Source organism: Flavobacteriales bacterium, from assembly GCA_016712535.1.
Taxonomy (GTDB): Bacteria; Bacteroidota; Bacteroidia; order Flavobacteriales_F; family PHOS-HE28; genus PHOS-HE28.
This window is the reverse complement of record JADJQW010000004.1, coordinates 288,358-346,028: the sequence shown is the minus strand read 5'-3', so window position 1 is coordinate 346,028 and position 57,671 is coordinate 288,358. Positions and strand designations below refer to the sequence as shown.

53 protein-coding genes (2 of these 53 only partly in view) are annotated in these 57,671 nt (G+C 62.0%); 42 read left to right on the top strand and 11 right to left on the bottom strand.

Features of this window, described 5'->3' with window-relative positions:
- Positions 1-479 carry the 3' portion of a deoxyribose-phosphate aldolase gene (gene deoC, locus IPK70_15925; protein MBK8228650.1) on the top strand. Its footprint begins 445 nt before the window's first position, so 479 of the gene's 924 nt are visible here — the last part of the coding sequence; its start codon lies off the left edge, out of view; the stop codon is at positions 477-479.
- A 105-nt stretch (positions 480-584) separates the two neighbouring features.
- On the opposite strand, the gene IPK70_15920 is transcribed toward deoC, so the two are convergent.
- Entirely contained in the window at positions 585-3,077 is a 2,493-nt protein-coding gene (locus IPK70_15920) for a hypothetical protein (GenBank protein ID MBK8228649.1), read from the bottom strand.
- Between the two features lie 26 nt (positions 3,078-3,103).
- Between IPK70_15920 and IPK70_15915 the strand changes: the two genes are divergently transcribed.
- Both IPK70_15915 and IPK70_15910 read left to right on the top strand, forming a co-directional pair.
- Positions 3,104-3,694, top strand: a complete 591-nt coding sequence (locus IPK70_15915; GenBank protein MBK8228648.1) for a hypothetical protein — start codon at positions 3,104-3,106, stop codon at positions 3,692-3,694.
- 96 nt (positions 3,695-3,790) lie between these two features.
- Positions 3,791-5,002 (top strand): T9SS type A sorting domain-containing protein, encoded by a 1,212-nt coding sequence (locus IPK70_15910; GenBank protein MBK8228647.1) that lies wholly within the window; start codon positions 3,791-3,793, stop codon positions 5,000-5,002.
- A gap of 125 nt (positions 5,003-5,127) precedes the next feature.
- Here IPK70_15910 and IPK70_15905 read toward each other — a convergent pair whose 3' ends face one another.
- Together IPK70_15905 and IPK70_15900 are read right to left on the bottom strand one after the other, a co-directional pair.
- Positions 5,128-5,886: a response regulator transcription factor gene (locus IPK70_15905; GenBank protein ID MBK8228646.1), complete on the bottom strand. Its 759-nt coding sequence runs from the start codon at positions 5,884-5,886 to the stop codon at positions 5,128-5,130.
- Positions 5,883-8,867 (bottom strand): response regulator, encoded by a 2,985-nt coding sequence (locus IPK70_15900; GenBank protein ID MBK8228645.1) that lies wholly within the window; start codon positions 8,865-8,867, stop codon positions 5,883-5,885. The genes IPK70_15905 and IPK70_15900 overlap by 4 nt, the downstream gene beginning before the upstream one ends.
- A gap of 125 nt (positions 8,868-8,992) precedes the next feature.
- On the opposite strand from IPK70_15900, the gene IPK70_15895 reads away from it, so the two are divergent.
- The 17 genes from IPK70_15895 (at position 8,993) to IPK70_15815 (ending at position 32,423) form a co-directional block, all read left to right on the top strand.
- Positions 8,993-11,098, top strand: coding sequence for a hypothetical protein (locus IPK70_15895; protein ID MBK8228644.1), 2,106 nt, complete (start codon positions 8,993-8,995; stop codon positions 11,096-11,098).
- Positions 11,095-12,615 carry a T9SS type A sorting domain-containing protein gene (locus tag IPK70_15890; GenBank protein ID MBK8228643.1) on the top strand — a complete coding sequence of 507 codons (1,521 nt, stop codon included), beginning with the start codon at positions 11,095-11,097 and terminating at the stop codon, positions 12,613-12,615. Before IPK70_15895 ends, IPK70_15890 begins: the two co-directional genes overlap by 4 nt.
- 23 nt (positions 12,616-12,638) lie before the next feature.
- A complete protein-coding gene (locus IPK70_15885) occupies positions 12,639-14,552 on the top strand; it encodes a tetratricopeptide repeat protein (protein MBK8228642.1) in 1,914 nt (637 codons plus the stop codon).
- On the top strand, positions 14,553-15,293 hold the full coding sequence (locus IPK70_15880) for a response regulator (protein ID MBK8228641.1): 741 nt from the start codon (positions 14,553-14,555) through the stop codon (positions 15,291-15,293).
- Between the two features lie 90 nt (positions 15,294-15,383).
- Positions 15,384-16,631 carry a hypothetical protein gene (locus IPK70_15875; GenBank protein ID MBK8228640.1) on the top strand — a complete coding sequence of 416 codons (1,248 nt, stop codon included), beginning with the start codon at positions 15,384-15,386 and terminating at the stop codon, positions 16,629-16,631.
- A 28-nt stretch (positions 16,632-16,659) separates the two neighbouring features.
- On the top strand, positions 16,660-17,580 hold the full coding sequence (locus tag IPK70_15870) for a hypothetical protein (GenBank protein MBK8228639.1): 921 nt from the start codon (positions 16,660-16,662) through the stop codon (positions 17,578-17,580).
- A gap of 20 nt (positions 17,581-17,600) precedes the next feature.
- The gene (locus tag IPK70_15865; protein ID MBK8228638.1) at positions 17,601-18,494 is read left to right on the top strand and encodes a T9SS type A sorting domain-containing protein; all 894 of its coding nucleotides are present in this window, start codon (positions 17,601-17,603) and stop codon (positions 18,492-18,494) included.
- A gap of 3 nt (positions 18,495-18,497) precedes the next feature.
- Positions 18,498-18,815 carry a LytTR family transcriptional regulator gene (locus IPK70_15860; protein ID MBK8228637.1) on the top strand — a complete coding sequence of 106 codons (318 nt, stop codon included), beginning with the start codon at positions 18,498-18,500 and terminating at the stop codon, positions 18,813-18,815.
- Between the two features lie 102 nt (positions 18,816-18,917).
- Complete coding sequence (locus IPK70_15855) at positions 18,918-22,592, top strand: right-handed parallel beta-helix repeat-containing protein (GenBank protein ID MBK8228636.1); 3,675 nt, start codon at positions 18,918-18,920, stop codon at positions 22,590-22,592.
- 127 nt (positions 22,593-22,719) lie between these two features.
- The gene (locus tag IPK70_15850) at positions 22,720-23,466 is read left to right on the top strand and encodes a hypothetical protein (protein MBK8228635.1); all 747 of its coding nucleotides are present in this window, start codon (positions 22,720-22,722) and stop codon (positions 23,464-23,466) included.
- Positions 23,463-23,615 carry a hypothetical protein gene (locus IPK70_15845; GenBank protein ID MBK8228634.1) on the top strand — a complete coding sequence of 51 codons (153 nt, stop codon included), beginning with the start codon at positions 23,463-23,465 and terminating at the stop codon, positions 23,613-23,615. The genes IPK70_15850 and IPK70_15845 overlap by 4 nt, the downstream gene beginning before the upstream one ends.
- Before the next feature lie 102 nt (positions 23,616-23,717).
- Entirely contained in the window at positions 23,718-26,804 is a 3,087-nt protein-coding gene (locus tag IPK70_15840) for a histidine kinase (protein ID MBK8228633.1), read from the top strand.
- 10 nt (positions 26,805-26,814) lie between these two features.
- Positions 26,815-27,564: a response regulator transcription factor gene (locus IPK70_15835; protein MBK8228632.1), complete on the top strand. Its 750-nt coding sequence runs from the start codon at positions 26,815-26,817 to the stop codon at positions 27,562-27,564.
- A 130-nt stretch (positions 27,565-27,694) separates the two neighbouring features.
- On the top strand, positions 27,695-29,833 hold the full coding sequence (locus tag IPK70_15830) for a hypothetical protein (protein ID MBK8228631.1): 2,139 nt from the start codon (positions 27,695-27,697) through the stop codon (positions 29,831-29,833).
- Positions 29,834-29,860: 27 nt separating this feature from the next.
- Positions 29,861-31,384, top strand: a complete 1,524-nt coding sequence (locus tag IPK70_15825; protein MBK8228630.1) for a T9SS type A sorting domain-containing protein — start codon at positions 29,861-29,863, stop codon at positions 31,382-31,384.
- 31 nt (positions 31,385-31,415) lie between these two features.
- A complete protein-coding gene (locus tag IPK70_15820; protein MBK8228629.1) occupies positions 31,416-31,904 on the top strand; it encodes a DinB family protein in 489 nt (162 codons plus the stop codon).
- Between the two features lie 57 nt (positions 31,905-31,961).
- A complete protein-coding gene (locus IPK70_15815) occupies positions 31,962-32,423 on the top strand; it encodes a cupin domain-containing protein (GenBank protein ID MBK8228628.1) in 462 nt (153 codons plus the stop codon).
- Positions 32,424-32,496: 73 nt separating this feature from the next.
- On the opposite strand, the gene IPK70_15810 is transcribed toward IPK70_15815, so the two are convergent.
- Complete coding sequence (locus IPK70_15810; GenBank protein ID MBK8228627.1) at positions 32,497-34,695, bottom strand: hypothetical protein; 2,199 nt, start codon at positions 34,693-34,695, stop codon at positions 32,497-32,499.
- Here IPK70_15810 and IPK70_15805 point away from each other — a divergent pair.
- The 9 genes from IPK70_15805 to IPK70_15765 all read left to right on the top strand — a co-directional run bounded on the left by IPK70_15805 (position 34,694) and on the right by IPK70_15765 (position 40,878).
- Positions 34,694-34,975: a hypothetical protein gene (locus IPK70_15805; GenBank protein ID MBK8228626.1), complete on the top strand. Its 282-nt coding sequence runs from the start codon at positions 34,694-34,696 to the stop codon at positions 34,973-34,975. The genes IPK70_15810 and IPK70_15805 overlap by 2 nt on opposite strands.
- Positions 34,975-35,472 (top strand): hypothetical protein, encoded by a 498-nt coding sequence (locus IPK70_15800; GenBank protein MBK8228625.1) that lies wholly within the window; start codon positions 34,975-34,977, stop codon positions 35,470-35,472. Before IPK70_15805 ends, IPK70_15800 begins: the two co-directional genes overlap by 1 nt.
- Positions 35,473-35,506: 34 nt before the next feature.
- Complete coding sequence (locus tag IPK70_15795; GenBank protein MBK8228624.1) at positions 35,507-36,964, top strand: aldehyde dehydrogenase family protein; 1,458 nt, start codon at positions 35,507-35,509, stop codon at positions 36,962-36,964.
- Between the two features lie 304 nt (positions 36,965-37,268).
- Positions 37,269-37,655, top strand: coding sequence for a hypothetical protein (locus IPK70_15790; protein ID MBK8228623.1), 387 nt, complete (start codon positions 37,269-37,271; stop codon positions 37,653-37,655).
- A gap of 244 nt (positions 37,656-37,899) precedes the next feature.
- Positions 37,900-38,742: a KilA-N domain-containing protein gene (locus IPK70_15785; protein ID MBK8228622.1), complete on the top strand. Its 843-nt coding sequence runs from the start codon at positions 37,900-37,902 to the stop codon at positions 38,740-38,742.
- Positions 38,743-38,770: 28 nt separating this feature from the next.
- A complete protein-coding gene (locus tag IPK70_15780) occupies positions 38,771-39,418 on the top strand; it encodes a dihydrofolate reductase (GenBank protein MBK8228621.1) in 648 nt (215 codons plus the stop codon).
- Positions 39,419-39,430: 12 nt separating this feature from the next.
- Positions 39,431-39,790 carry a DUF2200 domain-containing protein gene (locus IPK70_15775; protein ID MBK8228620.1) on the top strand — a complete coding sequence of 120 codons (360 nt, stop codon included), beginning with the start codon at positions 39,431-39,433 and terminating at the stop codon, positions 39,788-39,790.
- A 36-nt stretch (positions 39,791-39,826) separates the two neighbouring features.
- Positions 39,827-40,249: a DUF1801 domain-containing protein gene (locus IPK70_15770; GenBank protein MBK8228619.1), complete on the top strand. Its 423-nt coding sequence runs from the start codon at positions 39,827-39,829 to the stop codon at positions 40,247-40,249.
- 122 nt (positions 40,250-40,371) lie between these two features.
- A complete protein-coding gene (locus tag IPK70_15765; GenBank protein MBK8228618.1) occupies positions 40,372-40,878 on the top strand; it encodes a DUF4375 domain-containing protein in 507 nt (168 codons plus the stop codon).
- A 40-nt stretch (positions 40,879-40,918) separates the two neighbouring features.
- Here IPK70_15765 and IPK70_15760 read toward each other — a convergent pair whose 3' ends face one another.
- Positions 40,919-41,278, bottom strand: coding sequence for a VOC family protein (locus IPK70_15760; protein ID MBK8228617.1), 360 nt, complete (start codon positions 41,276-41,278; stop codon positions 40,919-40,921).
- A 194-nt stretch (positions 41,279-41,472) separates the two neighbouring features.
- Here IPK70_15760 and IPK70_15755 point away from each other — a divergent pair, with 194 nt between their 5' ends.
- Positions 41,473-41,814: a hypothetical protein gene (locus tag IPK70_15755; GenBank protein MBK8228616.1), complete on the top strand. Its 342-nt coding sequence runs from the start codon at positions 41,473-41,475 to the stop codon at positions 41,812-41,814.
- 346 nt (positions 41,815-42,160) lie between these two features.
- On the opposite strand, the gene IPK70_15750 is transcribed toward IPK70_15755, so the two are convergent.
- The 4 genes from IPK70_15750 to IPK70_15735 all read right to left on the bottom strand — a co-directional run bounded on the left by IPK70_15750 (position 42,161) and on the right by IPK70_15735 (position 44,720).
- Entirely contained in the window at positions 42,161-42,601 is a 441-nt protein-coding gene (locus tag IPK70_15750; protein MBK8228615.1) for an OsmC family protein, read from the bottom strand.
- A 334-nt stretch (positions 42,602-42,935) separates the two neighbouring features.
- Positions 42,936-43,502 (bottom strand): hypothetical protein, encoded by a 567-nt coding sequence (locus IPK70_15745; GenBank protein MBK8228614.1) that lies wholly within the window; start codon positions 43,500-43,502, stop codon positions 42,936-42,938.
- A gap of 89 nt (positions 43,503-43,591) precedes the next feature.
- The gene (locus IPK70_15740) at positions 43,592-44,239 is read right to left on the bottom strand and encodes an NAD(P)-binding domain-containing protein (GenBank protein MBK8228613.1); all 648 of its coding nucleotides are present in this window, start codon (positions 44,237-44,239) and stop codon (positions 43,592-43,594) included.
- A gap of 46 nt (positions 44,240-44,285) precedes the next feature.
- A complete protein-coding gene (locus tag IPK70_15735; protein ID MBK8228612.1) occupies positions 44,286-44,720 on the bottom strand; it encodes a MarR family transcriptional regulator in 435 nt (144 codons plus the stop codon).
- Between the two features lie 450 nt (positions 44,721-45,170).
- Between IPK70_15735 and IPK70_15730 the strand changes: the two genes are divergently transcribed.
- Both IPK70_15730 and IPK70_15725 read left to right on the top strand, forming a co-directional pair.
- The gene (locus IPK70_15730; protein MBK8228611.1) at positions 45,171-46,355 is read left to right on the top strand and encodes a hypothetical protein; all 1,185 of its coding nucleotides are present in this window, start codon (positions 45,171-45,173) and stop codon (positions 46,353-46,355) included.
- A complete protein-coding gene (locus tag IPK70_15725; GenBank protein ID MBK8228610.1) occupies positions 46,356-47,501 on the top strand; it encodes a metal-dependent hydrolase in 1,146 nt (381 codons plus the stop codon).
- Between the two features lie 71 nt (positions 47,502-47,572).
- Here the strand turns inward: IPK70_15725 and IPK70_15720 are convergent, their stop codons facing one another.
- Both IPK70_15720 and IPK70_15715 read right to left on the bottom strand, forming a co-directional pair.
- A complete protein-coding gene (locus tag IPK70_15720; GenBank protein MBK8228609.1) occupies positions 47,573-48,082 on the bottom strand; it encodes a DUF1761 domain-containing protein in 510 nt (169 codons plus the stop codon).
- A 50-nt stretch (positions 48,083-48,132) separates the two neighbouring features.
- Positions 48,133-48,747, bottom strand: coding sequence for a LysE family transporter (locus IPK70_15715; GenBank protein ID MBK8228608.1), 615 nt, complete (start codon positions 48,745-48,747; stop codon positions 48,133-48,135).
- A 118-nt stretch (positions 48,748-48,865) separates the two neighbouring features.
- Between IPK70_15715 and IPK70_15710 the strand changes: the two genes are divergently transcribed.
- The 10 genes from IPK70_15710 to IPK70_15665 all read left to right on the top strand — a co-directional run.
- Positions 48,866-49,813 carry an aldehyde dehydrogenase family protein gene (locus IPK70_15710; protein ID MBK8228607.1) on the top strand — a complete coding sequence of 316 codons (948 nt, stop codon included), beginning with the start codon at positions 48,866-48,868 and terminating at the stop codon, positions 49,811-49,813.
- 175 nt (positions 49,814-49,988) lie between these two features.
- Positions 49,989-50,735 carry a Fe-S cluster assembly ATPase SufC gene (sufC, locus tag IPK70_15705; protein ID MBK8228606.1) on the top strand — a complete coding sequence of 249 codons (747 nt, stop codon included), beginning with the start codon at positions 49,989-49,991 and terminating at the stop codon, positions 50,733-50,735.
- A gap of 32 nt (positions 50,736-50,767) precedes the next feature.
- Entirely contained in the window at positions 50,768-52,033 is a 1,266-nt protein-coding gene (sufD, locus tag IPK70_15700) for a Fe-S cluster assembly protein SufD (GenBank protein MBK8228605.1), read from the top strand.
- The gene (locus tag IPK70_15695; protein MBK8228604.1) at positions 52,030-53,286 is read left to right on the top strand and encodes a cysteine desulfurase; all 1,257 of its coding nucleotides are present in this window, start codon (positions 52,030-52,032) and stop codon (positions 53,284-53,286) included. The genes sufD and IPK70_15695 overlap by 4 nt, the downstream gene beginning before the upstream one ends.
- Positions 53,283-53,765: a hypothetical protein gene (locus IPK70_15690; protein ID MBK8228603.1), complete on the top strand. Its 483-nt coding sequence runs from the start codon at positions 53,283-53,285 to the stop codon at positions 53,763-53,765. Before IPK70_15695 ends, IPK70_15690 begins: the two co-directional genes overlap by 4 nt.
- Positions 53,762-54,196, top strand: coding sequence for a SufE family protein (locus tag IPK70_15685; GenBank protein MBK8228602.1), 435 nt, complete (start codon positions 53,762-53,764; stop codon positions 54,194-54,196). The genes IPK70_15690 and IPK70_15685 overlap by 4 nt, the downstream gene beginning before the upstream one ends.
- A 136-nt stretch (positions 54,197-54,332) precedes the next feature.
- On the top strand, positions 54,333-54,653 hold the full coding sequence (locus IPK70_15680) for an SUF system Fe-S cluster assembly protein (GenBank protein MBK8228601.1): 321 nt from the start codon (positions 54,333-54,335) through the stop codon (positions 54,651-54,653).
- Between the two features lie 34 nt (positions 54,654-54,687).
- A complete protein-coding gene (locus IPK70_15675; GenBank protein MBK8228600.1) occupies positions 54,688-55,203 on the top strand; it encodes a DUF2480 family protein in 516 nt (171 codons plus the stop codon).
- Positions 55,204-55,219: 16 nt separating this feature from the next.
- Positions 55,220-57,319: a hypothetical protein gene (locus IPK70_15670; protein MBK8228599.1), complete on the top strand. Its 2,100-nt coding sequence runs from the start codon at positions 55,220-55,222 to the stop codon at positions 57,317-57,319.
- On the top strand, positions 57,316-57,671 hold the 5' end (the start) of the coding sequence (locus IPK70_15665; GenBank protein MBK8228598.1) for a hypothetical protein. 1,363 nt of this gene lie beyond the right edge of the window; 356 of the gene's 1,719 nt are visible here — the first part of the coding sequence; the start codon lies at positions 57,316-57,318; its stop codon lies beyond the right edge, outside the window. Before IPK70_15670 ends, IPK70_15665 begins: the two co-directional genes overlap by 4 nt.

Genomic DNA, 57,671 nt, shown 5'->3' with positions numbered 1-57,671 from the left:
GCGGGCGATTCCACAATGGAGACTACAACTTCGTCTTTGATGAGATCGCTGCGATCAAGGAGGCGTGCGGCGAAGCGCGCCTGAAGGTGATTCTCGAGACCGGTGAGCTAGGCACCTACGACAAAGTGCGACTGGCGAGCGACATCGCCATCGCCGCCGGCGCCGACTTCATCAAGACGAGCACGGGCAAGATCAATCCGGCCGCGACGATGGAAGTGACCCTGGTGATGCTGCACGCCATCCGTGATCACTACCTCAAGACAGGGCATATGATCGCCATGAAGCCCGCCGGCGGCATCCGCAAGAGCAAAGAGGCGCTGCACTACCTGATGATGGTGAAGGAGGAGCTCGGTGAAGAGTGGTTGAGCAATCACTGGTTCCGCTTCGGTGCGAGCAGCCTGGCGAACGACATCCTCATGCAATTGCAGAAGGAAGCCGACGGGCACTACCAGAGCCCGGATTACTTCAGCGTGGACTGAGTGCGGCCTCGTTGCGTGTTTCCAGTGCCCCGAGTGTCCTTCGAGGAAGGCGGTGCGCAAGAAGAAGCACGTGATGCGCGCTCTTTCGCCGGGAACATCATCGATTCAATGCTGCACGATCACACGCAGCGCCTGTGACGTGCTTGCTTGCATGAGCAATACCGTATACAAGCCATCCATCTCGCCGCTCAGGTCGAGGGTGTAGCGGTCCGCGGTGACCGCGCGCTCGTCGCTCACCACTTGGCCAAGGCCATTCAGAACGAGCATGCGGCTCATGCGCGAACCGGCAGGTAGCGCAACGGTGAGGGGGCCGCTGGTGGGGTTGGGAAATGCAGCTGCTTCGCGCACGGCGTTTGGATCACCAACAACCGTCGTTTCATCCTCGTACTCCACTTCCCAGCCCGCCAAACGCCAGCGAAGGGCGGGCGTGCCCGTCTCGAAATTGGTGAAGTCTCCGCCAGCTATCAGCAGTTCACCCTCGCGCGCAATGGACCACACTTGGTTGTTCAGGGTCTCATACCAGTTCGGGAATACAATCCCGGTGGTCGCGTTCACAGATGCTATACCACGGCGTGGAAGGCCGCCGAGAGTGAGGAAAGAGCCACCCACATAAAGCGTGTTGCCGGAGATCTTCAGGGCCTGCACGGCGTTGTTCGCGTTGCACACCCACGTTGCATCCACGTTGTTCGAGTTCGCATCCAAGGCTGCGAGGTTAACCCTGCTCGAAGCGCCGATGCTGGGAAAGCTACCGCCTACATAGACCCGATCTTCGTTGTCCCTGAATGCGATCGTGTACACGGGACCACTGGCCTGTGGATTCCAAGCGTCTGGCGTTTCATTGCCCAACGCGAATCGACCGAGGTGAGGTCTATTCTGGGGCGGTGTACCGAGGTTGGTGAAGTTGCCGCCTGCGTAAAGCCACCCCTCGTTCACCTCCAGCACATAAACCTGCCCGCCTGCATTGGGGGCCCATGTGGGAATAACCTCGCCAGTCGCAATATCCAATGCGGCCAAATAATTACGGGAGTAGCCGCTGACCGTAGTGAAGCTTCCGCCGATGTACAACGTGGTGCCATCCCTGGTCATCGTGTAGGCTGGAAAGTTGAGGTCGGGTTGCCAGAGTGGCAGCGGCGCACCGGTCATGTCCACCGCTGCCGCCCGATTGCGCGTCTGTCCGCCAACCGTGGTGAAGGTCCCAACGAAGTAGATGTTACCCGCGAACAGTTCGATATCATCAACGGCATCGTTCGCGTCCGGGTTGAACGAACTTGGCTTGCCGCTCGTCAACTCCAGCGCAGCGATGTTGTTGCGCGAGCGAGCACCCACAACGATGAATGCTCCGCCTGCGTAGATCCCATTGTCGCCCCTTGCGATTGAGAATACTGGCCCGGAGGCAAAGGGATTCCAGTTGGTCGTAGCGCCATTCTCCCGATCGACCTCAGCCATGCGGCGGCGTTCAACGGCCGGGTTCCCGGCAGAGACGAACGCCCCCGAGAACCGCACGCTTCCGGACTCGACCACGATGCTGTACACCACATTATCCGCCGTCGGGTCCCAATTCAATAGGACGGGTGCAGGTGAGCGCTTCACGGCCGCAAGCCGGGTCCTGGGCTGACCATAGAACGTGGTGAAGTCACCGGCAGAGAATAAGGTGTCGCCAGAAAGCGCCAGGGCCCAGACCGTATTGCTGGCTCCTGGGTTGAAGGTGGTGAGGGCGCCCGTGGAGCGGCTCAGTTCGGCAAAACGCGCACGGCTTGTGCTGTTCATCTGCGTGAATGCCCCACCCACCATCGCTGTCGTGTCCGTCAGCGCGATAGCGTACACATCACCATTCGCATTGGGCGCCCAGGAAGTAGCATCACCGGTTGTCGCATCCAATGCGATCAGTCTGTTGCAGGTGGCGCCGCCCATGGATGTGAATGAGCCTCCGACGTAAAGGAGATCGCCAGATGGCACGATGACGCGGACCTGATTGTTGTTCGCATGGCCCACGCCATTGAACTCCGCCACAGGGTTCGAGTAGCCGTTCGGATCCGTGATGGGCACTCCAGGTACTGCATGGAATGCCGCGATGCGATTGCGGGCAAGGCTCGCATTGGAGAAATCACCACCTACATACAGCTTGCCGTTGTGCAGGGCCAGGGCGCGCACCTGGCCATCCGCGCCGGCCTGCCAATCCGGATCGAGATCGCCATTGCTCAGGATGTGGGCCAGCCTCGCGCGCGGCTGGCCGCCCACTTGCGTGAAGTTGCCGCCGATGTACCAGCCGCCAGCGCCGTCGGATACAACTGCGTTAACGTTGTTGTTCGGGCGTACATGATTGAAGTAGTTGTTGAGCTGTGGAGGATCTTGACGCAGCACTGGCCAACCTTCGCCCTCCGCCTCCAGCTGACAACCATAGGAAGTGATCGCGGGGGGCACCAGCTCATAAAAATCCCCTCCGAGATAGACGCGGTCATTCGGTATATCCAGTTCCATGGCCTGCACAGTGCCGTTCGCCGCCCACCAATCGAGCTTTCGCTCAACGATGTTGGGTTGCGCCAAGCAATAGGCTGGTACTGTGATGGCGATGATCGGTGTCGTGAAGCGTGCGCTCATGTCCAATGGGTTGGGGATAAAGGTCGATGATTTCCGGAGGTAAATGTCTGGAGGAGGAAGGTAGCTTCAGCTCGCCTCAACGGCGCCCCTGCGCCGCCATCATTTCCACCTCACTTCGCCCGCTGAACTGCTCCTTGCTACTGTCGCGCTGTAGGGTCTCGTCCATCGCATTCACGGAACGGATGTGCGCAAGGTTGGCGATGTGCGGCGAAGCGTGCTTGAAGGTGATCCTCGAGACCGGTGAGCTAGGCACCTACGACAAAGTGCGACTGGCGAGCGACATCGCCATCGCCGCCGGCGCCGACTTCATCAAGACGAGCACGGCGCAGATCAATCCGGCCGCGACGATGGAAGTGACCCTGGTGATGCTGCACGCCATCCGTGATCACTACCTCAAGACAGGGCATATGATCGCCATGAAGCCCGCAGGGGGCATCCGCAAGAGCAAAGAGGCGCTGCACTACCTGATGATGGTGAAGGAGGAGCTCGGTGAAGAGTGGTTGAGCAATCACTGGTTCCGTTTCGGCGCGAGCAGCCTGGCGAACGACATCCTCATGCAATTGCAGAAGGAAGCCGACGGGCACTACCAGAGCGCGGATTATTTCAGCATCGATTAGGCCGTCACCAAACGCCAGCTGTTCACATCGCGCGGTCCTCTTCGATGTACCGGTCGAAGCCATTCGATACGTTCGCTCTCCACCAAGCCCGAAATCATGAGAATCAGCTGCGCCCTCCTCGTATTCTCCATCACCGCCGCCGCCACCGCCCAGTGGTCGCAAGTGAACAATGGCATCTCCAACCTGGCCAATGGCGCTTATACCCTTGGCGCTTCCGATAGCCATGTCTTCGCCAAGACGCTTACCGCACTGTACCGCAGCGCCGACAACGGCGACAACTGGGAGGAGATCGATCCGCCGATCGCGAACAACACCACCGAGTGCGGGGCCTTCTTCAACGGCCGCTACTACGCGGGCTTGAACGCCTCCACGGCCTGCATCCATTACACGGACGATAACGGTGACAGCTGGACCGAAGCTCCCGGGGCGCCCTCCGCCACTGTGGTGCGCGGTTTCCTCGATTACGGCGGAGCGCTCTACGCGTACACCAGCAATGCAGGTATCTACCGCACCCTCGATGGCACCAATTGGGCCGCGGTGAACAACGGCCTCACCAGCTTGAATGTGATCGGCATGAGCGCCGCTGGGCCTTACTTCCTTGCTGCCACCATCGGCGCAGGCGTCTTCCGCACGATCAACGCCTCTTCCTGGACCCAGGCAACGGGCATCGCTCCCGGCGACCTGAATGGCGAGAACACCTGGCGCATGGGCAATTTCCAGTATTACACGGCGCAGGGCGGCGCACTTTACCGCTCATCGGATTTCGGCGCATCGTACGCATCGTTCACGGCATTCCCGCAATTCGGCCTGGGCGTGGTCGAGATCAAGCGCTACGGCAGCAGCCTGTACATGGAATCGAGGCACTTCGCTGGAGGCGGCCTCCGCGACAGCCTCTACCGTTCCACGAACGAGGGCGCCGATTGGACCAACATCACCGGCAACCTCAACGCCGCCGACCTTAATGGCAGCGGTATCCTTGCCAGCGATGGCTATCTCTTCATCGGATACAGCATCAACTCCCCAGGGCAAGGGCTGTATCGATACGCGATCTCAACCGGGGCTTCAACGATCGTCGGGCAGCAGCAGCCCTCGGTCTTCCCGAATCCTACCACGGGCGCGATCTCAATTCGCCTGCCGATCGGCATTGTGAGCCCATTGTGCACGCTCTTCAATGCACAGGGCGCCCTGGTGGCTAGTAGCCGTGCATCCTCAACCCAGCAAATGGATCTTTCTGAGTTGCCGGCAGGGTGCTACACGCTTCGCTGGGATGATGCACGTCTCCCTCCTGTCCGTTTGCTGAAGCAGTAGCATCGCCGCTCCTCCAAGGGCGCCTCGATGGCCGCGAGCACTGTCCGGCAGTAGCCGGTTCGCGCTACGCGCCATCGGATTCACCCCGTGGCAACAAGCCGCTTGCAGCTCAGCACGCCAACGGCTCAGCAATGCTCGGACGCATTGCGCAACTGCTCCAGCACTTCCGCCTTCCGCCTCCGGCTCACTTCGATCACGCCTCCATCGCTCATGGTCACCAGGCCCTCGGAAGTGAAGCTTCGCACATGGCGGAGATTGATGATGTGCGAACGGTGCGCACGGAGGAATTCCTTCTCCGCGAGGAATTCCTCGTAGGTGCTCAAGGGATAGCTGCTCAGGAGCCTTTCGCCACGGCACAGGTGGAACCAGGTGTAGTTGCGATCCGCCTCGCACCGAATGATGTCCGTTGTCCGCAGGTGGCGGTCGCCCTTGCGTGTCACGATCACCAAGGTGTCCGGCGCACGCTCGTGCGATGGCCGATCAAGGAGCAGGCGGTCCACGCGAGCCGGCAGCAGATCGCGTTGCGCGATCACATGCGCGATGGCCGCATCGAGTTCCGCAGGCTTGATGGGCTTGAGCAGGTAATCGAGCGCGCTGTAGCGGATGGCGCGGATGGCGTAGGCCTCGAAACCGGTGATGAAGATGACGGCGAAATCCCGCTTGGGCAGGGCATCGAGCATGGCGAACCCGTCCATATCGGGCATTTGCACATCCAGCAGGACGAGGTCGGGCCCAAGCCCTGTGATGAGGTCGATCCCATCAGCGCCGCTCGCACCATGGCCCACCACCGCTACCGTGCCGTTGTGACGGCGCAACTCGACCTCCACCTGCGCTCGGGAGAACGCATCATCATCCACGATGACGGCGCGCAGCGGTCCGCTCATGGCAGGGTGCCTTCGATGGACCGGATGAGCGATAGCACCGCCGGGTCCCATTGGGAGGATGGCACATCCCCGCTCATCGTGAGCACCGCGTCGCACAGCGGGGCGAAGACCTGTTCATCGCGATGGACGAGTTGCGGACGGATGACGTGTGCGATGCGCTGCACTTCCTTCCGGTCCTTGGCGGCGTGCGCTTCCTGGAGCGCGCGCAAGCGCTCGGGGACCAGCTGCAGGAACAAGGCCGCATAGAGATCCCCTTCTTCTTCGCTCGACTTCGATGCGCCACCATCGCCGGTAAGCCGCGCAATCGCATCCACCAGGTCCTGCACCTTGAAGGGCTTCGACACGCAAGCGTCCATGCCGGCCTCGATGCACTGGGACAACTCCGATGGCAGGACACTGGCGGTAAGCGCGATGATGGGCAGTTCGGACCCGCTCGCACGCAGCTGGCGGGTCGCGGCCAAGCCGTCCAATTCGGGCATCTGCACGTCCATCAGCACCAGCCCGATGCTTCCGTCCCCGCGCGTGATCCGCTCCACCGCTTCGCGCCCGTTGCCGACATGCACGATGGTCGAGTGCGGGAAGCGCAGCTTCAGGGTCTCCACGGCCACGGCCGCGTTCAGGTCGTTGTCCTCGGCAACAAGGATGGTGCGGCCGTTGAGCGCGCCATTGCTTGAGGGGTGGGCGATCCCCGCCGGTTCGGGCGCGACGGCCTCTTCCAAAGGAAGATGCACGTTGAAGGTGGTGCCCTTGCCCTGCTCGCTCTCAACGTCAACGGACCCCTTGTGCAGCTTGACCAAATCGCTCACAATGGAAAGGCCGAGACCGGTGCCGCCATAGCGACGCTGGTCGTTCGCATCCACTTGGATGAAGCGTTCGAATACGCTGGAGAGCTTGTCGTTGGGGATGCCGATTCCGGTATCGCTCACGCGGAATCGCACCTGGCCCGGCGAGCGCGCGATCTCCAGCCGCACCTCGCCGTCGCGGGTGAACTTGAGGGCATTCCCCAGCAGGTTCAGGAGGATCTGCGTGAGCCGTGCGCCATCGCCAGCCACCCATTGCGGCACGTCCGGGGCGATCCTGATGCTGAGCTGGTCGCCCTGCTGTTCCGCGCGATGCTGCAGGACCTCACCGCACTGCCGGGCGCATCGGTGCAGGTCGAAGACCTCATGGACCAGCGTGAGCCGCCCGGCTTCCATGCGACTGATGTCGAGCACGTCGTTGATCACGGCCATGAGATTGTCTCCCGCATCACGGATGGATCGCAGGTAACGTGCGCTATGCTCGTCGCGGGTGCCCTCCAGCAGGATGCTGCTGAAGCCCATGATGGCGTTCAGCGGTGTGCGTATCTCATGGCTCACGTTGGCCAGGAAACGGTCCTTGGCGCGCTCGCTTTCCTCGGCGCGCTGCTTCTGGACGAGCACTTCCGCATGAGCTCGCTGCAAGGCCTGCGCCGTCCTCCGCTGCGTGCGATAAGCCCTCCAAGCGGCGAATGCCAAGCCAAGGATGACCAGCGCGACGATCACCGAGGCCATGATCAGGATGCGTTGCAATCGGATGCGCTCCATCTGTAGCCGGGCGAGCGCGCGCTGTTCTTCGCCCCTTTGCTCCAATTCGTTGATCTCGCGGTCCTTCAATCCGACCTGGCTTCGTTGCAATTGACGGCGAGTCCCTTCCTCCCAGAACGCGATGTTCAGACTGTCGGTGAGGGCAACGGCCTGCATGGCCAGTTCGTGCGCCTCGCGCAAGCGGCCCATCCCTGCGTAGCGGTCGGACCTCGCCAAGAGCACTTCCTTGCGCATGGCGCCGAGGTCGTTGTCGGCGGAGATCCGCTCTGCATCACGCAGCAGGTCGAGTGCCCGTCGGTGGTCCTTTCCCACGGCATCGGCCATGAGGATGCGAGCCTTAGCGGCAGACAGGGGAACATGCAGGCTGTCGGCGAGGTGCATGGCGGCTTGAAGCTCCAGCAGCGCGCGGTCAGGCCGTTCGGAGATGAGGAGCAGCCCCCCCAGCGCGAGCCTGGCTTCGAGCACGGTGCGTCCGATGGCCGTGGCGCGCAGCACAGCAATGGCCCTGCGGTAATGCTCTTCCGCTTCGTGGTGCCTGTTCCGCATGCCGGCCACATCGCCAAGGCCGATGAACGCCCTCCCCTCCAGCTCGATCAAGCCGCCCTCGTGGGCCACCGTCGCAGCGCGCTCATAACAGGTGACTGCACTGTCGAGGTTCTCCAGGTCGGTGTGTATGTATGCGACGGAACTGAGCACGTGCGCGAGCAGGCCGGCAGGGAGACGCCGGGTGCGTGCGATGCGGAGCACTTCACTGTACCGTTGGATCGCCCCGGTTGAACCACCCATGCGCATGAGCCCATCGCCGATGCGCGCGTGGGTGCGTGCAACGAGGACGGGATCCCGTTGCTCGCTGCACAGCACCAGCACCGCGCGCAGGTCGTCGAACGCGCGGCCGTTGCGGCCGTCTCGGATCAGGGCGTCGCCGCGGGCGAAATGCGCCATGGCGAGCAAGGCCGTATCGCGCTGCGCGACGGCGAGTGTCCGCAACGTATCGGCCCACGTGACCAGAGCCTGTGCTGTGCCCCTGGCAAGCAGCGTGTCCACGATGTTCGAGGCGATACGCAAGCGTTCATTCGCTTGAACTGCGCGTTCGTATTCGGCCAGCTGATCGAGCGGAACGTCGGTGCCATCAAGCGGCGACCGGTCGCCGGTGCCATCACATGTGGCGATGGACAATCCGGTGAAGCGCTCGCGGCGTGGCGCCTTGGCGACAGCGCTTTTCGCATTCACTGGTCCTGCCGGTGTCGCTGGTGCGGCCTCCTGCTGTTGCTGCCTGCCACCGCCCGATCCGTCACCTCGCCCGCCCCCACTTCCGTCCCCACGACCGCCACCTCGCGCACGGAGGGTATCGTGCTGTGCGCACAAAAGGGCGGATGCCAAGCACAAGAGCAGTGCGAGCGACGCCTGTTTGAGCATGGCGCGAAAGTACCCGGCCCTCGGGGCGGTTGCTTACCGTTCGGACGATCGATGACCGCTGGATCGATCGTTCGCGACGCACCGCTCTCGCGCACGTTCCATTTGCGGGAAGAACAGCCCTCCTGATGCAGCAACAACACGAACGTCGACCCGAACGCGCCACGGCATTTGAGGTCGGCCAGCTCCTGGGTCTGGCCGCAGCGCTGCTGCTTAGCGCGACCACCCCTGTGCTGGGGCAGGGCAACGTGGGCATCAATAATCCCGCACCCCACGCCAGTGCCTTGCTGGACCTCACGAGCTCGGACAAGGGCCTGCTCATGCCGCGCATGACCACCGCTCAGCGCACGGCGATCGCCTCGCCTGCGACCGGCCTCCTCGTCTTCGACACTTCGCAGAACGGTTTCTACTTCTTCGATGGCACCGTGTGGTTGCCGCTCGCTTCCGGCAGCACGGGATGGAGCACGACCGGCAACGCAGGAACATCCGTGTCCACGCACTTCCTGGGCACCACGGACAACGTGCCGTTCAGTTTCCGGGTGAACAACGCGCACGCAGGGCGCATCGATCAGTTGAAAGAATCCGTGACCTTGGGCAGCCAGGCGGGCCTCTCGATCACGACCGGTGCGAACAACACGCTGATCGGCGACTCCACCGGCCGGAGCATCACCACCGGTATCCGGAACACTTTCGTGGGCGCCGCGGCCGGCACGAACGCAACCACCGGTTTCGACAATACCATCATCGGCTCGGAGGCAGGACGGCCCCTCACCACGGGAGGCAGCAACACGCTGGTGGGCTCTTATGCCGGGAATGCGCTCACGGGTGGTTTCTCCAACACCTTGCTCGGGTTCGCGGCTGGTCGCAGCATCACCACAGGCACGGGCAACATCGGCGTCGGGATCTACGCAGGCGGAGCCAACACCACCGGCGGCAGCAACATCGCGATCGGGACGTACAGCGCGTACTCGGCCATTGGGGGCAGCAACAACATCGCCATCGGATACATGTCCGGCTACATGAATACAACGGCGAGCCACAACATCGCCATCGGCACCAATTCAGGCTATCAGAACACCACCGGCACGGCCAACGTCAGCATCGGGGAGAATGCGGGCCAATGGAACTCGACGGCCAGTGAGAACACCATGATCGGCCAGCATGCAGGGCGAATGAACACAGCGGGCCGCAACACCTTCGTGGGTTCTTCCGCCGGCGCCGCGAACACAACAGGCCAATTCAACACGTTCCTTGGGCCTTACAGCGGCACGGCCAACACCACAGCTTCCAACAACACCTTCCTGGGCTGCTATGCCGGGCAGGCGAACACGACCGGCGCGGTGAACACCTTCGTCGGCGTTTCGGCCGGGCAGGCCAACACCACCGGGGCCGAGAACACCTTCGTCGGCGTATCAGCTGGGCTCAACACGACCACGGGCTCATTCAACACCTTCATCGGTCGCAGCGCAGGGCGATTGAACACAACAGGCACGGACAATGTATTCGTGGGACCCACGGCGGGATTAGGAAATACCACCGGCAACCAGAACACCATCGTGGGCCGTAACGCGGGGGTGAACAGCAACGGCTCCCAGAACACCTTGCTCGGGCACAACGCGGCCGCGGCCATGACCACTGGTGCGGCGAACACCCTGCTCGGCTATCAGGCGGCCTGGGGGAATACGACCGGAACCAATAACACCTGCGTTGGCGCGGGTGCCGGCTATAACAACGGAGCGGGAGCGAACAACACCTTCATCGGCCATAGCGCCGGGAACACGGCTGTTGGTCTGACGAATGCTGCCGCAATCGGCTATCAGGCGCAAGTCAGCGCCAGCAACAGCCTCGTGCTCGGCGGCACAGGCGCGAACGCCGTGAACGTCGGCATCGGCACCACCGCACCGCAAGCGGAATTGGAGGTGAACGGCTTCACCATGCTGGGGAGCAATGCGCCGAAGATCAAGATGCTCAAGCTGACAGGTAACACCGCTGCCGCGGATGGAGGCTTCAGTTCCATTCCGCACGGTCTGGTCATGTCGAAGATCCTCTCCGTCTCGGTGCTCGTGGAGGCCTCCGCCGGCAACAATTGGATCCCGCCCAATTTCACCTGGGTCGCAGGGTGGCAATACACCTTCGCCCTGAACAACGCGAACGTCACGGTGTACAACCTGCCGGGCGTCTCTTCAGGCGTTCTCAGCAAGCCCATCAAGGTCCTCATCACTTATGAGGAATGAGGCGCCGCCTTTGCATCGCCACGTTCTTCACGGCCGGGACTTGTCCTGCGCAATTGCTCGTGGACAACGGCGCGGCCATCACCGTGCAGGCTGGCGCACAGGTCACCGTGAAGGGTGATGTGCTGAGCACTCCGGGGTCCACCATATCGAACAATGGCACCATCGACCTGAGCGGAGACTTCACCAACAACAGCGGCAATGACCTCTTCGGTTCGTCGCAAGGCACTGTTGTACTGAACGGCGGGGCGCAATCCATCGGTGGGAGCTCGGTCACGCTGTTCAACAACGTTTCGCTGCTCGGTGGACCGATCACGCTCGCGCAGGACATCAACACCGGTGGCCACCCGGCACAGAATGGTGTGCTCACGTTGAGCTCGGCGCAACTCTACCTCAATGCGCAGAAGATCGCAGTGCTGAACCCTGCTCCAAGCGCGATCACGCGGACCACGGGATTCCTGATCAGCGAGACCGATGCCCTCACGGGCTATGGCGAAGTGCAATGGCTCATAGGAGCAAGTGCACCGGGCACCTATGTGTTCCCGTTCGGCAATGATGTCACGAACGACTACCTGCCGCTGATCGTCACCACCACCTCTCCTGGTGCCGGGGGAAGTGGATCCATCACTTGCAGCACGTATCCGACGGACCCTTTCGCAGCGCCGAACAACCGCCCCTTACCGGCCGGGCTTCCCTCGCTCACGGACCTCGTCGGCCTTGAGAATGCGCCCAGCGTGGTGGACCGTTTCTGGCCCATGCGCGCGGACAACTTCAGCACGACGCCCACAGCCACCATCACCTTAACGTATCGTGACAGCGAGTGGAGCAGCGGCACCAACGCCATCGCGGAAGGCTTGCTGCAGGCCCAGCGCTTCAATGGCGCGGCTTGGTCGCAACCGCCGATGGGTGCGGTGAATACCGCAGCGAACACGGTGACGACCGCGTTGACCAACAACTTCGATATCGTGTGGGCACTGGTTCAGAGCTCCGCGCCGTTGCCGGTGGAACTGCTCGCGTTCGAAGCACGACCGGTGGACGATGAGGTGGCGTGCAGTTGGACCACCGCCACCGAGTTGAACAACGACTTCTTCACCGTGGAGCGAAGCGCCGATGGCACGGTGTTCACCGACATCGGCGAAGTGGAGGGGTCGGGCACTTCGCCGGTGATGCATGATTACGCGTTCACCGACAAGCAACCGTTGAGCGGCCTCTCGTACTACCGCTTGCGACAGACCGATCTCGATGGCACGAATACCTGGTCCGAAGTCGCGGCCGTATGGCGCGATGCGCCGAGCTCGGACCTTGTGGTGTACCCGAATCCTGCCAGCGGTGCATTCAACATCACGGGCGTAGGACCGGATTTCGTCAGTGTCCGTCTGGTCGATGCTGCTGGTCGCGGTGTGAAGCACTGGAGGGCAGCAGGCTTGCTAGGTATCGCGGATGTACCGGCAGGTTCGTACACGGTGATCGTGGAACGATCGGACGGCCAGCGCGACATGGAGCGCTTGGTGGTGCGATAGGACCGAACAGCCGATCTTGCGGCGTGCGCCGCTTCCCTTTCTTCGTTTACCTAGCGCTTTCGTTCCAGGCAACCGCCCAGATCGACAGCCTGAAGGCGCTGCTGCGGACTGAACTGCACGACACGGTGCGCATGGAGGCCCTGCGCGACCTCGGCTACTACATCACCGCCAGCTATGACCACCTCGATGAAGGCAAGCGCAACTACCGCGCGTGCATCGCTCTGGCGGAACAGGAGCATAACGCCCATTGGCGGGCCCACTGCACATACGGCCTGGCCATCAACTACGACGTGAGCGGCGAACTGAACAAGGCGCTCGAATTGCTCGACAGCGCTGAAACCATGTTCCGTGCGAACGGCGACCTGGAGTACGTGGGCAATGTGCTGAACGCACGCGGCACAGCGTACTACTACCAGGGCATCACGGACAAGGCGATGGTCCACTTCATGCGTGCGCTGGGGTTCGCCGAGAAGAACAGGCTGCTGCGGTGCGAGTCGCAAGCGCTGAACAACATCGCCATCGTGCATCGTAAAGGCGGTGAGCACCGGGAAGCGTTGGCGATCTATCGACGGTCCATCGCCGTGAAACAGCGACTGGTGGATGAGCGCGGCATGGCCAATACGCTCAGCAACATGGGTGTGGCCTTCGACCGCCTCGACCGTCCTGATAGCGCATTGGCCAGCTTCGAGCAGGCGATCGAGATCTACCGTGAGCTGAAGGACGAATACGAGGTGGGCGCTACGCAGATCGCCATGGCCGAGGTGCATGTGAACCGTGCCGAGCACAGCGAAGCCGCGGCGATGCTTGAAGAAGCGATCACCACCCTCAAGGCAAGCCCCGAGGACCAGTTCAACTACGCGCAAGCGCATTTGCTCATGGGCCGGGCGCTCACCGGGCTTGGTCGCGCGAGCGAAGCGCTCGATCACCTCGCCATCACCGAGGAGCTGATCGCGAACAGCGATCGCGCGGAGATGCGTGCCGAGCTCTATCGCGCGAAGGCCGAAGCCTTGCATGCCACAGGTGCCCACAGCGAAGCCTACGACGCCCTGAAGCGCTCCCATGCCCTCCAGGATTCTATCCAGGGGGAGGAGTCGAAGCGGTCGCTTGAAGAGCTGCGCGCACGCTTCGACACGCAGGAGAAGGAGAAGCGGATCGAGGTGCAGGGTCTCGAGTTGGAGAAGCAGAAGCAAGAGCGCCGCACCTTCCTAGCCATCATGGCCGTGCTGGCGGTGCTGATGGCCGCAGCGATCATCCTCATCATCGGCCGTGTGCGCAGCAACCGGAAGCTGCAAGCACAGAAGCGGATCGTGGAACAGGCGCTAGGAGAGAAGGAGTTGCTGCTGCGCGAGATCCACCACCGGGTGAAGAACAACCTGCAGATGGTGAGCAGTTTGCTCAGCATCCAGGGCCGCGGCATCACCGACGAGAAGGCGAAGGAAGCCGTGAACGACAGCCGTCTGCGCGTGAAGAGCATGGCGCTGATCCATCAGGACCTTTACCGCGAGGGCGACATCACCGGGGTGCGCATGAAGGAGTATGTGGAGAAGCTCGTGATCAGCCTCGTGACCAGTTATGCCATGAGCGAGCGCGTGCGGACCGTGATCGATGTGGAGGATATCGCGCTGGACGTGGATACCGCCGTGCCGATCGGTCTCGTGTTGAACGAATTGGTGACCAACGCGATCAAATACGCATGGCCCGGTCAGCGCAGCGGAACACTGGCCGTGAAGCTGGCGCTCGATGCGGACGCGCTGCACTTGGTGGTGAACGACGATGGCGTGGGCAAGAACGGATCCGCGACCGAAGAGGGAGCGAGCGGCTTCGGGCTGAACATGGTGCGGACCTTCGCCACGAAGCTCAAGGCGGAGTGGGCCTTCAGCAATGGCCAAGGCACCACGGTGGACATGCGGATCAGGAATTTCAAACTTGCGCGCTGAATGGGCCAGGTCCGCATCCTCATCGTCGAAGACGAACCGCTGATCGCGGAGGACCTCCGTGGTCATTTGGATGAGCTCGGCTACGCCGTGGTGGGCCATTGCGACAACGCACTGGATGCGATGGCCGAGATCGCATCGGCCAGGCCGGACCTGCTCCTGCTCGACATCAACCTGGGCGATGGCGCTGACGGAGTGCAGCTCGCGGAGAAGGTGAACGCGAAGCACAAGCTGCCTTTCATCTTCGTGACCAGCCACAGCGACAAGGCCACCGTGGAACGCGTGAAAGCCGTGCGCCCGGCGGGCTTCATCATCAAGCCCTTCGACGAGAACGACCTGCGCACGCAGATCGAGATCGCGCTGGCCCGCTACGCCTCCCAGGTGGAAGCAACGGCGGCGCCCACCGATGCGCAACGCAGCGACTTCGTGATCGCCGACAGCATCTTCATCCGCGACAAAGGCAGATTGGTGAAGGTGTCCATCGACGACATCCACTATGCCGAAGCCGACGACAACTACGTGACGCTGTTCACTCCCGTGAAGAAGTTCGTGATCACCAGCACGCTGGGCGCCGTGGAAGAAAAGCTGAAGAGCCCGCACCACCTGCGGATTCACCGCAGCTACATAGTGGATACGCGCCGGATCACCGCCGTGGAAGAAGGCTACGTGCGCCTCGGCACGCAGAGCCTGCCGGTTGGCAAGACGCATAAGGAAGCGCTGATGGCGCGGATACGGACGCTCTGAGCGTTCACCCAACAGGATCGGCCGTTCACCCGATCAGGCTGTCATTGGCTGGCGCGTGTGCGCATGTTCGTATGCCCAATGCTTATCTCCATGAGCGCTTCGGAATGCATGTCCTCTTTGCGGCCTTCGGCCACTTCGCGGTTTCTCCTCCTTCTCTGCGCCTTGGTGCCTGTGTGGTCAAGCGTTCACGCCCAACCCTCCGATGCCCAGGTCCTCAAGGACATCTCCTGGTCCGGCGTGGTGAAGAAGGAACTGCGCCCCGGCACCATCAAGAAGGTGTGGAGCGACGCCAACAAGCAGTACTACTGGGATCGCGCCTGCGTGGTATGGCGCAACGCGAACATCACTGAGTATCCCAAGGCGCTCATCGAGATCGGCGGCTTCGCGCGCTACAGCTATGTGACGAATACCTACCAGGACTTCCTCACCACCTACAACACCTACACGGGCATTCCGGCGCCGGGCAACGACGAGATCATGGCCATGCTGCGCGCCAACCTGCGCGGTGTGCTGGGCGACTACAAGTTCGAGAACGCCGTGGGCGAACTGCACTACCTGCGCTTTCCGGAGAACAGCGGGCCAACGTGGGACAGCCCCACGCACCTCACCGTTCCGGTGGAAGTCGAATACGAACGAAAGGAAGGACCGACGTGGACGGTGGTGTACGCCGATCGCCTGCGTGTCCACTTCTACCGCGATGCGATCAATGCTCCATGGAAGGAACAGATGGTGAACGAAGAACTCGAGAGCATGCGCGGCGCCCGCAAGGACTATGCGGAATGGGAGCTGAAGAAGATGCCGACGCTGGGCAGCGTGGCGGCGGAACGCAGTGCACAGGCAGCGGCGGCGGCATTGCCCGCGGTGGAAGTCCCGACCTTTGCCACCGACCGCGACGCCATGCAGTACACCGTGGACGTCCTGCGCACGGCCGATGAATCGAAGATCCGCGCATACTTGATGAAGGTCCTCTCCTCGGGCTGGTTCGTTGAGGGCAGCACCACGCAGCTTAGCCCGCAGGCACAGGGATGGATGGAAAGCATCATTCAGGTGTGTTGCAAGAGCCAGATGAACTGGGGCGAGCAATACTGCGCGCGGCCAGCGGAGAAGGAGTACTACAACAACCAGTTCAGCCTATGGAACAAGGTGAGGGACAAGGCCAGCCGCTTCGTGTGGGAGCGCGGCGGCACCACCTGGAAGAACGGACAGCAGGTGGGCGGCAGCTGGAAATTGAACACCATCGAGGTGTACATCCACGTGAACGAGAACGACATCGCGCGCTTGCGCAGCTATGAGCCGGGATTCCTGTGCAAGGAAGAAGGGGGTGAAGGGAAACGCTGAACAACAACGGAACGAAACACCAAGCATCATGAACGCACGCTACGCTACGCTGTTCGCTGCACTATCGACCCTCGCGGTCAATGCGCAGCTCGTCGGCTATTACAACATCGGAGGACCTTTCGCCCACTACGACAACCTCACCGAGGCCTTCGACGACCTCACGGCACAAGGCGCTGATGGCGATATCACCTTCCTGCTGCACCCCGGCACATACACCGGACAGGCGAGCTTGGGTGTGATCCCGGGCAACCCCGGCGTGATCACGGTGAAGAGCTCCACCAACAACGCGGCCGATGCGATCCTGGCCTTCGATGCCGCATTCCCGCTGCCCAACCACATCGTGCGCCTCGATGGGGCCAACAACATCAAGTTCGAGGACGTGACCTTTCACGCCCTCAACGAGGATCGCGCGCGTTGCATCCACTTCACCGGCAATACGGACAACCTGAAGCTCTGGGACTGCGTGTTCATCGGCAGCGCCACCACGAATACGAACAGCTACTCCGAGCGCGTGCTGGTCTGGTGCAACCAGAACGAGCTGAACGTGCCGGACAACCCGGATTACCTCCAGATCCTGAATTGCGAGTTCCGCAACGGATACCAGGCCATTGAGATCGACGCCGAAGGCAATTCCGGTGCGCGCGCGCAGAATCTGTTCATCGCTGACAACGTGCTGGCGGACCAGCTCTCGGGCGGAATCACGGTGAACAGCGGCACGGGCGATATCGCGGGCAACCGGATCATCACCGAGTCGGGGGTCTTCTATGTCGGCATCCGCACCAACTACTTCGACAATGGATCGAAGGTCTATCGCAACGTGATCCAAGCGCACGCCACCACCGGGAGCTGCAATGGCATGGAGATCGGCAACACGCAGAACACCACGGGCAACCAGATCCACAACAACATGATCACCGTGAGCGCGAGCAGCGGCGAATGCTGGGCGTAGGCGTGTACAACCTCTGGGACATGAGCATCATCTGGAACAGCGTGGCCGTGAGCGGCGGCGCGGCCAGCAGCAAGGCCTTCTACCACCTGAGCAATTTCGCCGATGGTCAGAACAGCGTGATCCGGAACAACCTCTTCGTGAACTACACCGATGGCCCTGCGCTGGAGAGCATCCAACCGGGCAACATCGTGACCGAGGACCACAACTGCCTGCATGGCGCTGCCGGCGTCATCGCCACCATCGGCGGCGTCGAATATCCCACGCTCGCTGCGTACCAGAACGCGACAGGCGATGGCGCTGCCGACCTGGACATCGACCCCGCGTTCCCTTTCCTGCCCGACCTCCATGTGAACAGCTGCGCGCTCGACGGCACCGGCGAGTGGTTCCCCATCGGACTGGGCGATATCGACTACGAAGCGCGCGGCAATCCAGTGTGCGATATCGGCGCGGACGAATTCTCCTTCACAGCCGGAACGATCAGCACCTTGCTCACGATCCCTGTGGACGAGCTGCCCTACGTGCTCAACGCTCCTGCGGGATCGGGATACACGTGGAACCAAGGCTCGACTTCGCAGACCATCATGGTGACCACGGCCGGCACGTACAGCTGCCAGTTCACCGACCTCAATGGCTGCACCTATACGGCTCAATGGAACGTGAGCATCGATTTCAACACGGGCATTCAGGTGGCCGATCAAGGCGGCCTGCAGGCATTCCCGAATCCTGCGGCCGAAATGATGATGATCTCCGGCATCGATGGCCGTGAGGCCTATGTCATCCTCGATGCGAACGGCAGATCCGTAGCGCGAGGCTCAGCGGCAGAGGGCCGGGCCATCGATGTGAAGGCGCTCGCACCAGGTCTGCATGTGCTTCGTTTCTCGGATGGTCGCGCCCTGCGGTTCTTGAAGCAATGACCCATGCCAGGCGAAGCGGTGTTCGTGCGTGAGGGCGCGCAGCATGTGCGCCTGCCGGTGAGCGAGATCCTCTTCCTGGAGGCCGACGATAACAGTACCCATGTGCATGCGGTGTCGAAGACCTACACCGTGGGCCGCATGCTGAAGGAGGTGCTGGATGAGTTTCCAACGCACCGCATGGAACGTGTGCACCGCAGCTACGCCGTGAACTTGGACCGTGTGAAGGCGATCAGCGACAACGGCTTGCATGTGGGAGAGCGCTGGCTGCCCATCGGGAGGAGCTTCCGGGGCGTGGTGATGAAGCGGCTGCGGATGCTCTGAGGGCGGTCCCCAGCGTTCACCCATCCCGATCGTCCGTTCACCCGCCGGTGCTGGACAGCCGGGAGGCTATTGCGGCATTTTGCATGGCCATTCAAAGGGCCTATGCGGCGCTTCAGCATCCTCCTCTGCCTCGGACTGGTTCTCGGCCCAGCCTCTACGACCAGCGCCCAGCTCAATGGCAGCTACACCGTAGGCCCTGCCGGCAATTACGCGAACATCGCCGCAGCCATTACCGCCTTGCAGACCAGCGGCGTGAGCGGACCGGTGACCATGAACATCATCAGTGGCAGCTACAGCGGCAATTGGACGATCAATGCCATCGCAGGCACGAGTGCAGTGAATACCGTGACCTTCCGGAGCCAGGCCATGAACGCTGCGGCGGTCACCCTCTCGAACGCGGGCGCCTCGGCGATGCTCACGCTCAGTAATTGCACGTTCGTGCGCCTTCAATACGTGACGGCCACCACCACCAACTATGGCGTGCTGCTCCAGAACGCCGCATCGGACATCACCATCTCCGATTGCACGTTCTCGGCGGGGGCATGGGCTGGGATCAACTCCGCTACGGTGTTCACCGGGTCGCGCATCACGGTGGAGAACAACAGTTTCGTGGGTGGTCAATTCGCGGTCCGGCTGAACAATTCGGGCGTGAGCTATGGCGCCGACATGGTCGTTCGCAACAACACGATCACGGGAGTGACGAGCGACGGCCTCATCGTGGAGCGGGCCGATGGGCTCATTGTCGAGGGCAATACCATCAGCAGCGCTGGGGCAACGACCGCCACCTATGACGACGGCATATTCATACGCAACTGCATCAACGAACTGCTCGTTGCGCGCAACACCGTGAACTGGGGCATCGGCACCAATTGCATCCACCTCAGCCAGCACACCTTGCTACCGGCGCAGCCGCCGGTGATCGAGAACAACATGCTGGTTCTATCCGGGGCGAACGCTGCTGGCTGCGTGCTTTCCGTTGACAATGCGCATGGCACGATCGTCCGCCACAACAGCCTGCGCAGCACCATCGCCCGGCACGCCCTGCAGGTGCAGTTCTGCAACAACGTGATCGCGGCAGGCAACATCCTCCAGACCATGGCGGTGGAATGCCTGATGACGCAGAGCGCCACCTTCAACAGCATCGACCGGAACATCTACTACTGCACGCAGGCGAACGTGATCCGCTGGGCGGTATTCAGCTATTACACTTGGAGCGCTTGGCAGGCACAAGGCTGGGACGCCAGCTCGCTGTTCATCGATCCGCTCTTCGTGAGCGCAACCGATCTGCACCTGCAAGCGGGATCACCAGCTATCTCGCTCGCACCTTCACCTGCGGTCACCGCTGTCGATCGCGACGGTGGTGCGCGTCCGTTGCCCGTGGGCAGCACACCCGACATCGGCGCCCACGAACGGCCCGATGGATGCACCGGCATGAGCGGCACCTATACCATCGGCCCCGGCGTGGGGAATGATTTCGCGAGCTTCAACCATGCCGTGCTGGCCATGAGCAGCTGCACGCTCATCGGACCGGTGCTCTTCCTCGTTCAGAGCGGCACTTACACCGAGCAGGTGAGCGTCCCCCAGATCAGTGGCACATCGGCCACGAACACGATCACCTTCCGCAGCGCGGCACTGGACAGCAGCGCGGTGGTGCTCACCTGGCCTTCGTCGACCACAGGAGCCAACAATTTCACCGTGCGCATGAACGGCGGGGACTTCGTCACCTGGGACCGCATCACCATCGACCGCACGGGCACCAGCAACTATGCGCAGGTGGTGGTGTTCAACAGCACCGCTGGGAGCGCCGGAAGCCAGAACACACGGATCACCCGTTGCCGGTTGCGGGGAACAACAGCGACGGTCACGTTCGGTGAGTTGCTCTACGCCGCAGCGAACGGCAATGAGGACAGTGTGCGTGTGGAGCGCACGCGTTTCGAGAACGGCACCTACGGCTTCCGCTGGGGCACCACCACGGACAATGACCTGCTGCTGGTGCAGGACAACGTGCTCATCGGGCAGTCGGTCTTCGCCCTGGGGCTTACCGTGCGCGACCGCTCGTTCACCCTGCGGCGCAACTCGGTGCAGACCTCCGCATTCGGCTCCAATTGCATCTCCATCGCCGCGTCATACGCAGGGTTCAACGTGCATGACAACCGACTGGAATCCTCATCGGGAACACCCACGGTGATCATCACCACCGTGAACGCATCCGTTGGCGGCGAACCGCGCTTCTATAACAACACCGTCCTGAGCTGGTCCACGGGCATCCAGGTCGCAGGCCCGGTCTCCAACCTGCGCGTGGACCACAACTCCATCTTCGCGAGCACGTACGGCATCCACTTCGTCAGCGGCGTGATCGGCCTTGCCTCCTTCCGCAACAACGCGATCTACTCTGGCAACTACACCGTGTACCGGCAGGTAGCTACCACCACGCTCACCCTCAGCAGCAACAACTTGCTTTTCCGCGGCCTTGCGGGTCCGCTCGCCTTCTGGACAGCCGCGCAAAACACGCTGCCCGCGCTGCAAGCGGCATCGGGCGGTTTCGCCAGCAGCGCGAACGCGGATCCGCGTTACTACGATGCATTCACCAACGATCTGCATGCCTATGCCATGGAGGCGGATATGGCTGCCACCCCCATCGCGTACATCACCACCGACATCGATGGCCAGCCGCGGAGCCTCACCACACCCGACATCGGCGCCGATGAATTCACCCCGCAGCTGTGGGCGGAAGCGTTCAACACCTGTGGGGCCGCCGATGCGATCGCCAGCACGGGCAGCGGCACCGACCAGTGGATCTACAAGGACCGCAAGGTGCTCGCACGCTTCAACGACAATGGCCAGAACCTGGGCACGGTGCAGCTGAACGTGTTCCTGAACAACGGACCCGTGCGCACCAGCGACCTGGGCCAGCACTACCTGGATCGCAACTGGCACCTCGTCACCCAGAACGCGATCGCATCCAGCGCGAGCATCCGCTTGTTCTTCAGCGGGAGCGAGTTCACGCCTTACGCTGCGGCCGATCCGCTGGTGGCAACGCTATCTGATGCAGGTGTCGTTCACTACGCGGGAGTGAACGAGAACTGCCTGGAGACGGACGACCCCGCAGGCCAGCAATGGACCAGCCTCTACCCGATCTCCCACGGCACGGAAGCGCGGATCAACGCGGCGGGCGGAACGAACTACGTGACGCCGAGCATCGGCAACGACGGGGAATTGTACGTGACGGGTCTTGGGCAGGTGCTGCCGGTGGAGCTGCTCGCATTCACCGCAAAGCGCGCGAATGATCGTGAAGTCCAGCTCGACTGGACGACCGCCACCGAGCACGACAACGCCGGCTTCGAGGTGTGGCGCATGATCGAGGGAGAAGAGGACTTCACCCGGGTCGGCTGGGTGAATGGCGCGGGCAACAGCCTGCAGGTCCTCACCTACGCCCGCCTCGACGACAATGCGTCGGCCAAGATCAGCTACTACAAGCTGAAGCAAGTGGACACCGGTGGGCAGTACGAGTGGAGCCTGGCAGTGGCCGTGGAAGGAGCAGGTCATGCGGCGCAGTTCATGGCGCATCCGAATCCAGCGCGCGATGTGATCACGCTCCGCGGGCTTCCGGAGAATACCACGATGATCGCCATGCATGATGCGAGCGGTCGCTTGGTGAAACAGTGGAGCAGCACTGCGATGCTCATGGAGCTTGACGAGTTGGAGCGCGGGGTGTACGTGCTCGTTGCCTCCGATCCCGAAGGCGGCGGGGTCAGCGCACGCGTGGTGCTGGACTAGCTCAACAGGTCGCGGCAGGGCACTTCCCCACAAGACCCGTTCACTGCTGGAATCGACCATTGACAGGATCCGGCTTCCACGGGCTGCTGGAGCGAGTGACGTTTGCGGCGTCAAAAACGGCACCGCGATGAAACATCTCCGCCTGCTTCAGAAATTGGTCCTCTTACCGATGAGCCTGCTCGGCGCCGAACAAGGCAAAGGGCAAGCGCGCACACTCAGTTATCAGTGGCTGAACCAGCCCTGTGCGGAGGTCATCAATTGCGAAGGCGGCTGCTCGGCCTGCAACCTGCCCGCGCCGGGCGACCAGGTGGTCTTCGGCACCAACGCCGCAATGATCGGGGTTGAGGCCTGTCCCTTCCCGGTGTCGGTGGGCGACAATGCCCTGTGGCTGTCAGGCTGGTCCGCTGCGCCCGGCAATGAGCATCGCATCGTCATCAGTGGCATCGCGCAAGTTTCGTTACGGATCGATAGCGTCATCATCGTCCATCGCCGCGAGGCGAATGGCCCGGCACGACTTCTAGCGCGCGTGCATGACCAAGGGGATGGCAGCGGCGGCATGAAGGACGTGTCCACGAACGAGTCCTTCGAGGCCACCGTCATCACGGATGCCGGCGTGGTGGAGAAGTCGGATGCATCAGGCCTTGCGAGCTTCCAGCTGCAGTTGCAGGCGTACGATGGCAGCGACGGTGCATGGGTGCTGGATGAAGTGCGCATCGTTGCCACGGTGATCGAGGATATATCCACTGCGATCATATCGCTTGAAGGACCGCCCACGATGCATGCCTCGAGCACCATCGACCTGCTGGGCCGCGCGGCGCAGGCAACGAAGGGCGACCTGCGCTTCCGCGCGGGCGATACCATGATCGTTCAATGATCGACCACACGAGCAACATTACCATGAGGCACCAGCAGAACAGCCGGACCATGCGCAAGCACGACGAGGCTTTCAGCATCGCAGGCATCGCAGCCTGCCTGATAGCATCGGCTTGTTGCTTCTGCATGGCGCTGAGCACCTTCGCTTGACTCCGCTGCAATGCGCGGTCATGACGCTCCGCGGTTGAGGCGTGATCGGATGCCGATAACGCGGAACGCATGCCTTTCAGGAAGGGTCGCCATCTTGCACCCATGCGCCGTGCGGTGATACCGTCCTTCTTCTTCGCCGCCACGCTGTACGGCCAGGGGCAGCTTCCGCCTCGAATCACCTTCGACCTGATCGGGGTGAACGAAGGCCTGCCGCATGCGCTGGTGGAGTGCTTCTTGGAGGATGACCGCGGGAGCCTATGGGTGGGCATGCAGCAGGGGCTCGCGGTCTACGATGGCAACGACTTCGTCTCCGTGGACATTGAAGCCGATGGTTCGCCCATCGGCGTGCGGAACCTCACCAAGGATGAGCACGGCATCATCTGGGTAGCGGCCGAGCAAGGTCCGGTGCGGGTCGATCCCGTTTCAAGGCGCGCGCAGCTCGTGGCCATTCCTGATTCGCTCAAACAAGGTGTTGAAACCCTCTGGGCGCATGCGGTTCTGGTCACTGGACCGAACGAACTGCTCTTCGGTACGCACGTCGGCACCTTTTTCCTCAACACGGTCACACGCACGTTCAGGGGGCTGAGGCATCCCGATGGAGCGCCGGTGAAGACCTTCTGGAGGGACATGCTGGCTGACAGTGCACGTCATGGCATTTGGATCACCACCCATGACCGCGGGCTGGTGTTCTACCACACGGCCACAGGCCGGCTGTACGAGGGGGAAGGTGATCGCGCCTTCTCACCGTTGATCGCAGAGAAAGCGGTGAGCCTTTGCCACGATGGGGATGGTGGGCTTTGGTGCAGCGATCCGCGCAGCGGTAACATCTGGCATTGGGACGGGACATCGAGCGCGGTGCGCGCTTGGGACCACGTGCCTGGAGCACCTGGGACCAGTTTATCCACGGCGTGGTTCCTTGGCCGCGACCGGAACGGGCGGATCTGGGGAAGCGCATCCAAGCCCGGGGGATTCCGTTTCGATCCGAAAGACGGGTCGGCGGTGGTGTTCGACAGCGAGGATCTTTCGGTCGGGTCGCTGCCCCATGGCATGATCAGGAACCTGTACCACAGCGCCAGCGGCGAAGTATGGCTGGCGAACTTGTTGGGCATCGCCATACATGATCCAGCGCAGCCGCAACTGCGGTTCTTCGATGTGCTGAGCGGTGGTCGTTCCGGCCGCATCTGGTCCATGGAGTTCAGCGGCGACAGCTTGCTCTGGTGCGCCATGGGCGAGGAGGGGCTCGCGCGGATCGACCTTTCCACTGGGGCGGTCACCCGGATCCCTCTGGTCGGTCGTACGGACAAGCACCCGGTCATTTGGGATGTGCTCCCGCGAGGAGATGCCGTGATCGTGGCGAGCGATGGCGACGTTTGGTCGATCGATGCGAGGACCACGCAAGCGATGCGGATCGACGTGCGCGACACGACGGGCGCTGCGATACCGAGCGGCCGCACATGGTTGTCCCATGATGCGGACGGCACGTTCTGGAAGGGGGTGAACCTCTTCACCATGGTGAACTTCGATCCGCGCACGGGTCGCGGTCGCGTTCACCGACCCGATAGCCTGACACCGGGCGGCATGCGGTTCGACAATGTCTATGGCGCCGTGAGCGCGAAGGACGGAAGCCTTTGGTCCTGCGGCAATCTTCGCGGACTTATGCGGTTCGATCGTAAAAGCGGGCACTGGACGGACCTTTTCGCCGATGTCCGCGAGCATCGGCTGCGTGTGGGCAGGCTCGTCGGCATCACGGCATCATCGGACAGCGTCCTTTGGCTCGCTTCCGATGGTGCGGGACTGGTCCGGTACGATATCCCTGCTGGTGCATACACGCACTACGATCATCGCCACGGCATCACCGAGTCGGGCTTGGTCGCGGTGGCGGTGGATGCGCGCAAGCGCATTTGGACCGTTTCGGACGAACGGTTGTTCTGTTTCGATCCGATCAAGGAGCGGGCCGTGGTGGTCGGTCCGCGCGGCACCGGCAATGAAGTAGCGTCCAAGTGGACCCTGGGCACCTCGGCAGGTGGCCTGCTCGCGTACAATGTGGGTCGCTCTGTAGCGGTCTTCGATGCCAACCCGGTGGGGAACCTCCGGACGCCGCCTGCGCCGATACTCGCGCAGCTATTGGTGGACGGTTCTCCGATGGCGCTGACCGGCGAGGACAGCCTGGTCATGCGCTACGATAACGAGCAGCTCGAGGTGCACTTCGGTGCGGTACTGCCCCCGGGTTGGATCCTCGCCTACGCCATGCGGGAGCCGGGAGGGTCGTGGGTCGAATACAAGGAAGGCCGCATCAACCTGCGAGGACTGCAACCAGGAGAGCACACCTTCCAGTTCCGGCTCGTGAACCTGGCGGGTGAACCTGGCCCCCCCACCACGTTGAACGTGATGATCCCTCCACCATGGTACCAGACGCTGGCGGCCCGCATCCTTTTCGCCGTGCTGCTGGCCATGGGCATCGTACTGGTGTTCCGGGCACGCCTCAACTGGATCCGCAAGCGCGAGCGCGCGCAGGAGGAACAAGCGCGCCAGGTGAACGAGCTGAAGCTGCAGGCGCTTCGCGCGCAGATGGACCCGCACTTCGTCTTCAACTGCCTCAACAGCATTGATAGCTTCATCATCGCCAATGACCGCGAGCAGGCCTCCCATTACCTGGGCCGCTTCGCCAAGCTCATCCGACTTATCCTGCAGCACAGCGATAGCACGCGAGTGCCCTTGGAGCGCGAGGTGGAGATGCTGCGCTACTACCTCGAGCTCGAGGCGTTGCGGTTCAAGACACCGTTCACCTTCGAGGTGATAGTGGATGAAGAGCTGGAAGGCGAACCGGTGGAGCTGCCCACCATGCTGGTCCAGCCGTACATCGAGAACGCCATCTGGCATGGGCTGCGGCACAAGGAATCCGCGGGCCATCTTTCCGTGATCTTCGACCTGCGCGACGATCATCTGGAATGCGTGGTGGAGGACAATGGCATAGGGCGCGAGGCTTCTCGCAGGATCAACGCGCAGCGCAGCGGAATACACAAGAGCATGGGCATGCGCGTCAGCGCGGACCGATTGCGGATCTATGGCGAACTGGAACGCGGTGCGTCACGGGTGATGGTGGAGGACCTGAAGGATCCGCAGGGGAGCGCGACCGGGACACGCGTGATCATCAACTTTCCGCTGATGGGGAAGGAAACCGAACAATGAACTTGGCCGCATGATACGCGCACTCATCATCGACGACGAGAAACCTGCACGCGACAAGCTGCTCATGCTCGTTCAGCAGCACTTCGCCGATCGCATCACCGTGCTGGCCCAGTGCGAGGATGGCGAGGATGCCGTGAAGGCCATCGCGGCGCATCGGCCGGACCTGCTCTTCCTGGACGTGGAAATGCCGAAGCTCAGCGGCTTCGACGTGCTTCGGAAGTCCGATCTGGAGGGCATCGACGTGATCTTCACCACGGCCTACGACCACTATGCCATCAAGGCCATCAAGTTCGCGGCGGTGGACTACTTGCTGAAGCCGATCGACATCGACCAGCTGCGCGAGGCCTTGGATCGGGTGCAAGCCAAGCACGGCCTCAGCGGCGGGGCTGAACGCATGCAGCGCATGCTGGAGGACGTGAAGAGCGGCATAACGCCGGACCGCCTCAGCGTGCCTACCCTCCACGGTTTCGAGCTCGTGAAAGTGGCCGAGATCGTCTGGTGCGAAGCAGTGAACTACTACACGGTCCTGCACATGACCGGAGGTCAGCAGATCGCCATCACTCGCAGCCTGAAGGAGGTCGAAGAGACCCTGGAAGGCCCCGACTTCATCCGCATCCACCGGAGCCACACCATCAACCTGAAGCATCTGACCAAGTACATCAAGGGCAGCGGCGGGCAGGTGGTGATGAGCGACGGCAAGACCCTGGACGTGGCGCGCCTGCGCAAGGATGACCTGCTGGCCCGCATCGGGAACCGGTAGGGCCTGTTCCGGCGAAAGGCCCTCTCCGCCCGCCCCCTGCCGTTCGCAGCCGGGGATCGCCATTCACAGACTGTGACTTTCCGAGGCTGCCAGGCCAGGGGACTTTTGGGCCGTCAAGAACGACAAGGCCATGAAAACCCAAGCCCGCCGCCGCTTCCGCCGCTTCACCCGCAAGGACCTCTTCGAACTGTTCGTCTGCATCGCCCTTGCCGGCCTCTTCGTGCTGCTCAGCAGCGGCGCCGCCTTCGGCCAGGGAAACGTGGGCATCAACAACCCAGCGCCCCATGCCAAGTCGTTGCTGGACCTCACCAGTAGCGACAAGGGCCTGCTCACGCCACGCATGACCGCTGCTCAACGCACGGCCATGTTCCCCATCGCCGATGCCACGGCGAAGGGTATGCTGGTGTACCAGACGGACGGAGCGATCGGCTTCTACTACTACGATGGCGCTGCCTGGCAAATGCTGCAAGCAGGTGGCACTGGCTGGGGCTTGCTCGGCAATGCGGGCACCAACCCAGCAACGAACTTCATCGGCACCACGGACAATCAAGGCTTCGCGATCCGCACCAACAATACCGAACGCGTGAGCGTGGCCCAGAACGGCAAAGTGGGCATCGGCATCACCACGCCCAACTGGCAGCTTGATGTCCTGGACAACAGCACCGCCACGGGTCAGATGGCCATTCGCAACCTCAATGGAGCAGGCTGGTCGAGCCTCAACATCTTCAATCACAACCTCACCGGGCACGCCTACTTCGGCATGCATAACCCCACTGGTGTCGCCTTCGCTGGCACGGCCACGGCCAGTCCCTTCGCGTTGTATACCACGGGCTTGCCACGTCTCCACGTGACCGCTGTCGGCGATATTGGCATTGGGACCCTAACGCCTTCCCGCTTGCTCGAGGTGTCCTCCGCGAGTCAAGCTGTGCAGCGGATCGCCTCCAACAATGCCGCGAACGGATCGGTCTTGGAGTTGAGCAACGCCACCGCGGGAAACAACAACCTGGGTGCCATCAACTTCCTGGAAGGCAATACCCCCCTCGGGCAGTTCGCCTACCACAAGACCGATGGAATGGTCTTCCGAACCGGGGGGCCTGAGCGCATGCGGATCGACGTGAACGGGAACGTGGGCATCGGCACCACGGCTCCCAGCAGCAAACTCCACGTAAGCAGGGGCGCCGCAGGATACGCGCCCAATGCCAACAGCGGGCTTACCGTGGAGCACAGCGGCAACGTGTACGCCAACGTGATCTCGGCCACGGGGGAAACAGGCGTGCTGTTCGGGTCCGCTGCGAATGCTGCGCATGGCGGCATCGTGTACAACAGCGTCTGGGGGTTGACGTTGCGAACAGGCGGGAACCTCGAGCGCATGCGCATCGATGCCAATGGGAACGTGGGCATCGGGACCAACGCGCCCGGCGTGAAATTGGACGTGGTGGACGGGAACTGGCTGATCCCGATGCGCGTGCGCAACACATTACCCACCGGATACTCGGCCGTGCAGTACATCAATAACAACAACAAGTACGGCAACATCGGTTGGGGCAACTCCGCCGCGGCAACCTTCGCTGACAAGTTCTACGTGGGTACCACCAGCCCCGAACCCATGCTCTTCACCACGGGCGATGTGGAGCGTGCGCGCATCGATGCCGCAGGCAATGTGGGGATCGGCACCGCTGCGCCCGCTACCAAGCTTCATGTAGCTGCGGATCAGGCCGCGGGCATGGCCATGACCGTGCAGAACCTCAACGCCGGCGGTTGGTCGGGAACCAACTACCTGTCGAGCGCAGGTGCGGGCAGCAACACGGTGGGCTTTGACAATTCAACGCAGAACGGATTCCTGGGCACCACCACGAACCACCCGGTCACCTTCATCTCGAACTGGACCGAGCGCATGCGTATCGCCGCCAACGGCAATGTGGGCATCGGTACTGCGGCGCCCACGAGCGCTCTTGAGGTGAACGGCTTCACGAAACTGGGCAGCAGCGCCCCTGCGGTGAGAATGTTGAAACTGACCGGCACCACGGCCGGCACCGAAGGCGGGTTCGTGGACCTTCCGCACGGGATCACGGGATCCAAGATCCTCGGCGTGGAGGTCCTCATCGAGTACACGCCCGGCAACTGGATCAGCGACAACTACATGCTCAATCCCGAGTACCAGGCGAACTACGTGGTGAACGCGACCAACATCAGGCTGCTTAACCATGTGAACAGCTCGGGCAGCATCCTGAGCAAGCCCGTGAAGATCCTCATCACCTACGAAGCCTGAGCCGCAATGCGTTGCACATCAATCGCCATGCGCCTCCTTCGCCTCCTGCCGTTGTTCATGCCGTTCGGGTTGAACGCCCAGATGCTGCACAACAACGGGGCGGTGATCACCATCAACTCCCTCGTGACCGTTGACGTGAATGGCGACCTGATGAACAACGGTACGGGTGTGATAGACAACAATGGCAGCATCGTGATCAGCGGCAACTTCGTGCACAACGCCTCCAACACCTGCTTCGCGGCGAGCCATGGAACGGTGGTGCTGGATGGCGCCGCCCAAGGGATCGGCGGCAGCGACGTGGCCGTCTTCAACAACCTGGTCTTGACCGGCACCGGTCCGAAGACCCTGATGCAGCACGTGGAGGTCGGTGGCGCGTACGCTGCACCCATGGGCGTCCTTGATCTGGATGACCGCACGCTCGACCTGAACGGCTATGACCTGACCGTGCTCAACCCGCTGCCCACGGCCATCGCACGCACGAGCGGCTACGTCATCAGTGAGCGCGACCCAGGCAACGGGTATTCCTTCGTGCGTTGGAACGTCGGGCAGAACACCGGCAACTACACCATGCCCTTCGGCAACGCGGCCACCAACGACTACCTGCCCTTCACCGCCGCGATCACCACGCCCGGCGTGGGCACCACGGGCTACATCCGCATGGCCACCTACCCCACGGTAACGCTCGCCTCGCCGAACAACAGGCCCTTGCCCACGGCGGTGCCTTCCTTGGTTGACGTGAGCGGCATGGAGAACGCACCCAACGTGCTGGACCGTTGGTGGGTGATGGAGAGCGGTAATTTCACTGCGTCACCGATCGCCACCACGACCTTTGCCTACCGCGACGGAGAATGGAGCACGGGAACGAACACGATCACGGAGAGCGCATTGCAACTGGAGCGGCAGATGGGCGTGTGGAACATGTTCCCCACGGTGACGAACATCGCCGCCAACACGTTGACCGCAACGGGCATTCCGCTGATGACCTCTTCCTGGACGGCCGCGATGCTGGCCACCCCGCTGCCGGTGGAACTGCTCTCCTTCACTGGCAAGCGTCTCAACGAACGCGAAGTGCAGCTCGACTGGAGCACCGCCACCGAGCAGAACAATGCGGGCTTCGAGGTTTGGCGGATGATCGAAGGGGAAGATGACTTCACCGAGGTGGGCTGGGCGGATGGCGCTGGCAACAGCCAGCAGCTCATCAACTACCTGCACCCGGACAACAACAGGGCGAGCAAGACCAGCTACTACAAGCTGAAGCAGGTGGATCATGATGGGCAGTACGAGTGGAGCGCTGTGGTGGCAGTGGAAGGTGCAGGCTTCGCAACGCGACTCGTGGCCTATCCGAACCCGGCGCGCGATGTGATCACGCTCAGCGGGGTTCCGGAGAATAACACGATGATCACCATGCATGATGCGAGCGGTCGCTTGGTGAAGCAGTGGAGCAGCACTACGATGCTCACGGGGCTTGGCGAGCTGGAGCGCGGGGTGTACTTGTTGAATGCCCTGGATGCGGATGGAGGGGTTTTGGGCGTGCGGGTGGCGCTGGAATGAGCGAAGCGTACTTTTCCGGTCACCTATGCTGATGACCGACCAACAAGTGCTCTTCGTGAAGATGGCGCTCGGCGCCTGGAACAGCGAGCTCAAGTACACCGATGCACTGCTGGCGAAACTCAGCGACGAGCAGCTGATGCGCGAGGTATCGCCCGGACGAAACCGCGGCATCTACCTCCTCGGCCACCTCACCGCCGTGCACGACCAGATGCTCCCCTTGCTGCGGTTCCGTGAGGAGATCCATCCGGAGCTGTACGGGCCCTTCCACGATGAGCCGGATGGCGCCGTGGCCGACCTCCCGCCGATCGCGCGGCTACGTGCCCTGTGGAAGGACGTGAACGATGCCTTGGCGAAGCACATGGCGGACCTTGGACCCGAGGAGTGGTTCACGCGCCATGCGAACATCTCCGAGGCCGACTTCCCCAAGGAGCCGCACCGCAACCGCTTGAACGTGGTGATCAGCCGCACGAACCACCTGGCCTACCACCGCGGGCAGTTGGTACTGATTCAGTCCAAGTAGCGCCAGAGCGCGACCGTGATTCCTGTGCGCCGATTACTTTTCCCAAAAGCGATCGCGATGGCTCCACGACCCGGCCCCTACCATTGGTTCCTCAACACCCTTGTCCGCGTGCATGTCTCGTGCGACGAGGGCTCGGATCGCATCTCCTACATCGAGTACCACGTGCGCCAGGGCGAATCGCCGCCCTTGCACATCCACGAGCGGGAGGACGAGATCTTCCACCTGCTCGCGGGGGAGTTCACCTTCCGGCAGGACGATGCGGAAGTGAAGAAGGGACCCGGCGATGTGATCTTCATCCCGAAGGGTGTTCCACACACCTTCCGCTGCGATTCCGCCACCGGACACTTCTTCAGCATCACCACGGATCGCGACTTCGAGCTCTTCCTTCGGGCCATGTGGCGACCGGCGGAACGTGCAGAGCTGCCAGCACCCGCCGTGCCTTCGCCTGCGGAGATCGAAGCGCTGGGCAGGGTCGCAGCGGAGCATCACATGCCTGTGATCGGGCCGCCGCTTGTTTGAAGGGCCTCACTATCAACGGCAGGTGATAGAAGCCGAGTAGCGGGAAGTGCTTCTCGCCGCCGGAGGTCGCAGACTATTGCAGCACCACCTTGCCCAGGCTTATGGCCAGTCCTTGGGGCGTGCGTCCCACGAGCAGATAGGTTCCGCTTGCAACGGACCCGCGCTCGAACTGCGCGCCACCTGATCGCATGGCCACCGTACTGATCGTGCGGCCCGCATGGTCGAGCATCGATGCGGTAACCAAGTCGGTATTGGTGCTGCGCACCGTGAAGCGATCGGATGCCGGGTTGGGTGAGATTACGCTCGCGCTCGATCCCATCGCAGGGGCCACCGCGGTGCTGATCCCGGGCGGATCATCGTCCGGGTCCACCAATTCAGCAGCGGGATAGAAGACGATGAGCCCGCTTTCGTTCTCTGGTGATGCCTGGCCCCAGGCCGGCACGTTGCTCACCGGGATCGGATCGCCCTTGGCGAGGCCGGTACTGCCATCCTCCTGGTGGCGGCCCACGGCGATCACGCCCTGGCCGGTCTTCCACTGGCCGTAGAGGTCGGTGTTGCCGCCGCCGCTGCCATCGCCCGTGTCCCAATCGCCCACAACCAACGAACTGTACTTCGGCTGCGACAGGTCCGGCTCGTAAACGCGCACGAAACTGTTCCAGGTGCCGGTGAGGCCGGTAGAAGGCAGGGGCATGGTCTGGTAGGCATTGGCCGTGGTGATCGTGCGGCGGCCCACCGCGATGATCGATACGCTGCCATCGGCCGTGGTCTTCACCGCGCAACGCGCCAGGCGCGTGGTGTTCACATCCGGCCATCCCGCGTTCGGGTCGGGCCAGTTGGCCAGGTTGGGATCGGCTAGCGGCGCGCCGTAGTTGTTGGCGCCTTCCACGTATTCGGCCACGTAGGTGCTGCGCTTCAGCGTGCCGTCGCTCACGGCCAGTTTGCCCAACCAGCTGATGTGGATATTGCCCTGGCTGCCCGTGAACCGGTTCTGGAATCCGCTGGCACCGGGCGTTGCGGCAATGGTGTTGCCTTCCCAGAAATTCTCCACGTTGTTGCCATGGCAGCGCGCGTTGACCACCACATCGCTCTGTGCCAACGGCTGCGAATAGTCGATGGCGATGCCGTCGATGTACTGGTCGGGCGATGAGGTCACCGTGTCGCCGTCGGGCTGTATCTCGTGATAGAGGCGGCTCCACCAACCGAGCGAACCGTCGCTGTTGAATTTCACCACGGCGGGCTCGAAGTCCGGCTCGCCTCCAGGCAACACGGTCTTCACGTTCAGGCCGAGGTAGATGCTGTTGTCGCGGCGATCGATGGTGACCACCTGCGGGCCGTAGATCGGCGTGCCGGCCGGACTGTATCCGCTGTATCCCGGCCCATTCGATGTGTTGGCGCTGTTGGGGTCGCAGGGCGCGTCGTACATGAAATCCAGCGGCCACTTGCCGCGCTTCGTGCCACCGTTGCCGTCGGCTTGGGTGTATTCGTGATCGGCCTGCGTCCACGAGCGCAGGTCGCAACGGCCACCGCGCTTGAAGACCACGCCGCTGTAGCCCAGTGGATCGGGAGCGCTGCTGGCGGGATCGCCATACCACTCGCCGCCCATGGTCTTCCAATGCACGCGCCAATGCTCCACCACTTCGCGCACGCCGTCCGCGTCCAGGCGGTGCATGGCCGCCCAGTCATAGCCATGCGATTCGCCGACGATGTACGCGACCTTGCCATCGCTGCCCACATCCCACGGATGGTTCTCTTTCACGTAGCCCGTGGCTTCCATGTTGTTCACCCAGGCGAAGGCCGTGGGCGCTGCCGCGATGAAATCGTCGTTGAGCTTTCCCAGGAAGTAGCCTTCCGTGGTATTGCCTGAAACGAAGAGCGCGTCGGTGGTGGCATTGGGCTCCACGTTCTGCTTGATGAAGCGGAAGTCCTCCGCAGCGCCGTCCGGCAGATGGACCACCTTGAGCAAGGTGCCCAGGTCGCTGCTCACCTGCAGCAGGAATGCGGTGCGACCGGTCCCGCCGGGGTTGAGGATCCCGCTCACCGGCAATTGGATCCGCGGAACGGAACCATCCACCCAGTCGAGGTCTTCGGCCGTGCCGGCGATCACGAAGGAACCGTCGCTGAGGCGTGTGAGGTCGTACAGCACTTCACGTCCGCTGTTGCCCACATAGAAGGCGCGGGGCGATTGGGCGCTGACGAGCAAGGGTAAAAGCAGGAGCCCAAGCCATAGCAAGCGAAGCATGGAAGGCGGTGCAGCTGTGCCTGTGAGGTCCATGATGCCGATCGTTGGGTTGCCGGTTCGTGTATTGCCCAAGGGTACGCCGCCGGAGGACATGGGTTCGTGCTTTTCGACGAGGCAGGTGCTCGGAAATGCGGTGTTGCGGTTTCGCCGCCCCGAAGCTCGCATGCATGCGGGAACGGCGGTTGGTCCATTTTCAATCGCGCCATCAACGGTGATGCAGGTAACTTCGCTCACTATGGCAACCAAGACCAAGAAGTTCGACTGGCAACTCGCCCCCGCCCCCGAGTCCAAGGACCACGTCCGCATCAACTGATGTTCACCTCCCTCAGCTGGGCGGCTCTGCAAACGGTCATCTGGACCGGGTTGTATCTGGCCTTCGCTTGTTGGACTGTTCTGGCCATTGTTATCGTGAGGTATCTCATCAAGAAGGACTGGACCCGGCTCAAGATCACATTGCTGTACACCTTGAACAGCTTGTCCTTTCTGTTCGCATGGTGGATGATCCTCAGCACGGCTTTGATCGTCGTCACGCCAATTGAAGATACCCGGGAGCATTCCATCGACATCATCTGGAACGAGGCCAACCGCTACTTTTCAGTCCACTTGCAGTTCGCGGTGATCGCACTCCTGAGCTTTGTAGTGTTCGATCTGTTGTACATGAAGTACCTCGTACGCCGGAGCGCGATACGCCATACCTTGATCTTGTGCGGAGCGAATGCGGTGGTGCTCTTTTCGGCAGTGTACCTGTCCGTAGGGTCATACTGCACGGGTATGCTTCAGGAGATCGATCGTCACTTCCTTGGGCAGTGACGGCGAGCCCTCACACCTTCTACCTTCGCTCACGATGGCAACCAAGAAGAAGACCATGGATTGGGCGTTGGCCCCGGCACCTGAGTCGAAAGACCATGTGAAGATCTCTGAGGAGTACCAGCTCTTCATCAACGGCAAATGGGTGAAGCCGAAGAGCGGGAAGTACTTCGACACCATCAACCCCGCCAGCGAGCAGAAGCTCGCGCGCATCGCTGAGGCCAACGAGGCCGATGTGGACGCCGCCGTGAAGGCCGCCCGCAAGGCCTACGACACCGTGTGGAGCAGGATGCCCGCCGCCGAACGCGCCAAGTACATCTACCGCATCGCGCGGCTGCTGCAGGAGAAGGCCCGCGAGTTCGCCGTCATCGAGAGCATGGACGGCGGCAAGGCCATCCGCGAAAGCCGCGACGTGGACGTGCCGCTCGCCGCCGCCCACTTCTTCTACTACGCCGGTTGGGCCGACAAGCTCAACTACGCCTTTCCCGGCAAGACCGTATCACCGCTCGGCGTAGCCGGCCAGGTGATCCCCTGGAACTTCCCGCTGCTCATGGCCGCGTGGAAGCTCGCGCCCGCCCTGGCCTGCGGCAACACCGTGGTGCTGAAGCCCGCCGAGACCACCCCGCTCACCGCCCTCAAGCTCGCCGAGCTCCTGCAGGAGGCCGAGCTCCCCGATGGCGTCGTCAACATCGTCACCGGCGCGGGGGCCACGGGCGCGGCGGTCGTCAACCATCCCGATGTGAACAAGGTCGCCTTCACCGGCAGTACCGGCGTGGGCAAGCTCATCCAACGCGCCACGGCAGGAAGTGGTAAGAAGCTCACCCTCGAGCTCGGCGGCAAAGCGGCCAACATCATCTTCGCCGACGCCACCATCGACCAGGCCGTCGAAGGCATCATCAACGGCATCTACTTCAACCAGGGCCACGTGTGCTGCGCCGGCAGCCGCCTCTTCGTGGAGGAGGCCGTGTACCACGAAGTGATCCGCAAGCTCAAGCACCGCATGCGCTCGCTCGTCGTGGGCGATCCGCTCGACAAGAACACCGACATCGGCGCCATCAACAGCCGCGAGCAGCTCGGCACCATCAACAAGTACCTCAAGCTGGGCCAGAGCGAAGGTGCCGAGATGTACCAAAGCCCCTGCGACCTGCCCGGCAAGGGCTTTTGGTGCCGCCCCACGCTCTTCCTCAACGTCGCGCAGAGCGCGCGCATCGCCCAGGAGGAGATCTTCGGTCCCGTGCTCGCCGTGCAGACCTTCCGCACCGTGGACGAGGTGATCCAGAAAGCCAACAACACGCCCTACGGCCTCAGCGCCGGCGTGTGGACGGACAAAGGCAGCAAGATCTTCAACCTCACCAGCAAACTGCGCGCGGGCGTCATCTGGGCCAACACCTACAACAAGTTCGATCCCACCTCACCCTTCGGTGGGTACAAGGAAAGCGGGTATGGACGTGAAGGCGGTGTGCATGGGTTGGGGGCGTACTTGAATTTGAATTGAGTTTGAGCGTGCCCCTCGCAAATGCCTCGGGTCGCGCTTTCCGCTACAAGTCCTCGCGCGGATTACCGCGCTGTGGGCTTTCCGCTTCAATCGCTCACGCGAAATGCGGCCTAGGGCCGTTAACCTCGGGTGATCGCTGACACTCGCGCTTATGAGGATTGCTAGTCGAGACTTGATGGTTGTGCTCGCTGCCTTGTTCATGGCATCCTGCATACGAACGGTCGGACCTGAGGAGCGGACTTTGCGTGATGGATTGCACCTCTCAAGTAGCACTGGGGAACTATTGGACGGTAAGTTCAAGCAGGTGACCAAGCCTGATCCAGAGCATCCGTTTGATCGGGAGCATGTATCGCTCTTAGAGTATGATGACGGTGTGCCAGTAGGAAGTTGGTCATACACGTTTGGTGGGGATTTGATCCATTCCGGCGAGTATTTAGATGAACCGGAGGTGAAGGATTCAATGAAGAGCATAACGGGGTGTGCAAGGATCGATCTCGATCTGTGGAAAGAAGGGTGGTATCCTTTCCTCTCCGTTCGATTGATCAAGCCGCTGCGATACGATTCTGTGGCACTTGAATCATTGGAACAGCTTTCTGCGGAACGATTGCGCGCCAAGTATCCGCATTCCTCTTTCGATGTAACTCTGGTTGGAGACACTCTAGAGGAGGTCTACAGCAAGGACTATGAGTAGTTTGAGCGGAGTGAATGCTAGAAGTTGATCCACCGCCCCCATGCCCCGCCTCATCGTCCACGGCTTCACCATCTCGCGTGCCTCCGGCACGCAGGCTCGGGGCTACGGCGCCGGTCAGAACCAAACGCTGGAGGCCCCGATGGGCACTGGTGGCTAGGGCAGACCCGTGGTTGCTCCGCTCAGACATCGGCGAGCTATATTGAGCGTGAGCCATTGACGGCCTTTTCGTCAACCGGCCAGTACCATGTCGAAGACCACCAAAGCCACGATCGAAGTCCAGGGTGCGGTCGTCACGATCGTTCCGCATGATGGCCACGACTTCATCAGCCTTACGGACATCGCCAAGTACAAGAACCCGGACCATCCGGATGATGTGGTGCGCAATTGGCTGCGCAACCGGAGCACGGTGGAGTTCCTTGGCATTTGGGAGCGACTGAACAACCCGGATTTCAACCCCGTCGAATTCGACGGGATTAGAATGCAGACGGGTATCAACAGTTACGTGCTCACGCCCAAACAATGGGTTGAGAAGACCGCTGCGGTCGGCATTCGCTCCAGCGCCGGTCGCTATGGCGGCACCTACGCACACAAGGACATCGCCTTCGAGTTCGCTTCGTGGGTGTCGGTCGAGTTCCGACTCTACCTCATCAAGGAGTTCCAACGCCTGAAGGAGGATGAGAGCCAGCGCCTCTCCCTCGCCTGGAACCTGAACCGCGAGCTTTCCAAGATCAACTACCGGATCCACACCGATGCCATCAAGGAACACTTGGTCCCGCCGGAAGTCACACCCGCACAAGCGGCCATCACCTATGCCAACGAGGCGGACCTGCTCAATGTCGCCATGTTCGGTCTCACCGCGAAGGAGTGGCGTCAAGCCAACCCAGAGCTGGATGGCAACATGCGCGACCACGCCACCGTCGAACAGTTGCTGGTGCTGGCCAACATGGAAAGCCTCAACGCCGAGTTCATCCACATGGGTTTGTCGCAAGGCGAACGGCTGATGAAGTTGAACGCGATCGCCATTCGGCAGATGAAGACGCTGGCCACGAACGCTTCGCGCTTGCTCGGACCAGGGAAGAGCAAGTGACCATTCCCCCTAACCGTCCTGACTCCCCATGCCCCGCCTCATCGTCCACAGTTACACGATATCGCTCGACGGCTACGGCGCCGGCCCTGGTCAAACGCTGGAAGCCCCGATGGGCACCGGTGGCCAAGCCCTGCACCCATGGTTGCTGAACACGCACTACTTCCAGACCACCCACTTTGGCAAGCAGGATGGCTCCACCGGAACCGACAACGACATGGCCGTGCAGGGCATGCAGAACATCGGCGCCTGGATCATGGGCCGCAACATGTTCGGGCCGGTGCGCGGTCCCTGGCCAAATGAAGAATGGAAAGGCTGGTGGGGCCCCAACCCCGTTTACCATGTCCCGGTCTTCGTGCTCACGCATCATCCTCGGCCTTCGCTGGTGATGGAGGGCGGCATCACCTTCCACTTCGTTACGGGTGGCATCCACGAGGCGCTGGAGCGCGCACGCGAAGCGGCTGGTGATCGTGACATCCGCGTGGGCGGTGGTGCCTCCACAGTGCGGCAATACCTGCAAGCGAAGCTGATCGATGAACTGCTCATCGCCGTATCGCCAGTGCTGCTCGGGGCAGGTGAGCCGTTGTTCGCCGGTCTCGACCTGACCAAGCTCGGCTACTCGTGCGAGCAGTTCATACCAGGCGAGCGGGCCGGGTTCTATCGGATCGTCCGCGCCTAGTTTTGGAAGACCATGGGCACGGCCGCCAACAACGAGCGCGTCTTCAAGATGCCTTTCGCGAGCGTCTACCCGCACTACGTGAACAAGGTGGAGAAGAAGGGCCGCACGAAAGAGGAGCTGCACTCCGTCATCCACTGGCTCACCGGCTACGATGAGAAGGCGCTGCAGCAGATCATCGCCAACAAGACCGACTTCCGCACCTTCTTCGCCGAGGCGAAACTGAACCCGAACGTGCACAAGATCACCGGCGTGATCTGCGGCTACCGCGTGGAGGAGATCGAGGACCCCCTCATGCAACGGATCCGTTACCTGGACAAGCTGGTGGATGAGCTGGCGAAGGGGAGGAAAATGGAGAAGATCCTGAGGAATTGAAGCGTGTGTTTCCTTGTCGCATAAGTTTGTTCGAGCATGAACCCGGCGGTAAAGAACACGGATGCCTACCTGCGCGCATTGCCACCCGATCAGGGAGCAGCCTTGCAGAGATTGCGCAAGCAGATCCTGTCGGCCGCACCGGGCTGCGAGGAGTATTTCGGTTACGGCCTCCCTGGCTTCCGGCTGCATGGAAAGCCCTTGCTGTACATGGGCGCGGCCAAGGCGCATTGTGCCTTGTACGGCATGATGCCGAAGGTCTTCGATGCCGAGTTGAAGGACTTCAAGCGGACCAAGGGCTCGATCCACTTCGTGCCCAGCAAGCCCATTCCTGCGGCAGTGGTGAAGGCTATCGTGAAGCTGCGGGTGGCCGAGATCGAAGCCCATCTGGAGAAGTCGGCCAAGAAGAAGGCAAGCGCGAAGAGCGGCAGTCCCGCAAGCAAACGCACCAAGCGGAGCTGAGGTCGGGGTCAATCTGCTGCGCTCGCGCTGAAGCATGGAGGACCGGTCGAGCTGGTGAATGAGTTGGCGAAGGGCAGGGTGATGGAGAAGATCCTGAGGAAATTGGAGATCCGACTTCGAGCATGAAATTCCACCGCTCAGTATTCGAGCGCACCACTGCCGAGGATGTGTGGGATGGCATACAGGAGTCCGTCTGGGCGCAAGTGCCGGACGACCTCACAATACCACATCCGGACGAAATGGTGCGCACTGTGCTGCTCATCACTGGCCTGCTTAACCAGGCAGAGAACGGCGGCATCATCCAGTTCATCGACAATTGGGACGGCTGCAATTTTCATGAGACCCGCGAGGCGGCCCAAAGGATCGCGTGCACCGATCTGGTTGACCTTCTTGACCGCGTGGCGAACCTGTATCCTGACCGCCGGGTACCCAAGAACTGGGAGGAACGCCGCGAGTTGTGGGACCGCTTGTGCGAGGAGCGTTACCTGATCGTGGAAGACCGGCACCTGACTGAACCAGAATGGGACGATCTATGGTACGGTATCGATAACGAGTTGTCCGCGTTGATCCCGGATATCAAGCAAAAGACCGTCGCGTATGTCCGGAGCAAGGCAGAATTGGTCGATTGATCAGGTATCACGGGCGATGGAGAAGATCTTGAGGAAGGGATCAGCCTTTCGGCTCCCACAATTCGATCTTGTTCCCCTCTGGATCATACACCCACGCGAAGCGGCCGTACTCCTCATCCTGCCGCTTGGGGTCGATGCGCACACCGGCGGCCTCCAACTTCTTCAGCAGGCCATCGATGTCCTGCACGCGCAGGTTCAGCATGAACTGCTGTGCGTCGCTCCCGAAGTAATCGGTGTCCTTCTTGAAGGGCGAGAACACCGTGGGGCCGGCATCCTGCTGCCAGATCCAGCCGTGCGATTCGTCGTTGATGCCGAAGTGGTCGTTGTACCACTTGGCCAGGGCCTTGTGATCGTTAGCGCGGAAGAAGAGCCCGCCGATGCCGGTGACGTGCTTGGACATGCGATCCTCAATTCGGGGCAAATTAGCGGAACCGGTTGCCCAGCTGGAATTCGCTCGCTGCCTGCATTGCCCGGATCAGGTCAGAAGGGTATCATTGCTCGTGTTCAGCGCATGGCTTGGCTGGACAGACCCCTGAACGCATGAGCGAGAGAACGAATGAGGGCCGTGAACCCTCCCCGGACCGAAAGAAGAGCATCCTGCCCAAGGGGCTGCAATCGACCATGAGCTGGGTGTCGGTTGTCATCCTCACGGGTTTCGGTGTTTACCTGCTGTACAAGCTGCAGCACATCGGAGGAGCTGATGAGCAGTTCTGGCACAACATCGTCAAGGACCAGGTCCCAGCCATGGTCGGTATTCCCATGGCCGGCCTGGCCGCGCTCTTCATGACGCTTGTGCTGCGCGCCGCCAACGGGCCCGTGGAGTTCAATGCACTTGGGATGGAATTCAAAGGGGGTTCGGGGCCGATCGTTTTCTGGATCATCTGCTTCATCACCATCGTTCTATCGATCAAGCTCTTGTGGCATGAGCCGATGTAAGCGGTGCATGTCAGCTCAGGCGGCTGCAACTGATCATTCTTCTGGCCCGGAGCCCCTGGCCTACTGAATACTGCCCGAATACCTCACAGCCTAGGGTCGTCCGCGCGCGAAGAGAATCCGTTGGTGCCGGGAATGTGTTCGGTCCTCTGGATTTGCTCGTGCCAATGAAGGCGCCCTGCGCGCCTAGATAGCAACATGCGTGCGTGCCGGCTCCAGGGCTCTCATGGCCGGTGCCGAAGGAAGAGCGCAGCAACGAGCCATCAGGCCTGACGGAGGGCCTTGTCGCTCAACCATGCTCCATGGCAACTGCCGAGGTTCACACAGACCCTCGCGCCGGGATCGATGCTCAGCCCAGCTTGGCGGTGAGCGTGATGGGCACCGCCCTCAGCACCTGGCTGATGGGGCAGTTGGTCTTGGCGTCCTCGGTGCATGCATCGAATGTCGCTTGGTCGATGCCGGGAACCTTCGCATCGAGGTGCAGGTCGATGCCCACGATGCCATTGCCGCCGGGCACGGGGCCCATGCGCACCTCTGCCGTGCAGCGCAGTTCTTCAGGCGTGAAGCCGTGGTTGCCGAGCACGAAGCTCAGCTTCATGGTGAAGCAGCTGGCATGCGCTGCGGCAATGAGCTCCTCCGGGTTCGTGCCGGCCTTGCCGTCCTCGCTCACGAAGCGCGTGTGGAACGAGTGCGGGGTGTTGTTCAATACGCCGCTCAGGGTGGTGACCTGGCCGGAACCTTCTTTTCCGGAACCGCTCCAGGTGGCGGTGGCTTTGCGATTGACGGGCATTTGAGTTCGTGTTGTGTTTATGAGCGCGTGAAAGTAGAGGTGCTCCCCCCACTGCGAGACACCTTCCCAAGTTCAACTGTTCGCTTTCATCCGCAGCACCGGCACCCGGTCCTCATTGGTCCTGATCGCTCTGACCCGGCTTCACCTCAAGGCTTCACAAGCAGAAGCAATGCAGGTGGTCAGCACCAACGGATCCGGTTTCTCATTGAATGAGGAAAGGACCTGCCGCGCGCAAGGGGTGGATCGGACATTCCGGTCCGGAACCGGCATTGACCATGAAAGCACCGAAGAAGGGACCCTTGCGGATCCCTTCCTCGCGACTGCCGTCCGGTCGTCAGTTCATCTCGTACACTGCCTTGAAGGTGGCGGCGAAGTCCTTCATGTCCGTGGGCGTGGTGTTGCTCGCGCTGCGCTGCACAGGCTCCATCACATGGCCCTCGTTCAGGCACTGCACGAACTCGATCAAGCGCCTGGCGACGTTGGGGCCGGCGCCCATCTGCTGCACCATGGCCTGCTCGGCCTGATCGTACGGGAACTGCACGTAGCTGAGGTCGGGCTTGCCGATGGCCGAACCAAGGATGCCAGCGGCTTCGTTGTAGGACATGTCGCGGGGCCCGAGCACGTACTCCACGCTCTTGCCGCTGAAGTCCAGCGCCAGCAAATGCGCGAGCGCCTTGGCACCGATGTCGCGCGTGGCCACCATGGGGATCTTCAGGTCGGCTTTCACCGGAGAGCCCATGATGCCCGCTTGCTTGATCATGCCGGCCTGCCCCAAGGTGTTCTCCATGAAGTAGGTGGCACGCAGGTGCAGCACGTCCAGCCCGGGGATCGCATTCATGGCCTGCTCCATCCGGTAAAGGCCGTTCACCACGCCATTGCCCTCGGGCAGGTGGGCGCCCATTGCCGGTAGCTCCGGTGATCAGGTAGGTGCTCATGGTGCGTCGGGTCCGTTGTTCGGGTTCGTTCTGTGGTGCGGGAAGATCCCCGCCCTTACTTCTTCAGGAGCTTGAAGGCATGGCTCCACTGGTTGCGCGCGAAGCCGGGGATGCACCAGAGGATGCACAGCGGCTCGATGGCCCGCGCCCCTTCCACGCCTCCCATGTCCTCGCTCTCCCAACCGAACTGGTCGAGGATCGCGGTCACTTCCTTCTTCGCGTTGGCATCGTTGCCGCAGATGAACATCGTAGGCCTCACCCCTCCGAAGTCCGGGTTCACCATGAAGGCGTTGCCCACACTGTTGAAGGCCTTCACGAAGTTGGCCTGGGGACTGGCCTTCTGCAGCTGCTCCATCAGGCTCTCCTCGAGCGTGGTGAAGTAGTGCAGCACACCATTGGCCGGAGGCGCATCCGCGATGGGGTTCGTTGCATCGATCACCGTCTTGCCCGCGAGATCAGCGCTGTCGCACAGGCGGATCGCCGCTACGGCCGCTGTGCCCTTCGTGGCCAGCACGATGATGTCCGCCCACTTCGCCACTTCCTTGTGGCTGCCCGCCTTGCCGCCGGGGTTCTTGTCCAGCCAGTCCGCCGCCTTGCCGGCGTCGCGCGTGGCGATCATCACCTGATGGCCGTGCTTCATGAATCCGCTGGCGAGCACCTGGCCCACCATGCCTGTACCGAGTATCCCGACTTTCTTGCTCATGTCCGTGTTGTGTTTTTGTTGTATTTACAACCGTTGAAGGCCAAGGTCAGGCCTGTTGGTCCAGCATAGCGCTTGCGCGCACGAGTTCCTGCGCCAGCGCCGCGCCCTTCTCCTTGCCGAGCAGCTTGGAATAGCGCGCGTACATCTTGCCCCAGGCGGTCTTGATCCGCTGCTCGGCGCCGATGGCCTCCGGGGTGGGATACACCAGCATCGACTTGCCCTCGCTGGAGCGCGAGACCATGCCCCGGTCCTCCAGCTTATCCAGCATCCGCGTGATGGTGCTGGGGGTCAGCTGCATCTCCTTGGCGATGTCGCCGGCACGGATGCCCGGTCGATTCACCACGGTCATCACGATGAATCCCTGGGTGGGTGAGATGTCCGCTTCGGCGAACTCCTCGTCCGCGATGCGCGAGATGCTGCGCGCCATGGCATTCGCTGCATGGTAGAGGCAGTTGCAATAGGGGCTCTTCGTCTCGCTCACGGGGCAAACATAATGCATATAGTTGTATTTGCAACTATAGACCATGCTTGCGTCATCGATGATGCGCCTCACCGACCCAACTTGGCACGGGGCCATCCATCGGGGCACCAGGCAAGCAGCCGTCACGGACGAAGGCGGGCGCAAGTACTCACCAAGCAATGGAGCGCATAGCGCGATGCGCTTACCTCTTATTCGCTCCTGCCCTCGCCATGTCCTCATCCACCAGCGCCGCCTGGCACGACTGTGACCGCAGTCGCTTCGCCTTCATTGCCTTGGGGCCCGTGATGTCGCGCCAGTACCGCTGCTCGAGGCCGCCGGTTTCCAAGAACCCCGCTTCATCCATGAGGAGGTTGCCGCGCGCGGATCCGAAGCGGTCCCCGGTCCTGCGGTGCGGATCAGATCCATGAACGGCAGCTTCGTTCAGGCGCCGCGAGCAACCTTTGCGCGCATATGAGCAGCAGTTCCAGCGGAGGTCCGGCGATCAGGATCAGCTTGCATGATTCGATCCACCTGATCCACCGCGAGGATTGGGAGATGGTGGCCAAGGAGGCAGGTCCCTACCTGCAGTACGATTACCTGTGCGCCTTGGAGGATGCCATGGCCGGCAGCATGGAATTCCGCTACGCGATCCACTATTGCGAGCAGAACCTGCCGATGGGGATCGTCTATTTCCAGTTGGTCGACCTGGTGGATCATGGCAGCAGTTATCGCGAAGCGTTGGGCCGCTTAGGCAAGGCGCTTGGCAGCCGCACGCTGAAGGAGATGCGGCTGCGCACATTGGTGAACGGCAATGTGTTCCATTGCGGCGACCATGGTTCCTGGTTCCGGCACGGCGTGGATGCGGCATACCGCTTCAAGGCGGTTGAAGACACCTTGTGGAAGCTCGGCACCGCCGACTACTTCCATCCGAAGGTGTCAGCGCTGCTGCTGAAGGACATGCCCGCACCGCGCACCGAAGGCGCCGAGAGCCTCACCGATCGCGGCTACCACGCCATGGCCATGGATGTGAGCATGGTGCTCGAGGTGGATCCCGAGTGGCAGGACCTATCGGGCTACGCACTGGCCTTGAACTCGAAATCGCGCACGCGCTTGAATGCGGTGATGGCACGCTCATCCGCGCTTCGGATCCGTGACTTGCCAGCGCACGGCATCCTGGCATCCGACGATGACCTCCAGCGACTCTTCAATAATGTGCTCGATCGTTCGCCCTTCTCCTTCGGCCGCCTGAACATGCAGGTGTATGCGGCATGGAAGGAACAGCTCGGCGAACGGTTGTTGTTCCGTGGCTTCTTCCTCAACGACGAGCTCGTGGGCTTCAGCTCGGCCTGTGTCGTGGGCGGCACCCTCGATGTGCAGTACGTGGGCATCGACTACACGCGCAACGAGGAGCACGCGATCTACCAGCGCATGCTCGTGGACCTGCTCGACTTCGCCTTGCGCAACAGGATTCAGCGCATCAACTACGGCCGCACCGCCGAGCAGGCCAAGAGCAACCTGGGCGCTCTGCCTCATGGCACGCGCATTTACGTGAAGCATCGAAACGCCATCGCGAACAAGCTGATCGGTCCCTTCCTCCGTTCAGTGGAGCCCGGAGCGTTCGAGCTGCGATCGCCGTTCAAGAAGGTCTTGGCCTGAATGGACTCCCTGACGCAGATCGTCCTGGGCGCCGCAGTGGGCGAACTGGTGCTCGGGAGGAAGGTCGGCAACAAGGCGATCCTCTGGGGCGCCATCGCAGGCACGATCCCTGACCTCGATGTGCTCACCCGACCGTTCGTGGATGGCCTGCGAGCGAACGAACTGCATCGCGGCGTAACGCATTCGATCCTGTTCAGCGCGGTGATGGCGCCGCTGTTGGGCTGGTGGCTCAAGCGGCACAGAAGCTCCTTGCTCGCCCTCTTCGCAGCGCTGGTGGCCGCGGTCTTTCTCTTAAGCGGCTTGCCGACCGCTGCGAAGCTGATCGCAGGAGCGGTCGCGGCGGCCATCATCGCGCTCATCCTTTGGCGCTCCCGCGGAACCGACGAAGCCACAAGCCGGGAATGGTCGTGGCTGTTCTGGTGGTGCTTGGTCACGCATCCGCTGCTCGACTGCCACACGAACTGGGGCACGCAGCTGCTCTGGCCGCTGCCGGTGAAGGTCGCCTTCAACAACATCTTCGTGGTGGACCCCTTCTACACGGTGCCTTTCCTCATCTGCGTAGCAGCAACCATGTTCTATCAGCGCACAAGCCGACGACGCCGGTGGATCAATGGTTTCGGGCTCATGCTCAGTTCGAGCTACATGGCGCTCACGCTGATCGTCAAACTGATCGTGCACACGGGCGTCTCGCGGTCGCTGGATCAGCAGGCGGTCCCCTACACAGCGATCAGCACCCTGCCCACACCCTTCAACGCCGTGCTATGGACCGCCACCGTGGAGACGAGTGATGCCTTCCTGATCGGTTACCGCTCGTTATTGGACGAGAATACCGACTTCGATTTCATTCGCGTCCCGAAGAACCGGCAACTGCTAGGCCCTTGGGCTGAGCACCGAAACGTGCAACGGCTCGCTCACCTCACCCATGGACGATACGTGGTTCGATCGGAAAACGGCACGCTCGTGCTGAGCGATATCCGGTTCGGGCAGACCGGATCGCCCTCTCCGGAAACGCCCTTCGTCATGCGATACCGATTGATCCCCGATGGCGATGACCTGCGGGTTGAAGCCGTACCTCCGCCAGTGCTGGATAAGGCGGAGTTCAATGCCGCGATCGCCGGACTGTGGACGCGGCTGAAGGGCGTGTGACTCCCGAGCCGGTGAAAGGGCGCGAGTGTGCGGGAGCACCCGGCACCGCCCCCACGCAAGCTGCCCTCCGCTTAGCTGAACTGCGCAACCACCATGAACATGACCGCTAGCGTCACGGCCCAGTAGCCGAAGTTCACCATGATGTACTTCAGCGACTTGCGCTCGAACAGCGCATTGGTGACGATGATGGGCAGGACCACGATGATGGAGAGGATCACGCTGTGCGCGAGGCCATGGGTCCAGCTGCTGTAGCGAGCCACATAACCGTCCACGTGCCCCTTCAGCTCCGCACCGAATGCCGTAGTGGCGTCGATGCCCATGCCGTGCTCCATCACCGGACGAAAGAAGGCGTCGAACATGGTGCCATGGTCCGCGAAGACCTTATACGCCAGGCCGAAGAGGAAAGCCATCACGAAGCTCACGCCGAAGATCACCGGCATGTTGCCCCCCTTCACCTTCTCATCGGACATGTCAGCTGCCTTCATCCAGACATTGCCGAAAACCTTCGGGTTGTACCAGATGAATCCGATGAGCATCGGCACCAAGGCCGCAACGAGTTGAACGAGCCAGTTGATCTGCATGCGTAGTTAGGTGCCGGTATGCCGCCAAAGCTATCAAGCCCGCCCATCCTTCAATCCCAATGCTGCGCGGCATGCACGAATGCCCGCAGGCCGAAGCCGAGCAGCGCGATGCCGATGACCGCGTTCACGCGTTTCAGTGTGCCGGGCGATAGGGCCGGTTTCAAGCGCGGTGCGAGCAACGCTTTGGCCAGATCGGTGATGAAGATGCCGGCGAGCGCCCCAGCCAGGAAGAAGGACGTCCCATTGCCAGCTGTGAACCTCCCTGCGGCATGCATCACCAGTCCCAGCCAAACGGCGAAGACGAACGGGTTCAGGAAATTGACCACGAAGCCGCTGACGAACAACGCGAGGTGGCCCACCCGGCGCTGACTCGCGTCCGCATTGGGCATGAGTTGCGGAGCGATCAGGCAACGAATGCCCAGGCCGGCAAGCAGCGCACCTGCGGCTATCGCCAACCATGGTCCCACGATCCATTGCTGAAGCACGCGCGCCACGCCGGAGAGGCAGATCAGCACGATCAGCAGATCCGAACAGATGATGCCCATAGCGACCAGCACGCCGCCGCGCACGCCCTGCTCCAAGCCGGCCTTCAGCAGGGTGAAGAAGACCGGGCCGATGAGGATCACGGTGGCAAGGCCGAAGCCGAGTCCTTCGAGAAAGGGCATGGCGGAAAAGTAGGTTGGCCGTGTCGTGCACAGAGCGCAGGAGGCGGGGACGTTCTGGTCCGACCGGATCGCGGCCGAAAGAGGGTCGTAGCTTTGGCTTCGCACAGCCACCAGGCCCATGAGCAAGACCCTGTCAAAGCCAACCGTGAATGTCGACCTGAACGGTCACAGCAAGAACGGCTCGGCGAAGAAGGAGGAGCGCCTCCCCGTGATGAAGACGTACAAGATCTTCATCGGAGGCAAGTTCCCGCGCACCGAGAGCGGGCGCTACTATCAGCCGAAGGGCACGGACGGGAAGCCCTTGGCCAACGTGTGCCGCAGCAGCCGCAAGGATGTGCGCGATGCGGTGATCGCCGCACGTGGTGCCTTGGGCGGTTGGTCCGGTCGCAGCGCGTTCAACCGCGGGCAGATCCTCTACCGCATCGGTGAGATGCTGGAAGGGCGAAGCGTGCAGTTCGTTCACGAGTTGATGCTGCACGGCGCCACGCGAAAGCAGGCGGAGGCCGAGGTGGCCGCCGCGATCGATCTATGGATCCACTATGCTGGTTGGTGCGACAAGTACCAGGCGGTCTTCAGCAGCGTGAACCCCACCAACAGCAGCCACTTCAACTTCAGCGTGCATGAACCCACCGGCGTGGTGGGCATCATGGCGGGTGGCAGCAATGGCCTGTTGGAGCTCGTGGGCCTGATCGCGCCTGCCATTGCTGGCGGCAACACCTGCGTGGCAGTAGCCAGCGAGAAGCACCCACTGACGGCCGTGACTTTCACTGAAGTGCTCGCCACCAGCGATCTGCCCGGCGGCGTGGTGAACCTGATGACGGGCTTCCGCAGCGAACTGTTGAAGCCGCTTGTCGCGCACATGGATGTGAACGCGGTGGTGGTCGCTGATGCTTCGAAGGAAGAACGCGTGATGCTCGAGACAGAAGCCACGTGCAACTTGAAGCGCGTCGTGTACCCGAAGCTTGGTGATGCGGGACATGCGCCTTACGCCATCCTCGACACACTGGAAGTGAAGACCACCTGGCACCCGATCGAAAGGGGGCAGGGAGGCGGTGGGGGCTATTGAGCTCGAGAGAGGGCACATCGATAACTCCGGCTCTGTGATCCGGTGTTGGCCCTGTGCCGGAACAAGGCGTGCTGGAGCACCTGATTGAGGCCTGATCAGGCAAGCCCTTCCGCCTACATTTGCGAACCGCCGGACTTTAGAAGTGTTCTAAATAGCCGTGTCCGGCCCCAATCACATGCTGCAAATCGAACAGCTCCACGCCCGCATCGAGGGCAAGGACATCCTCAAGGGCTTGAACCTCAATGTGAAAGCAGGCGAGGTCCACGCCATCATGGGCCCCAACGGCAGCGGCAAGAGCACCCTGGCCAATGTGCTGGCGGGCCGCGAAGAGTATGAAGTGACGGAAGGCTCCGTGACCTACCTCGGCGAGGACCTGTTGGAACTGGCCCCGGAGGAGCGCGCTTGGAAGGGCATCTTCCTCGCCTTCCAATACCCGGTGGAGATACCCGGCGTGAGCAACATGAACTTCCTGCGCACGGCCATGAACGAGACCCGCAAGGCGAATGGCTTGGAGGAGCTCGGCGGCAAGGACTTCCTCGCCCTCGTCCGCGAACGCGCCAAGCTCGTTGAGATGGACGCCGACCTGATGAACCGCAACCTCAACGTGGGCTTCAGCGGCGGAGAGAAGAAGCGCAACGAGATCTTTCAGATGGCGATGCTGCAGCCCAAGCTCGGCATCCTCGATGAGACCGACAGCGGCCTTGACATCGACGCGCTGCGCATCGTGGCCGGCGGCGTGAACAAGTTGCGCTCGACCGACAACGCCTTCATCGTGGTGACGCACTACCAGCGCCTGCTGGACTACATCGTGCCCGACGTGGTGCACGTGATGGCCGATGGCCGCATCATCAAGAGCGGTCCGAAGGAGCTGGCGCTGGAACTGGAGGCGAAGGGCTACGATTGGGTGAAGGAGCACGCGTGATCGATCAGAAGATCAGAGAATCAGACGATCAGATGATCACTGCTACATCCACAGACCCTAAGGCCGCCGTGCTTCCGCTGCTCGAAGGCTCCACCTGGCCGGGTGCCGCCGAAGCGCTCGCCCTGGCGCAGGCCTTGCCCATCCCCACGAGCAAGACCGAAGCATGGAAGTACACCCGCGTGGCCAAGCTGTTCAACCAGCCATACGCCGCGTCGAAGGGTGATGCGAACGTGTCACTGCCCGCTCGCCTTCCATTCGATGTCACCCGTGTGATCTTCGTGAACGGGCATTTCCGCGCCGACCTCAGCGATGACATGAAGGTTCAAAAAGGCGTCGTCGTCGACAGCCTGAAGCACCACCTCTCGCACGGCCCCGTGAAGGAGCACTACGGCACGCTGGCACCCACGGGTGATCGCCTTTTCACGGCCATGAACACCGCCGCGCCCACCGACGGCCTGATCCTGCTGGTGACCAAGGGCGTGAAGGTGGAAAAGCCGATCCACGTTCTGCATGTCACCACGGGGGAGCGCCAGCTGGTGCAGCCCCGCGATCTGTTCATGCTGCACGGAGGCGCCGAGGCCGAAGTGATCATCGAGCACATCGCCCTAGACACGCCCGAGGCCTTCGTCAACAGCGTGCGCGAATGTGTGGTGGGCGAAGGCGCGCGCCTCACGATCCACAGGCTGCAGCACGAGGTGAACGGTCCGGCGAACATCAGTTTCGAGGGTGTGCGCGTCGCATCGAAAGGCCACTTCAGCCTGAGCACCACGACACTCGATGGCGCACTGGTCCGCAATGACGTGAACGTGTCGCTGGCAGGTCCCGAGGCGCATGCTGAACTGAACGGCGTGTACCTGCTGAACGGCACCACGCACTGCGACAACCACACCTACATCGGTCACGATGTGCCGGACTGCACCAGCGATGAGCTCTACAAGGGCATCGTGGCCGGCAAGGGCACCAGCGTGTTCAACGGCAAGGTGTACGTGAAGCAGGATGCCCAGCGCACGCGTGCCTACCAGAGCAACGCCAACATCCTTCTGGGCGATGATTCCAAGGTGTACACCAAGCCCGAACTGGAGATCTACGCCGACGACGTGAAGTGCAGCCACGGGTGCACCATCGGTCGCCTGGACGAGAAGGGGCTGTTCTACCTGCGTTCACGTGGCGTAGGCGAGGCCGAGGCCCGCAAGCTGATGGCCCATGCCTTCATCACCGAGGTGGTGGAGCGTGTGCAGAACGAGGAGTGGAAGGCGGTGTTGACGGCGTTGATAGACAACAAACTCGCGAAGCTGTGAGCACCAAGGCGGCACCGGTCACCAACGCGTTCAACGTGGAGGAGATCCGTGCGCAGTTCCCGATCCTGAAGGAACTGGTGCATGGCAAGCCGCTGGTGTACTTCGACAACGCCGCGACCAGCCAGAAGCCGCGCCGCGTGATCAAGGCCGAGAGCGCCTACTACGCCACGATCAACGCCAACGTGCACCGCGGCGTGCACACGCTGAGCACCAAGGCCACCGAAGCGCAGGAGGCCGCGCGCGAGACCATTCGCAAGCATATCAACGCCAAGCATGCGCACGAGGTGATCTTCACCAGTGGCACCACGGCAAGCCTGAACCTGGTGGCGTTCAGCCTAGGGCAACTCCTGCTGAAGAAGGGCGACGAGGTGCTGATCAGCGGGATGGAGCATCACGCGAACATCGTCCCTTGGCAGCTGGCGTGCGAGCGGCATGGCGCGAAGCTGAAGGTGATACCGGTGACCGACTCAGGCGAGCTGGCGTTGGAGTCATCTGATCATCTGATCGACCAATTATCTGATCGCACCCGCGTTCTCGCGATCTCGCATGTGAGCAACACGCTTGGCACGATCAACCCGGTGAAGGAGCTGATCGCAGAGGCGAAAAAGCACGGCATCATCACCGTGGTGGACGGGGCGCAAGCCATTGCACACTTGAACGTCGACGTGCAGGACCTCGGCTGCGACCTCTATGCCTTCAGCGGGCACAAGGCCTACGGACCGACCGGCACAGGGGTGCTGTACGGACGCGAAGAACTGCTGGAGCGCATGCCCCCCTGGCAGGGCGGTGGTGAGATGATCGACGTGGTCACCTTCGAGAAGACCACCTACGCCAAGCTGCCTTTCAAGTTCGAGGCGGGCACGCCGCACATCGCCGGCATCATCGGCTTGGGCGAGGCCTTCCGCTGGATGGAAGATTACGATAAGGCCGCGATGGCGAAGCACGAACACGCCCTGCTCAAACACGCGACCAAGGAGCTGCTCACTATCGATGGCCTGCGCATCATCGGCACGGCGAAGGAGAAAGTGGGCGTGATCAGCTTCGTGATCGACGGTGTGCACCACTACGACCTCGGCACCCTGCTCGATCAACAAGGCATCGCCGTACGCACGGGCCACCACTGCACCCAGCCGCTGATGGAGCGCTTCGACGTGAGCGGCACGACGCGGGCGAGTTTCGCGTGCTTCAATACGGTGGAGGAGGTGGAGGTGATGGTGTCGGCGACCAAAAAGGCAGTCAAGATGCTGAGATGAACATTGCGCTTGGCATATCTACTCTTCTCTTGATCGCCGGCTGCAGTTCCGTGCGCAAGCCTTCGCCATGTGCGACGGCATCTTACCCGACAAAGGATTTGAAATCGGAAAGAGGAAGACCTGCCTTCAGTCAAGCAGACCCCATTGGAATTCGCTTCATCACCTCCAAAGCGACCTATCCTTCATCCTTGACTGACACAACAATGTGTCACAATTGGCTGCTTACTGCACCCCAGCTGCAAGAGTTGATTTACAAGCTTGATCCGTCTCGGGGAGGATTGGCACCACTTGTTCGAACATCTACCCTGTCGATCATTGGCGAGATTGATCAGAATGGAGCCCCGTATTGCTTTGCTGCTAATGGTGGCTCATGGGTTTCGATCAGTTCTTCTGACACCACGCTGTATTTCGGTGATTTGCAAGGGCGTTTTCGGGAGCGCTTCATCCGAACCGCTTGGAATCCGGAACAGGAAAAATGAGCCAGACCCTCGCCCAGATCCAACAAGAGCTCATCGACGAGTTCGCCATATTCTCTGACTGGCAGGACCGTTACGAGCACCTGATCGAGCTGGGCAAGGACCTGCCGCTGATCGCGCCGGAGCACAAGACCGATGACAACCTGGTGCGAGGCTGCCAGAGCCGTGTGTGGTTGCATGCCGCTTCGCAGAACGGCCACATCCACTTCACCGCCGACAGCGACGCCATGATCACCAAGGGCATCGTGGCCCTGCTGGTGCGCGTGTTCAACGACCGCACACCACAGGAGATCCTAGGTGCCTCCACCGAGTTCATCGACAAGATCGGGCTGCGTGCGCATCTGAGCCCCAACCGCGCGAACGGGCTCAGCGCGATGATCGATCAGATGAAAAGGTACGCGGTGGCGTTCTCCGCAAACACCAAGCAAGCATGAGGCGGGAGCTTGGCACTTCGAACAGTCCTACCAAGGTTCTATGGTCCAAGGTCTATGGTCTTTGGCCATGCCATCCATCCGGAGCATGGCCAAAGACCTTGAACCAAAGACCTTGGACCGGCATCTCCTTCTAGTCATGACCCCCGAGGAAAAGAAACACCTGGAAGACCGCGTGATCGACATGCTGCGGACGATCTACGACCCTGAGATCCCCGTGGACGTGTACGAGCTGGGCTTGATCTACGAAGTGAACATCGGGGATGACGCACATGTAGGGATCAAGATGACCTTGACGAGTCCATCATGCCCTGTGGCGGAGAGCATGCCGAACGAGGTGGAGCAGAAGGTGGCCAGCGTGCAGGGGGTGAAGAGCGCCAAGGTGGAGATCACCTTCGAGCCGCCATGGGACCGCACGATGATGAGCGAGGCGGCGCAGCTGGAGCTGGGGTTCATGTAAGGTGGCCGCAGAGGCGCAAAGACGCAGAGGGGACATGTCAGATCAACCCATCATAAACAAGGTCGCTTCGAGCGGGATCATCACCCTCGACTTGGAGGAGTTGTATCCGCAAGGCGAGCGCGTGGTCTTCGACCTGAAGCCGTTGCTTTGGCAGGAGATCGCGTTGAAGGAGGACGACCTGCGCGCCTTCTGCAAGGAGCACGACTGGTCGCAGTATGCCGGCAAGCTGATGAGCGTGCATTGCAGCGCCTATGCCATCGTGCCCACCTGGGCCTTCATGCTCGTGGCCACGCACCTGCAACCGCACGCCGCCTTCGTCACGCATGGAGATGCGGACCAGTTGGAACGCGCCGTGTTCACCCGATTCGTGCAGCACCTGGATGTGGAGCCCTACCGCAATGCCCGGGTGGTGGTGAAAGGATGCAGCAAATTGCCAGTGCCGCTGAACGCCTACGTGGAGCTGAGCGCGAAGCTGCTGCCCGTGGTGAAGAGCCTGATGTTCGGGGAGCCGTGCAGCACCGTGCCGCTGTACAAGGCGCCAAAGGGCTGAGCGTACTTTCGGCGCGATGCGCTGGCTGGTCCTCTTGTTGTCGGTTCTCGGTCATCAGTGGGCGTTGGCGCAACCCGACACCGTGAACGTGCCGCACAGCACGAACGGCTGGTACCTCACCGCGCACGGCACGATCCGCGTGCTCGTGATCTTCTGCGAGCTCGACTACGACCTCACGCCATCGCGCGACCCGCAAGCCAACGGCGCCGATCACTGGCCGAAGGGCCGATTGCCGCTCTGGGCCGATGAGCTCTTCGATCCGCATCCGGCCGAGGCCTACTTCGGTCGCATCACGCGCTACTACCACGACATGAGCCTGGGCCGCTACACCATGCTCGGCGACTATATCGATACGGTGTTCACCATCCGCGAGAGCGAGCACCCCACGCTGGGCAACGTGCACAGCATCGGCTCACTCGCGGTGAAGGAAGCCAACAAGATGGGCGCGCTGCGCACGAAGCATGGCCTGGGCATCGCCGACTTCGACCGTTGGAAACGCGGCGGCCAGCCCGGAAAACCCAAGCGCGCCGGCCCCGATAGCCCGCACAGCTACGACCACGTGATGGTGATCACGCGGAATAGCGGCCTCACGCACAACCAGGGCAGCGTGGATCCGGGCAGCCCCGGCAAGCTCTTCGGCCACGAGAGCGATTCGCAGAGCCGATTCGGCGGCATGTACGGCATGCCCTTCGAGATCCTGCAGCACGAGTACAACCACATGCTCTTCGGCGGCAACAACTTCCACAGCGGCGGCGGCAACGCGAACATCTTCACCCGCTATTTCCTCTGCATGCAGGGCGGATGGAGCATGATGGGCGGGTCGAACAGCGCGCTGCTCACCGGCAACGCGTGGGATCGGCGGCGCCTGGGCTGGACCGCGCCCGATAGCCCCTACCCCATCGCCGCGCGCGATGCGAAAGGACGCACCGTGAACGCCGACCTCGACCCGCTCATGGGCGATACCGGCACCTTCATCCTGCGCGATTTCATGAGCACCGGCGATGCCCTGCGCGTGAAGCTGCCCCACCTCAGCAGCACGGAATACCCGCAATTCCTCTGGCTGGAGAACCACCAGACCGCCACGCGCAACGGCAAGCTGAGCGACGCCTTCCATTACGAGCACGTGGATCCGTGCGTGAAGGGCGCCGTCCCGGGGATCTACGCCTTCGTGCAGGTGGATCGCGAGAAGATGAGCGGCACCGACATCTTCGGCGGGCAATCGGACTACTTCCGCGCGGTACCGGCGAGCGGGTTCCACGACTACCTGCTGCGCGGCGACACCATCCGTTACGAATGCCTCTGGCCCGGACCAACGGCACCGCTCGTGCAGCGCAAGTCGCACAGCAACGCGCTCACTGGCGGCAGCGAATTGGAGATCGTGCTCTTCGACACCGGCCAGGACGAACTCAAGGGGATCCCGCCCCGCATCATCGTTGACAACGGCTCGTTCCAGGATGCCTCGCTCTTCTTCGGCAATGCGCGGCAGGCCTTCGTGCCGGGCATCCATGCGGGGATCGGCCTCGGCACCAATCCGCCCATGGCCAACATGCTCACATGGACCAACACGCAGGGAAGGCCCTTGCACAAGAGCGCAGGACCCGACAATCGCACCGTCCACCTCACCGACATCGCGATCGACCTGTTGGAGCAGCGCAGCGATGGCAGCATTGCCGTGCGCGTGGCGCGCAATCGCGTGCGCATCGCCGGCGAAGCGCGATTCTGCGCCGACAGCATCGTGCTGCACCGGCCCCAGGACCGCGAGCTGCCCGCCTTGCATGCCGAACGCGGCGCCACCATCCGCATCGACAGGAGCCTCACGCCCACGCGCGCCGACAAGCCGGAACGCACGGGCGGCAAGCGCTGGTGGAGCAAGGCTACGCGCTTCGCGCTCATCGATGGCGCACGCATGCGGTTCGATGAGCAGTCCACGCTCTCCCTCGAGAACGGCAGCGTGCTTCACGTGCTCGCCGGCAGCTCGATCGACTTGCACAAGAAGGCGCGGATCAAGCTTGACCCCGACTCCCGGATCGTGCTGCACGGTGATGCGCAGGTGCGCGGCACGCGAAAGCAGCTGCGCAAGCTCGATCGCACGGGCCGCTTGTTACGCCAACCATGAAGAACGGCACCTGGACACGCGGTGCGCTGCTTTTGGTGGCCGTGGTCTTTGCGTTCTCGGCCTTGCGCTACAGGATCATCGGAACCGACGGACAGGCCTGGCGCAATGCGATCAACGGCGATGGGCATGGTTACCACGGCTACCTCGTCGGCCTCTTCCAACAGGGGAATCCGGCGAAGGCACCGATCAATCCAGCCTTCCTCACCCCGGCCGGCGAAGGACACGTGATCCAATACACGGCGGGTGCTCCGTTGATGCAAGCCCCGTTCTTCATCGCAGCGCATGCCGTGGCCACCCTTCGCGGCACCGGAGATGACAGGTGCCTCGGCCTCGAGCACCAGATCGGCGCGGT

Excerpts from the sequence above, each read along its gene's own strand:
- IPK70_15820 (MBK8228629.1), top strand. The coding sequence starts at position 31,416 with ATGACCGACCAACAAGTGCTCTTCGTGAAGATGGCGCTCGGCGCCTGG.
- IPK70_15770 (MBK8228619.1), top strand. The coding sequence starts at position 39,827 with ATGAACCCGGCGGTAAAGAACACGGATGCCTACCTGCGCGCATTGCCA.
- IPK70_15780 (MBK8228621.1), top strand. The coding sequence starts at position 38,771 with ATGCCCCGCCTCATCGTCCACAGTTACACGATATCGCTCGACGGCTAC.
- IPK70_15825 (MBK8228630.1), top strand. The coding sequence starts at position 29,861 with ATGCGCCTCCTTCGCCTCCTGCCGTTGTTCATGCCGTTCGGGTTGAAC.
- IPK70_15865 (MBK8228638.1), top strand. The coding sequence starts at position 17,601 with ATGAGCATCATCTGGAACAGCGTGGCCGTGAGCGGCGGCGCGGCCAGC.
- IPK70_15840 (MBK8228633.1), top strand. The coding sequence starts at position 23,718 with ATGCGCCGTGCGGTGATACCGTCCTTCTTCTTCGCCGCCACGCTGTAC.
- IPK70_15710 (MBK8228607.1), top strand. The coding sequence starts at position 48,866 with ATGAGCAAGACCCTGTCAAAGCCAACCGTGAATGTCGACCTGAACGGT.
- IPK70_15750 (MBK8228615.1), bottom strand. The coding sequence starts at position 42,601 with ATGCCCGTCAATCGCAAAGCCACCGCCACCTGGAGCGGTTCCGGAAAA.
- IPK70_15685 (MBK8228602.1), top strand. The coding sequence starts at position 53,762 with ATGAGCCAGACCCTCGCCCAGATCCAACAAGAGCTCATCGACGAGTTC.
- IPK70_15795 (MBK8228624.1), top strand. The coding sequence starts at position 35,507 with ATGGCAACCAAGAAGAAGACCATGGATTGGGCGTTGGCCCCGGCACCT.
- IPK70_15870 (MBK8228639.1), top strand. The coding sequence starts at position 16,660 with ATGAACGCACGCTACGCTACGCTGTTCGCTGCACTATCGACCCTCGCG.
- IPK70_15910 (MBK8228647.1), top strand. The coding sequence starts at position 3,791 with ATGAGAATCAGCTGCGCCCTCCTCGTATTCTCCATCACCGCCGCCGCC.
- IPK70_15855 (MBK8228636.1), top strand. The coding sequence starts at position 18,918 with ATGCGGCGCTTCAGCATCCTCCTCTGCCTCGGACTGGTTCTCGGCCCA.
- IPK70_15895 (MBK8228644.1), top strand. The coding sequence starts at position 8,993 with ATGCAGCAACAACACGAACGTCGACCCGAACGCGCCACGGCATTTGAG.
- IPK70_15785 (MBK8228622.1), top strand. The coding sequence starts at position 37,900 with ATGTCGAAGACCACCAAAGCCACGATCGAAGTCCAGGGTGCGGTCGTC.
- IPK70_15730 (MBK8228611.1), top strand. The coding sequence starts at position 45,171 with ATGAGCAGCAGTTCCAGCGGAGGTCCGGCGATCAGGATCAGCTTGCAT.
- IPK70_15740 (MBK8228613.1), bottom strand. The coding sequence starts at position 44,239 with ATGAGCAAGAAAGTCGGGATACTCGGTACAGGCATGGTGGGCCAGGTG.
- sufC (MBK8228606.1), top strand. The coding sequence starts at position 49,989 with ATGCTGCAAATCGAACAGCTCCACGCCCGCATCGAGGGCAAGGACATC.
- IPK70_15860 (MBK8228637.1), top strand. The coding sequence starts at position 18,498 with ATGCCAGGCGAAGCGGTGTTCGTGCGTGAGGGCGCGCAGCATGTGCGC.
- IPK70_15775 (MBK8228620.1), top strand. The coding sequence starts at position 39,431 with ATGGGCACGGCCGCCAACAACGAGCGCGTCTTCAAGATGCCTTTCGCG.
- IPK70_15765 (MBK8228618.1), top strand. The coding sequence starts at position 40,372 with ATGAAATTCCACCGCTCAGTATTCGAGCGCACCACTGCCGAGGATGTG.
- IPK70_15805 (MBK8228626.1), top strand. The coding sequence starts at position 34,694 with ATGATGCCGATCGTTGGGTTGCCGGTTCGTGTATTGCCCAAGGGTACG.
- IPK70_15690 (MBK8228603.1), top strand. The coding sequence starts at position 53,283 with ATGAACATTGCGCTTGGCATATCTACTCTTCTCTTGATCGCCGGCTGC.
- IPK70_15900 (MBK8228645.1), bottom strand. The coding sequence starts at position 8,867 with ATGCTCAAACAGGCGTCGCTCGCACTGCTCTTGTGCTTGGCATCCGCC.
- IPK70_15815 (MBK8228628.1), top strand. The coding sequence starts at position 31,962 with ATGGCTCCACGACCCGGCCCCTACCATTGGTTCCTCAACACCCTTGTC.
- IPK70_15760 (MBK8228617.1), bottom strand. The coding sequence starts at position 41,278 with ATGTCCAAGCACGTCACCGGCATCGGCGGGCTCTTCTTCCGCGCTAAC.
- IPK70_15835 (MBK8228632.1), top strand. The coding sequence starts at position 26,815 with ATGATACGCGCACTCATCATCGACGACGAGAAACCTGCACGCGACAAG.
- IPK70_15915 (MBK8228648.1), top strand. The coding sequence starts at position 3,104 with ATGATTTCCGGAGGTAAATGTCTGGAGGAGGAAGGTAGCTTCAGCTCG.
- IPK70_15715 (MBK8228608.1), bottom strand. The coding sequence starts at position 48,747 with ATGCCCTTTCTCGAAGGACTCGGCTTCGGCCTTGCCACCGTGATCCTC.
- IPK70_15850 (MBK8228635.1), top strand. The coding sequence starts at position 22,720 with ATGAAACATCTCCGCCTGCTTCAGAAATTGGTCCTCTTACCGATGAGC.
- IPK70_15670 (MBK8228599.1), top strand. The coding sequence starts at position 55,220 with ATGCGCTGGCTGGTCCTCTTGTTGTCGGTTCTCGGTCATCAGTGGGCG.
- IPK70_15725 (MBK8228610.1), top strand. The coding sequence starts at position 46,356 with ATGGACTCCCTGACGCAGATCGTCCTGGGCGCCGCAGTGGGCGAACTG.
- IPK70_15890 (MBK8228643.1), top strand. The coding sequence starts at position 11,095 with ATGAGGCGCCGCCTTTGCATCGCCACGTTCTTCACGGCCGGGACTTGT.
- IPK70_15720 (MBK8228609.1), bottom strand. The coding sequence starts at position 48,082 with ATGCAGATCAACTGGCTCGTTCAACTCGTTGCGGCCTTGGTGCCGATG.
- IPK70_15875 (MBK8228640.1), top strand. The coding sequence starts at position 15,384 with ATGAGCGCTTCGGAATGCATGTCCTCTTTGCGGCCTTCGGCCACTTCG.
- IPK70_15745 (MBK8228614.1), bottom strand. The coding sequence starts at position 43,502 with ATGGGCGCCCACCTGCCCGAGGGCAATGGCGTGGTGAACGGCCTTTAC.
- IPK70_15905 (MBK8228646.1), bottom strand. The coding sequence starts at position 5,886 with ATGAGCGGACCGCTGCGCGCCGTCATCGTGGATGATGATGCGTTCTCC.
- sufD (MBK8228605.1), top strand. The coding sequence starts at position 50,768 with ATGATCACTGCTACATCCACAGACCCTAAGGCCGCCGTGCTTCCGCTG.
- IPK70_15800 (MBK8228625.1), top strand. The coding sequence starts at position 34,975 with ATGTTCACCTCCCTCAGCTGGGCGGCTCTGCAAACGGTCATCTGGACC.
- IPK70_15680 (MBK8228601.1), top strand. The coding sequence starts at position 54,333 with ATGACCCCCGAGGAAAAGAAACACCTGGAAGACCGCGTGATCGACATG.
- IPK70_15810 (MBK8228627.1), bottom strand. The coding sequence starts at position 34,695 with ATGGACCTCACAGGCACAGCTGCACCGCCTTCCATGCTTCGCTTGCTA.
- IPK70_15675 (MBK8228600.1), top strand. The coding sequence starts at position 54,688 with ATGTCAGATCAACCCATCATAAACAAGGTCGCTTCGAGCGGGATCATC.
- IPK70_15830 (MBK8228631.1), top strand. The coding sequence starts at position 27,695 with ATGAAAACCCAAGCCCGCCGCCGCTTCCGCCGCTTCACCCGCAAGGAC.
- IPK70_15920 (MBK8228649.1), bottom strand. The coding sequence starts at position 3,077 with ATGAGCGCACGCTTCACGACACCGATCATCGCCATCACAGTACCAGCC.
- IPK70_15880 (MBK8228641.1), top strand. The coding sequence starts at position 14,553 with ATGGGCCAGGTCCGCATCCTCATCGTCGAAGACGAACCGCTGATCGCG.
- IPK70_15845 (MBK8228634.1), top strand. The coding sequence starts at position 23,463 with ATGATCGACCACACGAGCAACATTACCATGAGGCACCAGCAGAACAGC.